At 67.5% G+C, this 43,848-nt stretch carries 41 protein-coding genes (1 of these 41 only partly in view); 25 read left to right on the top strand and 16 right to left on the bottom strand.

Translation table 11 applies throughout. The features are described 5' to 3' along the window. Positions 1-855, top strand: an 855-nt coding sequence (locus tag C265_RS26760) for an aldehyde dehydrogenase family protein (RefSeq protein ID WP_010814891.1), incomplete at its 5' end; no start/stop codon positions are given. Positions 856-942: 87 nt separating this feature from the next. Here C265_RS26760 and C265_RS26755 read toward each other — a convergent pair. Then, the gene (locus tag C265_RS26755; RefSeq protein ID WP_052181682.1) at positions 943-1,920 is read right to left on the bottom strand and encodes a GlxA family transcriptional regulator; all 978 of its coding nucleotides are present in this window, start codon (positions 1,918-1,920) and stop codon (positions 943-945) included. Positions 1,921-2,084: 164 nt separating this feature from the next. Here C265_RS26755 and C265_RS26750 point away from each other — a divergent pair, with 164 nt between their 5' ends. The 3 genes from C265_RS26750 to C265_RS26740 all read left to right on the top strand — a co-directional run bounded on the left by C265_RS26750 (position 2,085) and on the right by C265_RS26740 (position 5,120). Then, entirely contained in the window at positions 2,085-3,335 is a 1,251-nt protein-coding gene (locus C265_RS26750) for an MFS transporter (RefSeq protein WP_010814889.1), read from the top strand. Between the two features lie 7 nt (positions 3,336-3,342). Beyond that, a complete protein-coding gene (locus tag C265_RS26745) occupies positions 3,343-3,546 on the top strand; it encodes a hypothetical protein (protein WP_010814888.1) in 204 nt (67 codons plus the stop codon). Positions 3,547-3,722: 176 nt separating this feature from the next. Further along, a complete protein-coding gene (locus C265_RS26740; protein WP_010814887.1) occupies positions 3,723-5,120 on the top strand; it encodes an amino acid permease in 1,398 nt (465 codons plus the stop codon). Between the two features lie 6 nt (positions 5,121-5,126). Here the strand turns inward: C265_RS26740 and C265_RS26735 are convergent, their stop codons facing one another. Continuing rightward, a complete protein-coding gene (locus tag C265_RS26735) occupies positions 5,127-6,533 on the bottom strand; it encodes a PLP-dependent aminotransferase family protein (protein ID WP_010814886.1) in 1,407 nt (468 codons plus the stop codon). Positions 6,534-6,757: 224 nt separating this feature from the next. On the opposite strand from C265_RS26735, the gene C265_RS26730 reads away from it, so the two are divergent. The 5 genes from C265_RS26730 to C265_RS33020 all read left to right on the top strand — a co-directional run bounded on the left by C265_RS26730 (position 6,758) and on the right by C265_RS33020 (position 12,682). Continuing rightward, the gene (locus C265_RS26730) at positions 6,758-7,096 is read left to right on the top strand and encodes a DUF2917 domain-containing protein (RefSeq protein ID WP_010814885.1); all 339 of its coding nucleotides are present in this window, start codon (positions 6,758-6,760) and stop codon (positions 7,094-7,096) included. A gap of 283 nt (positions 7,097-7,379) precedes the next feature. Beyond that, positions 7,380-10,670 carry a fused isobutyryl-CoA mutase/GTPase IcmF gene (icmF, locus tag C265_RS26725; protein ID WP_010814884.1) on the top strand — a complete coding sequence of 1,097 codons (3,291 nt, stop codon included), beginning with the start codon at positions 7,380-7,382 and terminating at the stop codon, positions 10,668-10,670. Between the two features lie 142 nt (positions 10,671-10,812). Continuing rightward, positions 10,813-11,250: an HIT family protein gene (locus C265_RS26720; protein ID WP_010814883.1), complete on the top strand. Its 438-nt coding sequence runs from the start codon at positions 10,813-10,815 to the stop codon at positions 11,248-11,250. 51 nt (positions 11,251-11,301) lie between these two features. Beyond that, complete coding sequence (locus tag C265_RS26715; protein ID WP_010814882.1) at positions 11,302-12,156, top strand: 3-hydroxybutyryl-CoA dehydrogenase; 855 nt, start codon at positions 11,302-11,304, stop codon at positions 12,154-12,156. A 184-nt stretch (positions 12,157-12,340) separates the two neighbouring features. Further along, entirely contained in the window at positions 12,341-12,682 is a 342-nt protein-coding gene (locus C265_RS33020) for a hypothetical protein (RefSeq protein ID WP_010814881.1), read from the top strand. 49 nt (positions 12,683-12,731) lie between these two features. On the opposite strand, the gene C265_RS26705 is transcribed toward C265_RS33020, so the two are convergent. After that, entirely contained in the window at positions 12,732-13,154 is a 423-nt protein-coding gene (locus C265_RS26705; protein ID WP_010814880.1) for a DUF3293 domain-containing protein, read from the bottom strand. A gap of 1 nt (position 13,155) precedes the next feature. Continuing rightward, positions 13,156-13,824, bottom strand: coding sequence for a Crp/Fnr family transcriptional regulator (locus tag C265_RS26700; protein WP_010814879.1), 669 nt, complete (start codon positions 13,822-13,824; stop codon positions 13,156-13,158). Positions 13,825-14,061: 237 nt separating this feature from the next. Between C265_RS26700 and C265_RS26695 the strand changes: the two genes are divergently transcribed. The 7 genes from C265_RS26695 (at position 14,062) to C265_RS26665 (ending at position 22,686) form a co-directional block, all read left to right on the top strand. After that, positions 14,062-16,020 (top strand): long-chain fatty acid--CoA ligase, encoded by a 1,959-nt coding sequence (locus C265_RS26695; protein ID WP_010814878.1) that lies wholly within the window; start codon positions 14,062-14,064, stop codon positions 16,018-16,020. A gap of 14 nt (positions 16,021-16,034) precedes the next feature. After that, positions 16,035-16,997, top strand: a complete 963-nt coding sequence (locus C265_RS26690) for an ABC transporter ATP-binding protein (protein WP_037025387.1) — start codon at positions 16,035-16,037, stop codon at positions 16,995-16,997. Positions 16,998-17,008: 11 nt separating this feature from the next. Next, on the top strand, positions 17,009-17,923 hold the full coding sequence (locus C265_RS26685) for a branched-chain amino acid ABC transporter permease (RefSeq protein WP_010814876.1): 915 nt from the start codon (positions 17,009-17,011) through the stop codon (positions 17,921-17,923). Between the two features lie 24 nt (positions 17,924-17,947). Continuing rightward, positions 17,948-19,024, top strand: coding sequence for a branched-chain amino acid ABC transporter permease (locus C265_RS26680; RefSeq protein ID WP_010814875.1), 1,077 nt, complete (start codon positions 17,948-17,950; stop codon positions 19,022-19,024). Between the two features lie 90 nt (positions 19,025-19,114). After that, on the top strand, positions 19,115-20,452 hold the full coding sequence (locus C265_RS26675) for an ABC transporter substrate-binding protein (RefSeq protein ID WP_010814874.1): 1,338 nt from the start codon (positions 19,115-19,117) through the stop codon (positions 20,450-20,452). Positions 20,453-20,530: 78 nt separating this feature from the next. After that, complete coding sequence (locus C265_RS26670; protein ID WP_010814873.1) at positions 20,531-21,349, top strand: ABC transporter ATP-binding protein; 819 nt, start codon at positions 20,531-20,533, stop codon at positions 21,347-21,349. An 86-nt stretch (positions 21,350-21,435) separates the two neighbouring features. Continuing rightward, positions 21,436-22,686 (top strand): phenylacetate--CoA ligase family protein, encoded by a 1,251-nt coding sequence (locus C265_RS26665; RefSeq protein WP_010814872.1) that lies wholly within the window; start codon positions 21,436-21,438, stop codon positions 22,684-22,686. Between the two features lie 142 nt (positions 22,687-22,828). Here C265_RS26665 and C265_RS26660 read toward each other — a convergent pair whose 3' ends face one another. From C265_RS26660 to C265_RS26625, 8 genes are all read right to left on the bottom strand, one after another. Next, positions 22,829-23,197, bottom strand: coding sequence for a YbaN family protein (locus C265_RS26660; RefSeq protein ID WP_010814871.1), 369 nt, complete (start codon positions 23,195-23,197; stop codon positions 22,829-22,831). A gap of 119 nt (positions 23,198-23,316) precedes the next feature. Further along, a complete protein-coding gene (locus C265_RS26655; RefSeq protein ID WP_010814870.1) occupies positions 23,317-24,294 on the bottom strand; it encodes a nitronate monooxygenase family protein in 978 nt (325 codons plus the stop codon). Between the two features lie 126 nt (positions 24,295-24,420). Further along, positions 24,421-25,857 carry a two-component system sensor histidine kinase CreC gene (gene creC, locus C265_RS26650; RefSeq protein ID WP_010814869.1) on the bottom strand — a complete coding sequence of 479 codons (1,437 nt, stop codon included), beginning with the start codon at positions 25,855-25,857 and terminating at the stop codon, positions 24,421-24,423. A 9-nt stretch (positions 25,858-25,866) separates the two neighbouring features. Beyond that, positions 25,867-26,565: a two-component system response regulator CreB gene (creB, locus tag C265_RS26645; RefSeq protein ID WP_305728167.1), complete on the bottom strand. Its 699-nt coding sequence runs from the start codon at positions 26,563-26,565 to the stop codon at positions 25,867-25,869. 250 nt (positions 26,566-26,815) lie between these two features. Then, entirely contained in the window at positions 26,816-27,943 is a 1,128-nt protein-coding gene (locus C265_RS26640) for an NAD(P)/FAD-dependent oxidoreductase (protein ID WP_010814867.1), read from the bottom strand. 238 nt (positions 27,944-28,181) lie between these two features. Further along, the gene (locus tag C265_RS26635) at positions 28,182-29,507 is read right to left on the bottom strand and encodes a sigma-54 dependent transcriptional regulator (RefSeq protein ID WP_010814866.1); all 1,326 of its coding nucleotides are present in this window, start codon (positions 29,505-29,507) and stop codon (positions 28,182-28,184) included. 8 nt (positions 29,508-29,515) lie between these two features. Beyond that, positions 29,516-31,513: an ATP-binding protein gene (locus C265_RS26630; RefSeq protein WP_037025359.1), complete on the bottom strand. Its 1,998-nt coding sequence runs from the start codon at positions 31,511-31,513 to the stop codon at positions 29,516-29,518. An 82-nt stretch (positions 31,514-31,595) separates the two neighbouring features. Continuing rightward, positions 31,596-32,894 (bottom strand): dicarboxylate/amino acid:cation symporter, encoded by a 1,299-nt coding sequence (locus C265_RS26625; RefSeq protein WP_010814864.1) that lies wholly within the window; start codon positions 32,892-32,894, stop codon positions 31,596-31,598. Between the two features lie 393 nt (positions 32,895-33,287). Here C265_RS26625 and C265_RS26620 point away from each other — a divergent pair, with 393 nt between their 5' ends. The 5 genes from C265_RS26620 (at position 33,288) to C265_RS26600 (ending at position 37,337) form a co-directional block, all read left to right on the top strand. Continuing rightward, the gene (locus tag C265_RS26620; protein WP_010814863.1) at positions 33,288-33,608 is read left to right on the top strand and encodes a ferredoxin; all 321 of its coding nucleotides are present in this window, start codon (positions 33,288-33,290) and stop codon (positions 33,606-33,608) included. Positions 33,609-33,756: 148 nt separating this feature from the next. Beyond that, on the top strand, positions 33,757-34,398 hold the full coding sequence (locus C265_RS26615) for an alpha/beta hydrolase (protein WP_010814862.1): 642 nt from the start codon (positions 33,757-33,759) through the stop codon (positions 34,396-34,398). Positions 34,399-34,460: 62 nt separating this feature from the next. Further along, positions 34,461-35,660 (top strand): D-alanyl-D-alanine carboxypeptidase family protein, encoded by a 1,200-nt coding sequence (locus C265_RS26610; RefSeq protein ID WP_010814861.1) that lies wholly within the window; start codon positions 34,461-34,463, stop codon positions 35,658-35,660. A gap of 61 nt (positions 35,661-35,721) precedes the next feature. Beyond that, positions 35,722-36,027, top strand: a complete 306-nt coding sequence (locus tag C265_RS26605) for a YbeD family protein (protein ID WP_010814860.1) — start codon at positions 35,722-35,724, stop codon at positions 36,025-36,027. 113 nt (positions 36,028-36,140) lie between these two features. Continuing rightward, on the top strand, positions 36,141-37,337 hold the full coding sequence (locus tag C265_RS26600) for a class I SAM-dependent rRNA methyltransferase (protein WP_010814859.1): 1,197 nt from the start codon (positions 36,141-36,143) through the stop codon (positions 37,335-37,337). Positions 37,338-37,356: 19 nt separating this feature from the next. Here the strand turns inward: C265_RS26600 and C265_RS26595 are convergent, their stop codons facing one another. From C265_RS26595 to C265_RS26585, 3 genes are all read right to left on the bottom strand, one after another. Continuing rightward, complete coding sequence (locus tag C265_RS26595) at positions 37,357-39,456, bottom strand: ATP-dependent helicase (protein ID WP_011614452.1); 2,100 nt, start codon at positions 39,454-39,456, stop codon at positions 37,357-37,359. A 159-nt stretch (positions 39,457-39,615) separates the two neighbouring features. After that, positions 39,616-40,152 carry a TlpA disulfide reductase family protein gene (locus tag C265_RS26590; RefSeq protein WP_010814857.1) on the bottom strand — a complete coding sequence of 179 codons (537 nt, stop codon included), beginning with the start codon at positions 40,150-40,152 and terminating at the stop codon, positions 39,616-39,618. Between the two features lie 111 nt (positions 40,153-40,263). Then, entirely contained in the window at positions 40,264-40,767 is a 504-nt protein-coding gene (locus C265_RS26585) for a thioredoxin family protein (protein WP_010814856.1), read from the bottom strand. Positions 40,768-40,922: 155 nt separating this feature from the next. Here C265_RS26585 and C265_RS26580 point away from each other — a divergent pair, with 155 nt between their 5' ends. The 3 genes from C265_RS26580 to C265_RS31860 all read left to right on the top strand — a co-directional run bounded on the left by C265_RS26580 (position 40,923) and on the right by C265_RS31860 (position 42,522). After that, on the top strand, positions 40,923-41,525 hold the full coding sequence (locus C265_RS26580) for a hypothetical protein (RefSeq protein ID WP_010814855.1): 603 nt from the start codon (positions 40,923-40,925) through the stop codon (positions 41,523-41,525). An 82-nt stretch (positions 41,526-41,607) separates the two neighbouring features. Continuing rightward, entirely contained in the window at positions 41,608-42,255 is a 648-nt protein-coding gene (locus C265_RS26575; protein ID WP_010814854.1) for a LysE family transporter, read from the top strand. A 78-nt stretch (positions 42,256-42,333) separates the two neighbouring features. Beyond that, on the top strand, positions 42,334-42,522 hold the full coding sequence (locus C265_RS31860) for a hypothetical protein (RefSeq protein WP_081050386.1): 189 nt from the start codon (positions 42,334-42,336) through the stop codon (positions 42,520-42,522). Here the strand turns inward: C265_RS31860 and C265_RS26570 are convergent. Next, complete coding sequence (locus C265_RS26570) at positions 42,504-43,226, bottom strand: GntR family transcriptional regulator (RefSeq protein ID WP_010814853.1); 723 nt, start codon at positions 43,224-43,226, stop codon at positions 42,504-42,506. The two genes, C265_RS31860 and C265_RS26570, sit on opposite strands and share 19 nt — an antisense overlap. Before the next feature lie 392 nt (positions 43,227-43,618). Here C265_RS26570 and ptsP point away from each other — a divergent pair, with 392 nt between their 5' ends. Next, a protein-coding gene (gene ptsP, locus C265_RS26565; protein ID WP_010814852.1) for a phosphoenolpyruvate--protein phosphotransferase crosses the window boundary here: on the top strand, positions 43,619-43,848 show its 5' end (the start). 2,323 nt of this gene lie beyond the right edge of the window; only the first 230 of its 2,553 coding nucleotides appear in the window; the start codon lies at positions 43,619-43,621; its stop codon lies off the right edge, out of view.

Genomic DNA, 43,848 nt, shown 5'->3' with positions numbered 1-43,848 from the left:
GCGCATCCGGATGTGCAGGCGCTGTCGTTCGTCGGCTCGACGCCGATCGCCGAGTACATCTACACGGAAGGGACCAGGCACGGCAAGCGCGTGCAGGCATTGGGCGGCGCCAAGAACCACCTGGTGGTGATGCCCGATGCCGATCTCGACCAGGCGGTCGATGCGCTGATCGGTGCCGCGTATGGTTCTGCCGGCGAACGCTGCATGGCGATCTCGGTCGCCGTGGCCGTGGGCGATGTCGCTGACAAGCTCGTGCCGCGCCTCGCCGAACGTGCGAGCTCGCTGAAGATCCGCAACGGCATGGAGTCCGACGCCGAAATGGGTCCGCTGGTAACCGCTGCGCACAAGGCGAAGGTGGAGGGCTATATCGCCAAGGGCGTGGAAGAGGGCGCGACGCTGGTGACCGATGGCCGCGGTCATACCGTACCCGGCCATGAGAACGGCTTCTATGTCGGCGGCACGCTGTTCGACCACGTCAAGCCGGATATGACGATCTACAAGGAAGAGATCTTCGGCCCGGTGCTGTCGGTAGTGCGCGTGCATGACTTTTCCGAAGCGGTGGCGCTGATCAATGCGCATGAATACGGCAACGGCGTGTCGTGCTACACCAGCGACGGCGGCATCGCGCGTGCGTTCGCGCGGCAGATCCAGGTCGGCATGGTCGGCATCAACGTGCCGATCCCGGTGCCGATGGCCTGGCATTCGTTCGGTGGCTGGAAGCGATCGCTGTTCGGTGACCACCATGCTTATGGCGAAGAGGGCGTGCGCTTCTACACGCGCTACAAGAGCGTGATGCAGCGCTGGCCGGATTCGATCGCCAAGGGCGCTGAGTTCACCATGCCGGTGGCGAAGTAGGTTGTTGTGCCTATCGGGCGGGGACCGGGTTGACGGTCCCCGCTCCGTTCAGGCGCCAGCGGCCGCTTGTTTCACGCCTGAGTGCGGCTATTCCGCGCTGCGCGTGCTGGCCTGCCGGTAGGCGCTCGGCGTGCCGGCTTCTCCCTTGTTCCAGCAGGCGCGGAAGGCCTGCACGCTGGCGAAGCCGCTCTTCAACGCGATCGCTTCCACCGGCAGCGTCGATGCGGCCAGCAGCTTGCGCGCGCGTGCCATGCGCAGGGTCAGCTGGTATTGCTTCGGCGTGAGGCCGGTTTCCTCATGGAACAGGCGCGACAGGTGCCTGACGCTGACTGCGAAACGCTGCGCAAAGCGCGGGTCAGCGACGTTGGCTTCCAGGTCGCGCGAGATCGCATCCTGCACTGCATGCACCAGCGGATTGCCGTGCGAGCGTGCGCTGAACTGAGGTTCAAGCTGCGGATCGGCGCCGAAGCGCCGGAACGGCACGACGTTGTCGTGCGCCACCGCAATCGCGGCCTCGTCGCCGCAGGCGTTGGCCACCAGCCGCAGCGCCAGGTCGATGCCGGAGGCCACGCCGGCCGAGGTCCAGACATTGCCGTCGCGGACGAACACGCGGTTGTCGATTACCGAGGCATCCGGATGGCGCGCGCGCAGGCGCTTGATATGTGCATGGTGTGTCGTGCACAGGCGCCCGTCGAGCAGGCCCGCTGCGCCGAGCAGGAAGGCGCCGGTGCAGACTGCGGCCACCTGTACGCCGCCATTCCTGCCCTCACCAAAGCTCTCCCTCAACCATGCCGCGCTATCGTGCCACGCATTCGATGTCGTCAGTGTGTCCAGAAGTTTGCTGCCAACGGCGATGACCACGTCGCCGGCTTCGAGCCGGGCGGGCAGGCGTTCAACCCGGCCAAGCGCCGGACCCTGGAAGGACGTGACGCTGGAATGCGGGCCGACGCAGCGCACAGTGAGTGGCGCAAGGCCAAGTTCCGCCACGCTCGACAGGATCTGCAGCGGCCCGCCGAGGTCGAGCATATGGACATTGGGCAACACCAGGAAATAGGCGGTAGTCATCACCAGTGTGGAGATCGCAAGGCCGATGCCGGCATTCTCGCGCGAATCGCAGGCTTTGTATCGGCGATGGCCGAAAATTTGCTTTTCTGGTCCATGGCGTTGCCCCGGCGGGCGGCCGGCTTTCCTTAGCATGGTCAACGAACCCCTGCCAAAGAGAGATCGCCATGCACCGCACCCGCCTGCCCGCCGTCACCGTGGCCCTGGTCGCCATCGGCTTTGCCGTGATGTTCGTGTCGACCGCGGTCAAGGGCCTCTACCAGGTGTACTTCGTCGACCTCGCCACGCACTTCGGGCAGGGCCGTGCGCAGTTTGCCTGGTCCGGCAGTGTCTTTATGCTCGCCACCGGGCTGATGTCGCCGGTGGTCGGCGCGCTCAGCGATCGCGTCGGCCCGCTGCGCACCGCGGCCGCTGGGGCGCTGGCGGCAGGCATTGCGCTGGGTGGCGCGGCGCTGTGGCCGGGATCGCTGACGTTCTTCGTGCTGATGTTCGGCCTCGCCGGTGCGTTCGGGCTGGCGGCCATGACCTTTGTGCCGATGGGCATCCTGGTGGACCGGCTGTTCGAGGAGCGCAAGAAGGGGCTGGCCTATGCGGTGGTTACCAACGGCACCGCGATCGGCTTTATCGTGCTGTCGCCGCTGTGGATCTGGCTGCAGCCGCAGGCGGGCTGGATCACGGCGTTCGGCGTGGCCGGTGCGGTGTTTGCGTTGCCGGTGGCCGGCGCCTTGTGGCTGACTTCGCGCTGGGAGCCGGCGTCCGCACCGGCGCCACGCACGGCCGGGGCCGATGTGCCGGCATGGACGGTGGTGCGGCGTGACCCGGTGTTCTATGCGCTGGCGGCCGGCTTCTTCGGCTGCGGCGCCACCATGGCCTTTATCGACGTGCACCTGATCGCGTACTGGCAGGGGCAGGGCGTGCCGCGGCTGGCGATGGGCTATGCGATGAGCACGCTCGGCGCGCTGGAGCTGGCCAGCGGCCTGGTCTCCGGCGCGCTGGCGCTGCGCTGGGACAAGCACCGGCTGCTGGCCGCGTTCTACGCGCTGCGCTCGGCATCGATGCTGTTGCTGCTGGTGCCGGGCCTGGGCGTGCTGCCGTTTGCGGTCGGCTTTGGCGCCAGCTATCTGGGAACGGTGATCCTGACCTCGATGTTCTGCTTCGAGCGCTACGGCAGCCGGATCAAGGGCAAGGTGTTTGGCCTGCTGTTCCTCGGGCACCAGCTGGGCGCCTTCCTGACGGTGCAGCTGGGGGCGTGGTCGTTCGATGCCACGCGCAGCTACCAGCACAGCATCACGGCGCTGGTGGCGGTGACGCTGTGCTCCGCCGCGTGCTCGTGGCTTGGCCTGCGCCGCGCGGGGCCGTTGCCGGCACTTGCCAAGGGCCCGGCACATGCCGCGGTTCCCGAGGCTGCCAGCCGCTGAAGTGCCGATGCTGCCGCGGCTCCTTCTTGCCTGCGCGGCTCTCGCCCCGCTGGGGCTGGCGGCCCTGGCGGGGCCGTGGCCGCTGCGCGCGAGGATTGCAGCGCTGGCGGCACTGGCCCTTGCCGGCGCTGCACTGCTGGCGCTCGATCCGCTTGCCGCCGCCCTGGCGCGCGTGGACGGCATCCTGTCGGCGCCCGGCTGCGGCGGCTGACTTTGCCTGCGGTCAGGGCCGGCCAGCCTGGCCTTTTCTATCATTCGATGACGTGCCTGCCGCGCGCGGGCGCGCAATGTGACGCCTTCGCGCCGCGGCGGGCGTAAACTACCGCCCTTTTTCCGGGCCCGCGCGGCTTGCCGCCGCGTGCCCGGCCACAGTTGCATGGAGTCTGAATGAGCTTGTTCCGCACCAAGGACATCGACGCGATGCTGGCCGTCGCGCGCGATGACGGCCTGAAGAAGGTGCTGGGTCCAACCGACCTGGTGATGATGGGCATCGGCGCCATCATCGGCACCGGCATTTTCGTGCTGACCGGCACCGGCGCGCTGACCGCGGGGCCGGCGCTGACGGTGTCGTTCGTGATCGCGGCGCTGGCGTGCGGCTTTGCCGCGCTGTGCTACGCGGAGTTTGCCTCGGCGATCCCGGTGTCGGGATCGATCTATACCTACAGCTATGCCACGCTGGGCGAGATCGTCGCGTGGATGATCGGCTGGGACCTGCTGCTGGAATACGGGCTGGCCACGTCCGCCGTGTCGGTGGGGTGGTCGGGCTACTTCCAGTCGCTGATGGCGGGCTTCGGGCTGAAACTGCCGGCGGCGCTGACCGCGGCGCCAGGCTCGGTGCCGGGGGTGAAGTCCATGCTGAACCTGCCGGCGTGCCTGATCATGCTGGCCATCACCTGGGTGGTGTCGTACGGCGTGCGCGAATCCACGCGCATCAACAACCTGATGGTGGCGGTCAAGATCGGCGTGGTGCTGCTGTTTATCGCGGTGGGCGTGTGGCATGTGCAGCCGGCCAACTGGCAGCCGTTCGCGCCATTCGGCTTTGCCGGCATCTTCAATGCGGCGGCGCTGGTGTTCTTTGCCTTTATCGGCTTCGACGCGGTGACCTCGGCCGCGGAAGAGGTGCGCAACCCGCGCCGCGACCTGCCGATCGGCATCATCGGTTCGCTGGCGGTGTGCACGGTGCTGTATGTGGTGGTGGCCGCCATCATGACCGGCATCGTGCCGTTCGCGAAGTTTGCCGGCGTGGACCACCCGGTCTCACTGGCGCTGCAGTTCGCGGGCCAGAACTGGGTGGCGGGCTTTGTCGACCTGGGCGCGATCCTGGGCATGACCACGGTGATCCTGGTGATGACCTACGGCCAGACCCGCGTGATCTTTGCGATGTCGCGCGACGGCCTGCTGCCCGAGCGGCTGTCATCCGTGCACCCGGTGCATGCCACGCCGTATTTCGCCACCTGGATCGTCGGCATCGTGTTTGCCGCGATTGCCGCCTTCGTGCCGCTGAACGTGCTGGCCGAGCTGATCAATATCGGTACGCTGGCGGCCTTCACGCTGATCTCGGTGGCGGTGCTGGTGCTGCGCAAGACGCGCCCGGAACTGCCGCGCGCATTCCGCTGCCCGGGCGTGCCGGTGGTACCGCTGCTGTCGATCGGCTTCTGCCTGTTCCTGATGGCGCATCTGCAGGCGCTGACCTGGATTGCCTTCCTCGTGTGGCTGTCGGTGGGGCTGGTGATCTACTTCGGCTACGCGCGGCGTAATGCCGTGCTGCATAACCACGGCGGCTGAGCGCCTTCAGCCGCCGCGCCCGGCCGCGGCCTTCATGAAGGCCACCGCGCGCGGCTCGTTGGCATAGGCGGCGTTGATCCGGATCCATGCCGAGGTCTCGCCGCCCGGGCGGAAGTAGTTGCCTGGGGCCAGCGTCACGCCGTATTCCTCGCCCAGCGTCACCAGTTCGCGCGAATCCTCGATGCCGGGCGGGCGCGCCCACAGGAAGTTGCCGCCGGACGGCTGGCAGAACACCTCCCAGCCGTTGCCGGTCAGCTGCCGCACGGCATTGGCGCAGGCCTCGCGCACGCGCAGGCGCAGCCGCTCCACATACTTGCGGTAGCCGCCGCGCTCCAGCAGCGCCGCCGTGACTGCTTCCGCGAAGTGCGAACCGGCCACGCTGGTCAGCACCTTCACATCGACCAGGTCCTTGACCAGCGCCTTGTCCGCCACCAGGTAGCCGACCCGCAGCGAGGCCGACACCGTCTTGGAAAAGCCGCCGATGTAGATCACGTGCTCAAGCTGGTCCAGCGTGGCCAGCCGGTCGGTGAAGTGGGTCTGGAAGTCCGAGAAGATATCGTCCTCGACAAAGCGGAAGCCATGCCGGCGCGCCAGCTCCAGCAGCCGGAATGCCACCGGCGGCGCCAGCGTCGATCCGGTCGGGTTCTGCAGCACGCTGTTGGTGAAGAACAGCTTGGGCTTGTGCTGGCGCAGCAGCGCCTCGGTGGCGTCCGGGTCGGGGCCGTTGGCCGTGTGCGGCACGCCCACCAGCTGCACCCCATGCAGCCGCAGCAGGCCGAACAGGTTGTAGTAGCCGGGATCTTCCACGAACACGGTATCGCCGGGCTTGAGCAGGTGGCGTACCACCAGGTCCAGCGCCTGGCTGGCACCGGTGGTGATCAGCACTTGCGGCAGTTCGGCGGCGATGCCCAGCTGGCGCACGCGCAGCAACACCTGGCGACGCAGTTCCGGATGCCCCATCGGCGTGGCGTAGTGGATCACGCTGTCGATCTCATTGCGCGAGATCGCGCGGATCGCCTGCGTCAGCCCCTCGACGTCGCGCCAGGTCTCCGGCACGAAGCCCCCGGCCAGCTTGAGCGTGCCGCTGGGGTGGTTGAACTGCTCGAGGATGTGGTCGGAAAGATCCTCGGCCAGGCTCGGATCGGACCATCCGCACGCCGAGCGCCCCGCCAGCGGGCTGTCCGCCACATAGAAGCCCGAACCCTGGCGCGAATCCAGCAGCCCCTGCGATACCAGCCGGTCATAGGCTTCGATCACCGGGAAGCGGCTGATGCCGTTCTCCGCCGCCAACTGCCGGATTGACGGCAGGCGTGCGCCGGGCCGTGCTTCGCGGTTGCCGATCCACGCTTTCACGCCGGCAACGATCTGCTCGGTCAGTGGAATTCCGGTGGAAGCATCTAAGATTAGTTTCATGGGCAGGCAGCCGGGGGAAGCCGGTAGGCGCAGATCGCTACAAGCGACAACTGTCAGGGAAAACTACTGAACAGTGCATCGAAAACTGTTCACAACTGTACATGGGATTGTAGTGAGGGATGCGAATAATGGAAGCGTGGCGGAGGAAGGCGCCGGCTACCGTGATCATTCGGCATCCACGGGGGCCGGCGCCGGACGCGACCGCCGGCTATGAGGAGTGGGACATGCGCGAACTACGGACTTTCGAGCTGGACGAGCCTGGGCTGCCAGTGAGCTGGCGCGCCGGTTACGGGCAGACCGTCTGCGCGGTGGCGGGCAAGTTGTGGGTGACGGTGGAAGGCAGTCCCAACGACATCTGGCTGGAGCCGGGCACTGAGCTGGCGTTGCCGGAGGGCTACCGGGTGTGGCTGTCGGGCGATGGCGCGGGCGCGCGCTTTACGCTGGCACAGGTGCCGGCGCCGTGGTCGCTGCGGCGGCTGGTGGCGTGGCTGCGGGCGATGCGGCACCGGGTGGAGGAGCACAGCACGGATGCGTTCGGGGAGTGCCCCAGGATCTGGGCCTGAGCGGACCACTCAAGCTTTGCCGGAACGGCCACCTGAGGGTGGCCTTTTGTTTGCCCGGATGCTTGCGCGGCGCCTGCCGCGGGCGCCTACTCTATAGGGACAGCCCCGTCCCATGCACGCCGGGCTCGGGGTTCCGCCCCATTGCTTTACGTTAACGTCAACGTCATATAATCGATCGGCCCCGACCCGGGGGCGCAGCCCGCGCGTTTGCGGCCAAGCCGGCACAGAGCGGTACTTCAGGCGCACGCCGCGGTGGCAGCCAACACCACAGACGGTGGAGACAATGACCGACCTTTCCGATGTGCATGATGTGCGCCGCGGTGCGCCCCAGCCCAAGCCCACCGCGCAAGGCCGCGGTCCGGTCAACAAGGTGCGCTTTGTCACGGCGGCGTCGCTGTTCGATGGCCATGACGCCTCGATCAACATCATGCGCCGCATCCTGCAGTCGCATGGCTGCGAGGTGGTCCACCTCGGCCACAACCGCTCGGTCGAGGAAGTGGTGACGGCGGCGCTGCAGGAAGACGCGCAGGGCATCGCGATTTCCAGCTACCAGGGCGGCCATGTCGAATATTTCAAGTACATGGTCGACTTGCTGCGCGAGAAGGGCGGCGAGCACGTGCAGGTCTTTGGCGGCGGTGGCGGCGTGATCGTGCCGGACGAGATCCGCGAGCTGCAGGCCTACGGCGTGGCGCGCATCTTCAGCCCCGAGGACGGCCAGCGCATGGGCCTGGCCGGCATGATTGCAGATATGGTGCAGCGCTGCGACATCGACCTGTCGCGCTATGCGCCGGCCTCGCTCGAACCCGTCACCGGCGGCGACCGCCGCGCGCTGGCCCAGTTGATTACCGCGCTGGAGAACGGCAAGGCCGATCCGGCGCTGGTGCAGGCGATGCATGCGCAAGCGGCAGCGGCATCGATCCCGGTGCTCGGCATCACCGGCACCGGCGGCGCCGGCAAGTCTTCACTGACCGACGAACTGATCCGCCGCTTCCGCCTCGACCAGCAGGATGCGCTGTCGATCGCCGTGATCTCGATCGACCCGTCGCGGCGCAAGTCGGGCGGCGCGCTGCTGGGCGACCGCATCCGCATGAACGCGATCAACCACCCGAACATCTTCATGCGCTCGCTGGCCACGCGCGAGGCTGGCTCCGAGATCTCGCAGGCGCTGCCGGACGTGATCGCCGCGTGCAAGGTGGCGGGCTTCGACCTGGTGATCGTCGAGACCTCGGGCATCGGCCAGGGCGACGCGGCCATCGTGCCGCACGTGGACCTGTCGCTCTATGTGATGACGCCCGAGTTCGGCGCGGCCAGCCAGCTCGAGAAGATCGACATGCTGGACTTTGCCGACTTCGTCGCCATCAACAAGTTCGACCGCAAGGGCGCGCAGGACGCGTGGCGCGACGTGGCCAAGCAGGTGCAGCGCAACCGCGAGCAATGGCACGGCAAGGCCGAGGACATGCCGGTCTACGGCACGCAGGCGTCGCGCTTCAATGACGATGGCGTGACCATGCTGTACCAGGGGCTGCGCGCGGCGCTGGCCGAACGCGGCCTGAAACTGCAGCCGGGCGTGCTGCCGGCGCAGGCGGGGCGCATCTCCACCGGCCAGAATGTGATCGTGCCGCCGGCGCGCAGCCGCTACCTGGCGGAACTGGCAGACACGGTGCGCGGCTACCACCGCCGCGTGATGGAGCAGAGCCGCATTGCACGCGAGCGCCAGCAACTGCGTGAATCGAGCCGCATGGTGCAGGCCGCGCAAGGCGATGGCGCGGCGCTGGATGCGCTGGCGGCGGAGCGCGACAGCGCCCTCGGCCAGGTCGAGCGCAAGCTGCTGGCGATGTGGCCGCAGATGCGCGAAGCCTACAGCGGCGACGAGTACGTAGTGAAAATCCGCGACCGGGAGATCCGCACCGGGCTGGTTACGACCACGCTGTCCGGCACCAAGGTGCGCAAGGTGGTGCTGCCGCGCTTCGAGGACGACGGCGAGGTGCTGAAGTGGCTGATGCGCGAGAACGTTCCCGGCAGCTTCCCGTACACCGCCGGCGTGTTCGCCTTCAAGCGCGAGAACGAAGACCCCACCCGCATGTTCGCCGGCGAGGGCGATGCCTTCCGCACCAACCGGCGCTTCAAGCTGGTGTCCGAAGGTATGGATGCCAAGCGGCTGTCGACCGCGTTCGACTCGGTCACGCTGTATGGCGAAGACCCGCATGTGCGTCCGGACATCTACGGCAAGGTCGGCAACTCCGGCGTGTCGATCGCCACGCTCGACGACATGAAGGTGCTGTACGACGGCTTCGACCTGACCAGCCCGAGCACCTCGGTGTCGATGACCATCAACGGCCCGGCCCCGACCATTTTGGCGATGTTCATGAACACCGCCATCGACCAGCAGCTCGACAAGTTCCGCGCCGACAACCAGCGCGAGCCCACCGCCGACGAAGAAGCCAAGATCCGCGCCTGGGTGCTGCAGAACGTGCGCGGCACGGTGCAGGCCGACATTCTCAAGGAAGACCAGGGCCAGAACACCTGCATCTTCTCCACCGAGTTCTCGCTCAAGGTGATGGGCGATATCCAGGAGTACTTTGTCCACCACCAGGTGCGCAACTTCTACTCGGTGTCGATCTCCGGCTACCACATCGCCGAGGCCGGCGCGAACCCGATCTCGCAGCTGGCGTTCACGCTGTCCAACGGCTTCACCTATGTGGAGGCGTACCTGGCGCGCGGCATGCATATCGACGATTTCGCGCCCAACCTGTCGTTCTTCTTCTCCAACGGCATGGACCCGGAGTACAGCGTGCTGGGCCGCGTCGCGCGCCGCATCTGGGCCGTGACCATGCGCGACAAATACGGCGCCAACGAGCGCAGCCAGAAGCTGAAGTACCACATCCAGACTTCGGGCCGCTCGCTGCATGCTCAGGAGATCGACTTCAACGATATCCGCACCACGCTGCAGGCGCTGATCGCGATCTACGACAACTGCAATTCGCTGCATACCAATGCCTACGACGAGGCCATCACCACGCCCACCGGCGAGTCGGTGCGCCGCGCGCTGGCGATCCAGCTGATCATCAACCGCGAGTGGGGCGTGGCCAGGTGCGAGAACCCCAACCAGGGCAGCTTCCTGATCGAGGAGCTGACCGACCTCGTGGAAGAGGCGGTGCTGCAGGAGTTCGAGCGCATTGCCGAGCGCGGCGGCGTGCTCGGTGCGATGGAGACCGGCTACCAGCGCGGCAAGATCCAGGAAGAGTCGCTCTACTATGAGCAGCTCAAGCACGACGGCACGCTGCCCATCATCGGCGTGAACACGTTCCGCAACCCGGACGGCGACCCGACCCCGCAGAAGCTGGAGCTGGCGCGCTCCAGCGAGGCCGAGAAGCAGAGCCAGCTCGACCGCCTGCATGCGTTCCAGCAGGCCCACGCGGCCGAGGCGCCGGCCATGCTGGCGCAGTTGCGCCAGGCGGTGATCGACAACCAGAACGTATTTGCGGTGCTGATGGGCGCGGTGCGGGTTTGCTCGCTGGGGCAGATCACCCATGCGCTGTTCGAAGTGGGCGGGCAGTACCGGCGCAATATGTAGAGCCGGCGGCACCGCGCAGCAAGCAGTGCCCGATTACCGCGCAGGGCGGCCGCAGTGAAGGGTCGCCCTGCGTTACACTCGAAGGCTGTGCCGGCGGCCGCGCCACGGCAAACGTATTCGAGACAACCGCAAGCCAAAGATCATGGACACCCAGTACAACCCGACCAATATCTTCGCGAAGATCCTGCGCGGCGAGCTGCCGTGCATCAAGGTCTACGAGGACGACGATACCATCGCCTTCATGGACATCATGCCGCAGGCCGACGGCCATACGCTGGTGGTGCCCAAGGAAGCCGCGGTCAACCTGTTCGACCTGTCCGAGCAGGGCGCGCAGGCCGCCATTGTCGCCACGCAGCGCGTGGCGCGCGCGGTGCGCGCGGCGTTTGCGCCCGACGGCATCTCCATCGGCCAGTTCAACGGCGCGGCCGCGGGCCAGACCGTGCCGCACGTCCATTTCCATATCGTGCCGCGCTATGCCGACAGCGCGCTGCGCGGCCATGCGCGCGAGATGCAGGACCCGGAACAGCTCAAGGGCCATGCCCAGCGCATCATCGCCGCGCTGCGCGAGCAGGGCGCCTGAGCCGCGCCTGAACCGATCAATCAGCAATCCAACCAAGCAGAGGAAGACAAGATGAGCATCAGGACAGTGGGCATCGTCGGTGCCGGCACCATGGGCAATGGCATCGCCCAGGCCTGCGCAGTGGTAGGTCTCAACGTGGTGATGGTCGACATCAGCGATGCCGCCGTGCAGAAGGGTGTCGCCACCGTGGCAAGCAGCCTGGACCGTCTGATCAAGAAGGAAAAGCTGACCGAGGCCGACAAGGCCAGCGCGCTGGCGCGCATCAAGGGCAGCACCTCGTATGACGATCTCAAGGCCACCGATATCGTGATCGAGGCCGCCACCGAGAACTACGACCTGAAGGTCAAGATCCTCAAGCAGATCGACGGCATCGTCGGCGAGAACGTGATCATCGCGTCCAACACCTCGTCGATCTCGATCACCAAGCTGGCTGCCGTGACCTCGCGCGCCGACCGCTTTATCGGCATGCACTTCTTCAACCCGGTGCCGGTGATGGCGCTGGTGGAACTGATCCGCGGCCTGCAGACCAGCGACACCACCCACGCCGCCGTCGAGGCCCTGTCGAAGCAGCTCGGCAAATACCCGATCACGGTCAAGAACAGCCCGGGCTTCGTCGTCAACCGCATCCTGTGTCCGATGATCAACGAGGCCTTCTGCGTGCTGGGCGAAGGCCTGGCCTCGCCGGAAGAGATCGACGAAGGCATGAAGCTGGGCTGCAACCACCCGATCGGGCCGCTGGCGCTGGCTGACATGATCGGCCTGGACACCATGCTGGCCGTGATGGAAGTGCTGTACACGGAGTTTGCCGATCCGAAGTACCGCCCGGCGATGCTGATGCGCGAGATGGTCGCTGCCGGCTACCTGGGCCGCAAGACTGGCCGCGGCGTGTACGTCTATAGCAAGTAAGCTGCCCGGCACTTGCCGCGTGGTACAGCGGCCGCCTGCGGGCGGCCGCTGCTTTTTCCGGGGCCGGTTCCGGTTGCCGCCAAATCCCGCTTACACGGCGTTATATGCCGAAACACTCCGCCGCATCCGGTAACAGGAATGCGCGGTAGAGTGCACCCATTCCCATTACGACAAAACAAGCTCCATGGCTCACCCGATTCTCTTTGCTGCGTTGCTCGCGGGCGCAATGTCCCTGCTGGCGGCCCGTTCGGCGATGGCCCATGTGGACGTGGGCGTGCAGATCGGCGCGCCGGTCTATGCGGCGCCGGCTCCGGTCTATGTGGCACCCCCGCCGCACGTGGTGTATGCGCCGCGCCATCACGGCTGGCATGGCGACCGTTATTGGGATGGCCGTCGCTGGTATGGCCGCCATGAGTGGCGCGGCCGCCATCACCACTATCATCGGCATCATCACTATCGCCACCACGGCCATGGGCATCGCGGTCATCACGGTCATCACGGCCATCGCGGTCATCACGGCCACTGACCGCCGCACCGGCTGAGGCGCCGGCCGGCACCACCGCCCGGCCCGGCGTTCAGCGCAGCAGCACCAGCCGCGGCACCGCGTCCGCGCCGCTCCAGACCACCGCGTTCTGTTCGTATTTCTCGCCGAGTGCCCGTGCATCCGCCAGCGACAGCCCCGGCACCAGGAAGCTCGGCTCGGCCGGCCAGCCGTTGCGTGGATGCTCTCCGGCGGCTTCGATTGCGCGCAATCCCATCCTTGCCAAGTCTTGCGCCAGCGCTTGCTGGCGCTTTGCGTTGGTGTCGTCGTCGCAGCGCAGGCTGAACGGGTTGGCGGCGGTAATGAAGGCGCTCGCTGCCACGCCCAGCGCGCGGTGCAGCGCCGCCAGCGGGGCGCTGGGTTGGTCTACCCGCAATACCATCGGCAGGTCGCCCAGCACGCGGTAGTGCGTCTCGCGATAGGCCTGCAGCGTGGCGTCGTCGATGGCGCTGGCCATGTTATTCGCCGTACTGCCGCAATCCCTCCAGGTCCAGCACCTCGATCACGCCGTAGTCCACCCGCACCAGGCCCTGCTGTTCCAGCACCTTGAGCGCCTGGTTGGCGCGCTGGCGCGAGATGCCAGCGAGCAGGCCGATCTCTTCCTGCGAGATCTCCAGCGTCTTGCCGATCCCCGGATACAGGTGCTCATTGAACAGCGACGACACCGCGCGCGCCACGCGCGAATCGATGTCGAGCAGCCGCTCATATTCCACCGCGGCGATGAACTGTCCCAGGCGTTCGTTGAACTGGGTCAGCAGGAAGCGCGTGAACGGCAGGCTGGTATCCAGCAACCACAGAAAAGTGTCGCGCGGCAGGAAGGCGATGGTCGAGCGGCGCAGCGCCATCACGTCGTACTTGCGGATTTCCGACTTGAGCACCGCGCCTTCGCCGAACCAGCCGCCGGTGGGCACGCCGGTGAATGTGACCGACTTGCCCGAGGGCGACACCGTGGTGATCTTGACGATGCCTTCGAGCACGCCCATCCAGTGCTCGGCCATATCACCCTTGTGACAGACGTAGTCGCCCTGGGTGTACTCGTGCACGAACATGGCGCGGCGCACGCGCTCGCGCTGCTCGGGACTCAGGTCTGCTGCCCACACGCAGCGGTCGACAAAATCGTTCAGCATGGCCTGAATTTGCTCCGGTAGGGATTAACCCGGAATTGTCACCGGCGTGACAACCCGGGTGGATGGCATGGGCTATCTTACGATCACCACGGAGCCGGGAAGTGCCGCAAAACAAGGCACCACGGGCTTGATGCGCTGCGGCATGACTGCCGCCAGGCAAAACAAGCCAAGTATAACCACCGGACCGACGCTTGACACCGCGCGTGGATCCCCACGCCGGAGGGACAGGAGACAGCGATGCAGGAATCGTCGGCGACGACCTTCCCGCGATGGCTGCTGGCGCACGCCCAGCAGCGGCCGGATCATCCGGCTCACCGCGAGAAGGATCTCGGCATCTGGCAGACATACAGCTGGGCCCAGGCGGCGCAGCAGGTGAGGGCACTGGCTTGCGGGCTGGCCGCACTCGGTTTCAGGCGTGGCATGAATCTGGCGGTGGTGGGCGACAACCGCCCGCGGCTGTACTGGGCCATGACCGCGGCGCAGGCGCTGGGCGGTGTGCCGGTGCCGCTGTACCAGGACGCCATCGCCAACGAGATGGTCTACGTGCTCAACGATGCGGAGATCGAGTTCGCCATCGTCGAGGACCAGGAGCAGGTCGACAAGCTGCTGGAAGTGGAAGCGCAGCTGGCCGAGTCCGGCCGCGCCGTGCGCCACGTCATCTTTGAAGACCCGCGCGGCCTGATGGACTACGACCATCCGTCGCTGATGTCTTATGAACAGCTACAGGAACTGGGCCGCGAGTTCGACCAGGCGCACCCGGGCTTCTATGACGAGGCCATCGCCGCCGGCCAGCCCGACGACACCGCGATCATCCTCTATACCTCCGGCACCACCGGCAAGCCCAAGGGCGTGTGCCATTCGCACTACGGCCTGATCGGCGCGGCGCGCAACGGCTGCGCCTTCGACAAGCTCAGCGCGGACGACGACGTGCTGTCCTACCTGCCGATGGCATGGGTGGGCGACAATCTGTTCTCATACGCGCAGGCGATGGTGGCGGGCTTCACGGTGAACTGCCCGGAATCGCGCGAAACGGTGATGACCGACCTGCGCGAGATCGGCCCCACCTACTACTTTGCGCCGCCGCGCATCTATGAAGGGCTGCTGACGCAGGTGATGATCCGCATGGAGGATGCCGGCTGGATCAAGCGCAAGCTGTTCCACTGGGCCATGGACGTGGCGAAGCGCTGCGGCACCGATATCCTCGACGGCAAGCCGGTATCGCTCGCGGACCGCGCGCGCTACGCCCTTGGCGAAGCGCTGGTCTACGGCCCGTTGCGCAATGTGTTGGGCATGAGCCGCATCCGCGTGGGCTATACCGCGGGCGAGGCGATCGGACCGGACCTGTTCCGCTTCTACCGCTCGATCGGCGTGAACCTGAAGCAGTTCTACGGCCAGACCGAGACCTGCGCCTATGTGTGCCTGCAGCCGGACGGCAAGGTCAAGTTCGATTCAGTCGGCCCGGCGGCGCCCGGCATGGAAATCCGCATCGCCGACAACGGCGAGGTGCTGGTGCGCGGCGTGGGCCTGCTCAAGTCCTACTACAAGCGCGATGACGCCACGCGCGAGGCCATCAACGACGAGGGCTACTTCATGACCGGCGACGCCGGCGTGATCGACGCCGACGGCCACCTGAAGATCATCGACCGCGCCAAGGACGTGGGCAAGCTGGCCGATGGCTCGATGTTCGCGCCAAAGTACATCGAGAACAAGCTCAAGTTCTTCCCGTACATCAAGGAAGCGGTGGCCTTCGGCAATGACCGCGACCAGGTCTGCGCGTTTATCAATATCGACTTCGAGGCCGTGGGCAACTGGGCCGAGCGCCGCCACCTGCCGTACGCCGGCTATGTCGACCTGGCCGCGCAGCCCGAGGTGCTGGAAATGATCGGCGAATGCGTGAACCAGGTGAATGCCGACCTGGCCAACGACCCGATGCTGGCCGGATCGCAGGTGGCACGCTTCCTGGTCCTGCACAAGGAACTGGATCCGGACGACGACGAGCTCACGCGCACGCGCAAGGTGCGCCGCGGCTTTATCGCCGACAAATACGGCGTGCTGGTGGAGGCGCTCTATGCGGGCAAGTCCGAGCAGTTCATCGAGACGCGCGTCAAGTTCGAAGACGGACGCGAGGGCAGCGTGTCGGCCACGCTGAAGCTGGTCAATGCGAAGCGCCTGCCGGTGGCGGCGCGCGCAGCATGAGCGAGGGCAGCAAGATGACGCAAGTAGCCTGGCAAGGCGCGGGGCAGCGCGAATGGGCGGGGACGGCACGCACGGATGCCAGCGGTGCCGGCAGCGGCGGCGCGATCGCACCCACGGGTCCGATGTCTCCTGCGGAACTGACGGATGACAGCGGCGCGCATCCCGGCACGCAGCGCGCGCAGCGCACCGGCGAACAGGCGCGCACCGGCGGCGAGGTGATCCTGGACCTGCAGCATATCTCGCTGTCGTTCGGCGGGGTCAAGGCGCTGACCGATATCTCGTTCGATGTGTGCGAGCACGAGGTGCGCGCCATCATCGGCCCCAACGGCGCCGGCAAGAGTTCGATGCTCAACGTGATCAACGGCGTCTATCACCCGCAGCAGGGACGCATCGTGTTCCGCGGCGAGGAGCGCAAGCAGATGCACCCGACCGCCGCGGCGCGCCAGGGCATTGCGCGTACCTTCCAGAACATCGCGCTGTTCAAGGGCATGACGGTGCTGGACAACATCATGACCGGGCGCAACACGCAGTTCCGCACCGGGCTCTTCGCCCACGCGCTGTGGTGGGGCCCGGCGCGCAACGAAGAGATGCGCCATCGCCAGAAGGTCGAGGAAGTGATCGACTTCCTCGAGATCCAGTCGATCCGCAAGACCCCGGTCGGGCGCCTGCCGTATGGCCTGCAGAAGCGCGTCGAACTGGCGCGCGCACTCGCGGCCGAGCCCTCGATGCTGCTGCTGGACGAGCCCATGGCCGGCATGAACGTGGAAGAGAAGCAGGACATGTGCCGCTTCATCCTGGACGTGAACCGGCAGTTCGGCACCACCATCGTGCTGATCGAGCACGACATGGGCGTGGTGATGGATATCTCCGACCGCGTGGTGGTGCTCGACTACGGCAAGAAGATCGGCGACGGCACGCCGGAAGAGGTCAAGGGCAACCCTGACGTGATCAAGGCGTACCTGGGCACTTCGCACTGAGGCTCTGAACCATGACGTTCTTCTTTGAAATCCTGATCGGCGGCTTGCTCTCTGGCCTGATGTACTCGCTGGTGGCGCTGGGCTTCGTGCTGATCTACAAGGCCTCGGGCGTGTTCAACTTTGCCCAGGGCGCGATGGTGTACTTCGCCGCGCTGGCGGTGGTGGGGCTGATGGACAAGGGCCTGCCGATGTGGGCCGCGGTGATCGGCGCCTTCGTGGTGATGATCCTGGTCGGCATGAGCACCGAGCGCTTCGTGCTGCGCAAGCTGGTCAACCAGCCGCCGATCACGCTGTTCATGGCGACCATCGGGCTGTCGTTCTTCCTCGAGGGCCTGGGGCCGCTGCTGTTCGGCAATGAGGTGCGCCCGATCAACCTGGGCATCGTCGACGAGCCGATCGAGTCGATCATGACCAACTTCAACATCGTGCTGTCCAAGTTCGATATTGCGGCGGCGGCCATTGCCGGCCTGCTGGTCGGATCGCTGGCGCTGTTCTTCCAGTACACCAAGGTCGGACGCGCGCTGCGCGCGGTCGCTGACGACCACCAGGCAGCGCTGTCGCTGGGCATCCCGCTGCAGAACATCTGGGCGATCGTGTGGGGCGTGGCGGGTTTCGTCGCGCTGGTGGCCGGCATGCTGTGGGGCTCGCGCAATGGCGTGCAGTTCGCGCTCACGCTGACCGCGCTCAAGGCGCTGCCGGTGCTGATCCTGGGCGGCTTCACCTCGGTGCCCGGCGCCATCGTCGGCGGGCTGATCATCGGTGCCTCGGAGAAGCTGGCCGAGATCTATATCCCGCCGGTGTTCCAGTCCATGTTCGGGGGCAACTTCGGCGGCATCGAAGGGTGGTTCCCGTATGTGTTTGCCTTGCTGTTTCTGCTGGTGCGGCCCGAAGGGCTGTTCGGCGAGAAACACATCGATCGCGTCTGACCGACTTCGCACAGGAGACTTGCCATGTTTTATCGTGAAGCCGGCCAGTTCAAGACCAGCTACGTCGCCGACAGCCAGATCTTTCCCATCCGCCAGGACCGCATCGGCTTTGCCGTGCTGATGGCGGTGGCCTTCGTGGCGATCCCGTTCGTCGGGTCGGAATACTGGTTCTCGGCCATCCTGATCCCGTTCCTGATTTTCTCGCTGGCGGCACTGGGGCTGAATATCCTGACCGGCTATGCCGGCCAGCTGTCGCTCGGTACCGCGGCCTTCATGGCGGTGGGTGCCTACGCGGCCTACAATTTCCAGCTGCGCGTGGAAGGCATGCCGGTGCTGCTGACATTCGTGATGGCGGGCCTTTCCGCGGCATTGGTGGGGGTGGCCTTCGGCCTGCCGTCGCTGCGCATCAAGGGCTTCTACCTCGCGGTGGCGACGCTGGCGGCGCAGTTCTTCGTGGTGTGGGCGCTGACCAAGTTCCCCTGGTTCTCCAACAACAGCTCGTCGGGCGTGATCACGGCGCAGCGGCTGGACCTGTTCGGCTTCGCCATCGACACCCCGCTGAAGAAGTACCTGTTCGTGCTGGCCATCGTCACGGTGCTGGCGCTGGCGGCCAAGAACCTGGTGCGCTCGGCCACCGGGCGCGCATGGATGTCGGTGCGCGACATGGACGTGGCGGCAGAGGTGATCGGCATCCCACTGATGCGCACCAAGCTGCTGGCGTTCGCGGTCAGCTCGTTCTACTGCGGCGTGGCCGGCGCGCTCTATGCGTTCTGCTACCTGGGCTCGGTCGAGCCGGACGGCTTCTCGCTGGACCTGTCGTTCCGCGTGCTGTTCATGATCATCATCGGCGGCGTGGGCAGCATCCTGGGCTCGTTCCTGGGCGCGGCCTTCATCCTGCTGCTGCCGATCTTCCTGGACAACGTGCTGCCGTCGCTGGCCGCGCTGCTGCACCTGCCATTCACCAATGCCACCGTGTCGCACATCCAGCTGATGGTGTTCGGCGGGCTGATCATCTTCTTCCTGATCGTGGAGCCGCACGGGCTGGCCCGGCTGTGGCAGATCGCCAAGGAGAAGCTGAGGCTGTGGCCGTTCCCTCATTGACGGGAGGGGGCCTGTATTACCGCAGTTCCTGTGTGAAGTTCTGAAGCTTACGCATAACGAAACGCTCCCTTGAGGGCGATGGAGACTGTCATGACCAACCTGATTCGCAATGTGCAACGCGCCGCCCTGGTGGTCAGCGCCGCGGCGGCACTGCTGGCGCCGGCGGCGCCGGCCATGGCGCAGAGCAACGAGCAGTTCGTGGCGCTGCCAAGCTACCGCGTGGGGCCGTATGGCGCCAACGGCCAGTCCTGGTATGGCGGCTTCATCGACTACCTCAACTACGTCAACCTGAAGGAAGGCGGGGTCAACGGCGTCAAGCTGTCGTGGGAAGAGTGCGAGACCGAGTACAACAACGCCAAGGGCGTGGAGTGCTATGAACGCCTGAAGTCCAAGAACGCCACCACCAAGGGCACGGCCTACCACGCCATGTCCACCGGCATCTCGTACGCGCTGGTCGACAAGACCGCTGCCGACAAGGTGCCGCTGGTGATGATGGGCTACGGCCGCACCGACGCGGTGGATGGCTCGGTGTTCCCGTATGCGTTCCCGCTGGTGACTACGTACCAGATGCAGGTCTCGGCCATCGTCAAGTACCTGGCCTCGAAGAACGGCGGCTCGCTGGCCGGCAAGAAGATCGTCTACCTGTATCACGACTCGGCCTATGGCAAGGAGCCGATCGTGGCGCTGCAGGCCGAGGCCAAGCTGGGCAAGTTCAACCTGGTGGAGATCCCGGTGGCGCACCCCGGCAACGAGCAGGGCGCGCAGTGGCTGAAGATTCGCCAGGAGAACCCCGACTACGTGATCTTCTGGGGCTGGGGCGTGATGAACCAGACCGCGCTGAAGGCCGCGCAGAAGGTGGGTTTTGCGCGCGACAAGATAATCGGCTCGTGGTGGGCCGGCTCGGAGGAAGACACGGTGCCGGCGGGTGATGCCTCCAAGGGCTACATGAGCGCCACCTGGAACGTGGCGGGCCGCAACGTGCCGCTGATCGCCGATATCGAGAAGGTGGTCTACGGTGCCGGCAAGGGCAATATGCAGGACAAGAACAAGGTGGGTTCGGTGCTGTACAACCGCGGCGTGTCGGCGGCGGTGGTGACGGTGGAAGCGGTGCGCGTGGCGCAGGCCAAGTTCGGCAAGGGCAAGCCCATGACCGGCGAGCAGATGCGCTGGGCCTTCGAGAACCTGAACCTGACCAACGCGCGCCTGCAGCAACTGGGCGCGACCGGCCTGCTGCCCGAGATCAAGACCAGCTGCGACAACCACGAGGGCTCGGGCAAGGTGAAGATCCAGCAGTGGGACGGCACCAAGTGGGTGGTGGTGTCGGACTGGATCGAGGGCAACAAGGGCCTGATCCACCCGCTGTTCAAGGCCACGGCGGCGCAGTACGCGAAGGAGAAGGGGATTACGCCGGCTTGTTCGAAGTCCTGATAGCAACCTGGCGGGCATGCGGTGCCTGGCGCCGCGTGCTCGCCTGAGCCGAACCGTCTTACCAACACGAGCCGCACCATGAGCCTTCTGTCCGTCAACAATATCGAAGTCATCTACGATCACGTGATCCTGGTGCTCAAGGGCGTCTCGCTCGAAGTGCCGGAAGGCAAGATCGTGGCGCTGCTCGGCGCCAACGGCGCGGGCAAGACCACCACGCTCAAGGCCATCTCCAACCTGCTGCAGGCCGAGCGCGGCGATGTCACCAAGGGCTCGATCGAATATCGCGGCGACCGCGTCGACCAGCTCACGCCCAACGACCTGGTGCGCCGCGGCGTGATCCAGGTGATGGAAGGGCGCCACTGCTTCGCGCACCTGACCATCGAAGAGAACCTGCTCACCGGTGCCTACACGCGCGGCCTGTCGCGCGGCCAGACGCGCGACGAGCTGGAAAAGATCTACGAATACTTCCCGCGGCTGAAGACGCGCCGCAAGTCGCAGGCCGGCTACACCTCCGGCGGCGAGCAGCAGATGTGCGCGATCGGCCGGGCCATGATGGCCAAGCCCGCGATGATCCTGCTGGACGAGCCTTCGATGGGGCTGGCGCCGCAGATCGTCGAGGAGATCTTCGAGATCGTGCGCGGCCTGAATTCGCGCGAGAACGTCAGCTTCCTGCTGGCCGAGCAGAACACCATGGTGGCGCTGCGCTATGCCGACTACGGCTACATCCTGGAAAACGGCCGCGTGGTGATGGACGGCGACGCCGAGTCGCTGCGCACCAACGAGGACGTCAAGGAGTTCTACCTGGGCGTGGCCGCCAACGATGCGGACGACGGTGCCGGGCGCAAGTCGTTCCGCGATGTGAAGAGCTACCGGCGCCGCAAGCGCTGGCTGGCGTAGGCACCCGACCGATTTCATCCGGCATTGCCACCACGCGCCCAGCGGCGCGGCGGCATGCCGCATCCCATTCCCTGACGCATAGCACCATGCCAGAACACTTCGATTCGCTCGAAACCCGCGCGCCGGAAGTCCGCGAGCAGGCGCTCCTTGCCGCCCTGGCACGCCAGGTGGCCCATGCGCGCGACAACGCGCCTTACTTTGCCGAGATGCTGGGCGGCGTCGACCCGCGGCTGCTGAGCTCGCGCGCGGCGCTGGCGGCGCTGCCGGTCACGCGCAAGTCGGACCTGACCGCGCGCCAGCGCGCACTGCCGCCGCTGGGCGGGCTCAACGCCACGCCGCTGGGCAAGCTGCGCCATGTGTTCCAGTCGCCCGGCCCGATCCATGAACCCGACGGCCATGACGCCGACTGGTGGCGCGTGGCCCGCGCCATGCATGCGGCGGGCTTCCGCGCCGGCGAGCTGGTCTACAACACCTTCTCCTACCACTTCACCCCGGCCGGCATGATGATGGAGACCGGCGCGCACCGGCTGGGCTGCTGCGTGTTCCCGGCCGGCGTCGGCCAGACCGATTCGCAGGTGCAGGCGCTGGCCAGCCTGCAGCCCACGGCCTACGCCGGCACGCCGTCGTTCCTGAAGCTGCTGCTGGAGCGCGGCGACGAGCTGGGCACGCCCTGCACCAGCCTGGCCAAGGCGCTGGTCTCGGGCGAGGCGCTGCCGCCGTCGCTGCGTGCCTGGTTCCAGGCGCGCGGCGTGCGCGTGCAGCAGATGTATGGCACCGCGGATGTCGGCCTGATTGCCTATGAGACCGAGGGCGGCGATGGCTGGGTGGTGGACGAGGGCGTGCTGGTAGAGATCGTCGAGCCCGGCGGTTCCCGGCCGATGCCCGAGGGCGAGACCGGCGAGGTGGTGGTGACGGTGCTGGGCAACGGCGACTACCCGCTGATCCGCTTCGGCACCGGCGACCTCTCGGCCATCGTGGCGGAGTCGTCGCAGCGGCCCAGCCCGTGCGGGCGCACCAATATCCGACTCAAGGGCTGGCTGGGCCGTGCCGACCAGGCCACCAAGGTCAAGGGCATGTTCGTGCATCCCGGGCAGGTGGCAGACGTGCTGCGGCGGCATCCGGAGATCCGCGCGGCGCGGCTGGTGGTGACTGGCGACCCAGGCGCGGACGTGATGACGCTGCGCTGCGAGGCTACGCGCGAGGATGGTGACTTGCAGCGTGCGGTGGCGGAATCGCTGCGCGAAGTGATGCGGCTGCGCGGTGAAGTAGCTTTCGTTGCGGCGGGGTCGTTGCCGCAGGATGGGAAGCTGATCGAGGATGCGCGCAGCTACGATTGAGTTGGGTGGCGGCTGGCAGGATCGACTTCGTTGATACGCTGGCAGCCCTCTCCCCCGGCCCTCTCCCGCAGGCGGGAGAGGGGCCGGCCGGGGATAGGGCCGGTGCGTCGACGGAGTGACGCGCTTCAATACGCCCGCATCCTCAAGACTTCCCCCCCTCCACCGGCCGCGTCGGCAGCCGGACCATCCAGACACTCACCCCCACCGCGCAAGCCAGCAACGCCGCCGAGGCAAGCGGCCGCGCCCGCAGCATCCACGCGGTCGTCCCCATCGACGCCCACATCATCGACAACGCCAGGCACTTGGCCCGGAAGGGAATGCTGCGATGGCGCTGCCAGTCGCTGACCAGCGGCCCGAAGCGCGGATGTCCCAGCAGCCATTCATGGAAGCGCCGGGATCCCCGCGCGAAGCATGCCGCGGCCAGCAGCACGAATGGCGTGGTCGGCAGCACCGGCAGGAAGATGCCGATCACCCCCAGCAGCAGGAAGACCGCGCCCAGCACCACCCACATGGCGCGCAGCGCCTGCTGCCGGCGGCTCAACGTGGCGTCGGAATCGGGCGGGGTGGTGGAGCTTGGACCAGGCAATGGTTGAATGAAGGGCCGCAATAGCGGCCCGGTAAAAACCTCGGTTAGCGCGCGATACCCAGGCGCGCCTTGGCGGCATCGTACTCCGCTTTCATGCGCGCGACGATTTCGCCGGCGGTGGGGATGTCGTGGATCTGGCCCACGCCCTGGCCGGCGCCCCAGACGTCCTTCCATGCCTTGGCCTTGGAGGCGCCGCTGGAGAAGTCCATCTTGCTCTTGTCGGCCACCGGCAGGTTGTCCGGATCCAGCCCCACGTTGCTGATGCTTTCGCGGATGTAGTTGCCGTGCACGCCGGTGAACAGGTTGGTGTAGATGATATCGGCGGCGGCCGAGCTGGTGATCGACTGCTTGTACGATTCCGCCGCGTGGGCCTCCTGCGAGGCGATAAAGCGCGTGCCGACGTAGGCAAAGTCCGCGCCCATGGCCTGCGCGGCCAGCACCGCCTCGCCGGTGGCGATCGAGCCCGACAGCGCGATCGGGCCGTCGAAGATCTTGCGCACCTCGCCCACCAGCGCGAACGGCGACAGCATGCCGGCATGGCCGCCGGCGCCGGCGGCCACCAGGATCAGGCCGTCGACGCCGGCCTCGATCGCCTTCTCGGCATGGCGCATGCTGATCACGTCGTGCAGCACGATGCCGCCATAGCTGTGCACCGCGTCGATCATTTCCTTGACCGGTGCGCGCAGCGAGGTGATGAAGATCGGCACCTTGTGGTCCACGCACACCTTTACGTCGTGTTCGAGCCGCGCGTTCGAGGTATGCACGATCTGGTTGACCGCGACCGGGCCCACCTGCGCGCCCGGGTTGGCGGCCTTGAAGGTGGCCAGCTCGCCTTCGATCTGGGTGAGCCACTCGTCGAGCAGCTCCGCCGGGCGCGCATTGAGCGCCGGGAATGAGCCGACGATGCCGGCCTTGCACTGCGCCAGCACCAGCTCCGGGTAGCTGACGATGAACATGGGCGAGGCGATGACGGGCAGGGCCAGGTTCTGCAGGGCCTGGGGCAGTTGCTTGGCGGCGGGCATGGTGTCTCCTGAACTACTGACGGGCACAGTGCAGGTGCCCTAAATGAACGGTCGTTCGATTATAGGGAGTTTCAGCGCGGTCACGTTAGAAGCCCCAGTCTATGCCGGTCCGGTCACCTCGTCGAACTACCCGGCCGGAAGGGTCAGTTCCGCCAGCGCGCCGCCGCCGGGGCGGTTGGCCAGCGTTACATCGCCATCATGCAACGTTGCCACCTCGCGTGCAAAGCACAGGCCCAGGCCGGTGCTCTTGTCCGCACCGTGCGGGCGTGGCAGCGAGTAGAAGCGCTCGAACACGCGCGGCAGCGCGTAGTCGGGGATGCCCGGGCCCTGGTCGGCGACGGCGATGGCCAGCGCGCCGCCGCGGCGCTCCAGCCGCACCATGACTTCGCTGTCCGGCGGGGCGAAATCGATGGCATTCTCCAGCAGGTTGGCGATGGCCTGGCGCAGCAGGAACGGATCGCCGGCGACCAGGTCCGGGCTGGCGTCGGCGGCCAGCCGCAGCGTGACGCCGCGCTGGCGCGCGCGCGGTTCCAGCTCGCTGCCCAGTTGCGCCAGCAGCGGCGCCAGCCGCACCGGCTCGCGCACTTCCAGGCGCTGGCGCTGCTCGACATCGGCCAGTGCCAGCAGCTTGCGGATCATGGTTTCAAGCCGCCCGGATTGTGCACGGATATTGGCGACGAAGCGCTGGCGGTCCGCCGCCGGCATCTCTTCCTGCAGCAGCTCGGCGGCGCCGCCGATCGCGGCCAGCGGGCTCTTCATCTCATGGGTCAGCGTGTGGATGTAGTGCTCGACATACTGCTTGTCTTCCAGCCGCTCGCGCATGCCCTGCACCGCGCGGCCCAGCTCGGCCAGCTCGCTGCCGCCGCGCAGCGGCATCTCCGCGCGTTCGCCGGCCGCCACCGCGCGCGCATACCCGCGCAGCCGGCCAAGTCCATGCGCCAGCCACAGCGTGCAGGCCAGCCCGATCACGCAGGCAGCGCCGATCAGCAGGCCGCCGTAGAGCAGGATCTTGCGCTGGCTGCGCTCGATGAAGGGCGCCATCGCCGCATTGGGCTTGGCCACGGTCAGCACGCCGATGATGCGCTCGCCGTCCGCGTCGCGTATTGGCGCGGCCACGTGCATCACGGTGCTGGCCTCGTCGTCGGGGTCGGTGCGCGTGCTGCGTGCGCCGTACTTGCCGCGCAGCGTCAGGTAAACATCGTTCCAGCGCGAATAGTCGCGGCCCACGTCAGTACCGGTGGAGTCAAAGCGCACGATGCCGTTGGCATCGGTCACGTAGACGCGGTAGCCGATGCTGTCCTTGTGCAGGCCCGACACATCGGCATTCACCGCCACATCGCGCAGCGCCGCCATGTGCCGCGCGAAATCGCCGTCGGCAATGCGTCCGGCCTTCATGTCGTCGGCGGCAAGCGCCGCCAGCACGTGCGCGGTGTCGATCAGCGTGTCTTCCATGGCCTGGCGCACGCCGGGCTTGACCTCCTGCACAAACACGCGCAGCGTCAGCACCGTGGCCAGTCCCACGATCAGGAAGAAGCCGAAGAAGATGCGCAGGCCGATATGCATGGCGTGCGCTCAGGGTTCCAGCGAATAGCCCATGCCGCGATGGGTGCGGATGCGCTCGGCGCCGTCGGCGGAAGCCTCCCGCAGCTTGGCGCGCAGGGTCTTGATATGGGTGTCGACGGTGCGGTCGCTGGTGTCGAGTGCATCTTCCCAGACGCACTCCATCAGCTGCGCGCGCGAGTAGATGCGGCCCGGATGTGTCACCAGCCAGGCCAGCAGCAGGTACTCGTAGCGGGTCAGCTCCAGCCAGCGGCCGCGGTAGGCCAGGCGCGCGCCGTCCTTGTCGTGCGTGAAGCCGGCAACTTTGTCGCTCTTCGCCGCGGTAGCACCGCCGCCGCGCGCCCGGCGCAGGATGGCGCGCACGCGCGCGGCCAGCTCGCGCGGCGAGAAGGGCTTGACCACGTAGTCGTCGGCGCCGATTTCCAGCCCGACGATGCGGTCGATCTCTTCATGGCGCGCGGTCAGGAAGACCACCGGCGCATTGCTGAACGTGCGTAGCGTGCGGCAGACCTCGAAACCGCTCAGATCCGGCAGGCCCACGTCCAGGATTACCAGGTCGGCCGCGCCGGCGCGCATGCGCTCGAGCGCGGCGCCGCCGAGCGTGCAGTGCTCGGCCAGCATGCCGTCGGTGCGCAAGGCATAGAGGATGGTGTCGGCGATGGCCTGCTCGTCTTCCACCACCAGGATCCGCGGTTGTTCCATGCCCGGCATTTTAGTCCACTGAATCACTGAAATCGGTCGGCGCCTGCCATGTCATGCGGGCGCATCGCGTCGTTGCAAATGCTCGCAATAGCCGTGCTATTGCTGCGCCCTGCCCTTGCAGGGCGCACATGCGCTTGCAAGCGCATGCCGCTACGCAGGCGGATTGCCATGCAATCCGAAACCCCTGCTTCGCCCTAGCGCTGCATCCCGCATGACATGTCCTTCGCCTCCCATTTCAGTGATTCAGTGGACCAGCCGGTCAGGCGCTGGTGGCTGCGCGCGGCGGCGGCGCGGGATCCTCGCCTCGGCGCTTGTGGAAATAGATCTGCTCCGCCGCCCAGCGCAGCGGCGGCGAGTACAGCATCAGGTCGAAGGGCCAGTCGCACTGGAAGCGGTCGAACATCCAGCGCAGCGCACGTTTGGCGCGAAAGCGCGGCGCGCCGGCGGTGGCGACCGCTTCCGGGGCCGGGCCGCCGCGCAGCAGGTGCGCGGCCACGGCCTGGCCGACCGACTCGCCATGGGCAAAGGCATAGTGGATGCCCCCGGCGGTGACCGGCGACACGATGCCGGCGGCATCTCCCGTCAGGATCACGCCGTCGCGCGCCAGCGGGAAGGCCGGGCCGCCGCATGGGATCAGCCCCGCGCGCGTCGCCGCAGGCTGCGCCAGTTGCGGCAGGCCGGCGCGCTCGCGCACATGCGCCAGCAGACCGTCCAGGTCTGGCGCGCGGCCGTGCCGAGGCAGGTAGCGCAGCGCCAGGCCGGCCTGCACGCCGGTGGGGTTCTGCGCGATCCAGCCGATATAGCCGGGTGCGAAGCGCCGGGTGATGAAGCAGTGCAGCGCGCCCGGCTCGGGCAGCGCCAGTCCCGGGAACTCATACTCCACGCCATACAGGAAGCTGTGCACGCGCCCCAGCCCGGCACACTGGGCCACGCGCGATTTCGCGCCATCCGCGCCGACCAGATAGCGCGTATTGCCCACGCCGGTCACATGCCAACCGCCGTTGCGCGGCACCGCGCCCACGAACGCCTGGCCCAGGCGCAGCTCGACCCGGTGGCGCACCAGCTCGGCGGCCAGCCAGCGCATCAGGCGCGGCGTATCGGTGGTGTGGAAATAATAGCCGGGCGCACTCAGGTCGATGCTGCGCAGCCTGGGCGAGTACAGCCGCACCTGCTCCACGCGGTGCACGCAATCGGCCGGCGCGCGGCCCAGCCAGGTCTGCTCGATGGCTTCCTTGACCAGGATGCCGGTGGTGTGGAGCTTGTCGCCGGGATCGGTCTTGCGTTCCAGCACCAGCACGCGCAGGCCGGCGCGCGCCGCGGCCAGGGCGCAGGCGGCGCCGGCAAAGCTGGCGCCGGCGATGACGATGTCGTAGTCGAAGGAGGGCATGGCGGGTCCCGGAGATGGCAGGGCTCCAGTCTGGCCAGCGGGGGTGAGGGGAATGTGTGGCGAGTGTGAAGTGGCGGGGCGGGGTGCACAACCCAAAAAAACGCCCCGCATACGCGGGGCCGTCAATTACCACGAAGATTGATACACACGGCGGGCACCTGCCAATGCCGCAGCCGCCATCGAAGAATAGGCCGCCAATGTGACGGCGGCATGGCAGCGCAATGAAGGCAGCATGACATCACAGCCCGTAGCGCTTGATTTTGTCATAGAGCGTGGCCTTGCCGACTTGCAGCAAGTCCGCCGCCTGGCTGACCGCGCCGCCGGTGCGTGCCAGTGCATCCGCAATCACCGCGCGCTCGAAGTGCTCCATCCGCTCTCGCAGCGGCGCGGTTTCATCGGGGCCCGCGGCCTGCGCACCTGCCTGCCCGCCCTCCGGCACGCCCAGCACCATCCGATCCGCCGCATTGCGCAGCTCGCGCACATTGCCCGGCCAGGGACGCTGGGCCAGTGCCTGGCGTTGCGCCTCGGACAGGATCGGCGCCGGCCGCTGGTAGCGCACCGCGGACACCAGCGAGAAATGCTCGAACAGCGGCACGATGTCCTCGCGCCGCTCGCGCAGCGGCGGCAGCGCGATGGTGACCACGTTCAGCCGGTAATACAGGTCCTCGCGGAAGCTGCCCTGTGCCACCAGCGCATCCATGTCGCCCTTGGCCGCGGCGACGATGCGCACATCGATCTTCACCGAGGCATTCGACCCCAGCCGCTCCAGCGAGCCTTCCTGCAGTACCCGCAGCAGCTTGACCTGCAGCGCCAGCGGCATGCTCTCGATCTCGTCGAGGAAGAGCGTGCCGCCCGAGGCATGCTCGAGCTTGCCGATGCGGCGCTTGCCGGCCCCGGTGAAGGCGCCGGCCTCGTGGCCGAACATCTCGCTCTCGAAGATGGCCTCGGGCACCGCGCCGCAGTTCAGCGCGATAAACGGGCCTTCGGCGCGGCCGGACAGCGCGTGCAGGCTGCGCGCCACCAGTTCCTTGCCGGTGCCGGTCTCGCCGTTGATCATCACCGGCACGTCGGTGGGCGCGACATTGGCCACCAGCGCGCGCACCTGCCCGATCGCGGGCGAGCGGCCGATGATGCGCGTGCCCGCCGCGGGGCCGGCCAGTTCGCGGCGCAGCGCCTGGTTTTCCAGTTCCAGCGCGCGGCGTTCCAGCGCGCGGCGCACAGTGTCGGTGAGGCGGTCGGCGCCGAAGGGCTTTTCGATAAAGTCGTAGGCGCCTTCGCGCATGGCTTGCACGGCCATGGTGATGTCGCCGTGGCCGGTCACCAGGATCACCGGCACGCCCGGCGCGGCGTTGCGGCAGTGCTGCAGCAGGTCCAGCCCGCTGGCGCCGGGCAGGCGCACGTCGGTCACCACCACGCCGGCAAAGGCGCCGTGCAGGTGCGGGATCGCGGCCTCGGCGGAGGGCAGCGCCAGCACCGCGAAGCCGGCCAGCTCCAGGCTCTGCGCGGTGGCCTGGCGCACCAGCGGCTCGTCTTCGACAAACAGGACACGCAGACCGTCTTGCATGGCAATACTCATTGAGAGGCGGAAACCGATGGCGCCGGATCGATGGCGGGGGCGCGCGCCAGCACCAGCGTGAACTGCGCGCCGCCGCCGGGCACGTTGGCCACGCTCAGCTGGCCGCCGAACTCGCGCACGATCGACGACGAGATCGCCAGCCCCAGCCCCAGACCCTGCCCGGTTTCCTTGGTGGTGAAGAAGGGTTCGAACAGGCGCGGCAGCGCTTGCGGCGCGATGCCGGTGCCGTTGTCGCGCACGACGATGGTGACGGCGTGGTCTTCTGCCTGCACCTCGAGATCGATCTGTCCCTGCGCCGGTGCGGCCGCCGCAATCGCATCCAGCGCGTTGCCGAGCAGGTTCAGCAGCACTTGCTCCAGCTTCAGCTCATCGGCGCGCACGGCCAGCCCGGGCAGGGCGTCCAGGCCGGTGACGTTGACGGTGACCGCGCCAAGGCGCGGTGCCAGCAGCGCCAGCACATGATCGACCGCGGCGCGCAGCGCGACCGGCCGGTGCACCGGGCGCGCCTTGCCGGCGAACAGCTTGAGCTGCCCGGTGATCTTGCCCATGCGCTCGGTCAGGTCGGCAATGGCGGTCAGGTTGCCTTCGGCCGCGGCCAGCTGGCCGCGCTCCAGCAGCACGCGGGTGTTGTCCGAGAACGTGCGCAGCGCCGCCAGCGGCTGGTTCAGCTCATGCGTGATGCCGGCCGCCATCTGCCCCAGCGCGGCCAGCTTGCTGGCCTGCACCAGTTCGTCCTGGGCCGCGCGCAGCTCGCTTTCAGCACGGGTACGCTCGGCCACTTCATCTTCCAGCTTTTCATTGATCGCCATCAGGTCGGCGGTGCGGGCCTCGACGCGGCGCTCCAGCTGGTCGTAGGCGGCCTCAAGCAGGCGGCGGCTGTACTGCATGTCGCGCGCGCGCTGGCGGCGCTGGCGCCAGTTGACCAGCAGCAGGCAGATGCAGGCATAGGCCAGCGCCGCCGCCACGGTGGCGTTGCGCGCATTGGCCAGCACCGGCTCCAGCGGCGCCATCACCTGCATGGTCCAGCCAGCCGCGCCGACCGTGCGGTCCAGTTCCAGGTAGCGGACGGCGCGTTCGGCGCCGTCCGGGGCAGAGGTGGTCTTGCTGGCGGGCGATTCGTCGCGCACGCGCACCAGCCGCGCGCCGTCGGCCAGCGTGGTGTCCGCCAGCCAGCGCGTGACCGGCGAGGTCAGCGGCTCCAGCGGCAGCGGCGTCACCGCGCGGCCGTGGTACTGGCGTGTCTTTTCCATCTCGGCCTGCAGCGGCGGCGGCAGCGGGCGCAGGGTGCGGTACTGCCAGGCCGATACCGACGACAGGAAGATCACGCCATGGTCGTCGCTGACCATCAGCGGCTCGGCGCCGCTGCCGGCGCGCTGGAACCACTCCAGGTTGAGCTTGACCACGGTCACGCCGATGACCTTGCCGCCGGACTCGACCGGCTGCGCGAGGTAGTAGCCGGGCTCGTCGCTGGTGATGCCGATGGCATAGAAGCGCCCCATCTTGCCGCCCGCGGCGGTCTGGAAGTAGGGGCGGAAGCGGTAGTCTGTGCCGACAAAGCTGCCGGGCTGGCCGTGGTTGCTGGCCGCCAGCGCAATGCCGTTGGCGGCGATCACATAAGTGGCCGAGGCATGCGCGCGGCGGTTGACCTCCGCCAGGTACTGGTTGGCGGCGGCCACGCGTTGCGGGTCGTCGGGGGAGTCCAGCAGCCCGCGCACGAAGGGGTGCAGCGAGACCAGCGCGGGCAGGAATTCGTAGCGGTCGAGGGTGCTTTCCAGCGTGGCGGCGTAGCGGTCGGCGCGCGTGGCCGTGCTTTGCTGGAGGCTGGCCAGGCCGCGCTGGACCGAGACCAGCCAGGTCAGCGCGCACAGCAGCAGGAGACCCGCGGCCAGCGCCAAGGCAAAGCCCCACCATCGCCCGCTGCCGACGGCCGGCGCGTGGGCCGGACGGGTGGCGGCGGGGTCATGCACGGCGAGAAAATCGTCTGAGTGGGTCATCGGCGCGCGCGGGGGCTGTCGCGCCGATGATACCTGCTGGCGGGCGGCCGGGGCAGCCGTCCGCGCAGCGGTGGTGGCGCCCTCAGCGGACGCCCTGGCCCACGTCGGCAAGATCCGCCACATCGCCGCTGCCGCCGTTCAGCACGCTGGCCAGGCGCTTGCGGTCAAGCTCGCGCTCCCATGCCGAGACCACCACCGTGGCCACGCCGTTGCCGATGATGTTGGTCAGCGCGCGGCACTCGCTCATGAAGCGGTCGATGCCGAGGATCAGCACCATGCCCGCCACGGGGATGGTCGGCACCACCGCCAGCGTCGCGGCCAGCGTGATGAAGCCCGAGCCGGTCACGCCGCTGGCGCCCTTGGAGGTGATCATCGCCACCGCCAGGATGGTCAGCTGCTGCATCAGCGTCAGCTCGATGCCGGTGGCCTGCGCGATGAAGATCACCGCCATCGTCATGTAGATGTTGGTGCCGTCCAGGTTGAACGAATAGCCGGTGGGCACCACCAGGCCCACCACCGAGCGCGAGCAGCCGAGCTTTTCCAGCTTCTCCATCATGTGCGGCAGCGCCGCTTCCGACGAGCTGGTGCCCAGCACGATCAGCAGCTCTTCCTTGATGTACGAGATGAAGCGCACGATGCTGAAGCCGGTCATGCGTGCGATCGTGCCCAGCACCACCAGCACGAAGATGATGGCCGTGAAGTAGAAGGTGCCGATCAGCTTGAGCAGCGGCACCAGCGAGCCCAGGCCGTACTTGCCGATGGTGAACGCCATCGCGCCGAAGGCGCCGATCGGGGCCACCTTGGTGATCACGTGGACGATATGGAAGAACACCTTGGAGACCTGCTCGATCAGCTGCACCACGATGCGCGCGCGTTCGCCGAGCACGGCCAGCGCGGCGCCGAAGAACAGCGACACCAGCAGGATCTGCAGGATGTCGCCGTTGGCAAAGGCGCTGAAGACCGTGTCCGGGATGATGTGCATCAGGAACTCGACCGTGCTCTGGCCGTGCGCCTTGGACACGTACTGGGCAATCGCCTTGGTGTCCAGCGTGGCCGGGTCGATGTTGAAGCCCACGCCCGGCTTGAGCAGGTGCGCGGCGCCCAGCCCGATCAGCAATGCGAAGGTCGACACCACCTCGAAGTACAGCAGCGCCTTGCCGCCGACGCGGCCGACCTTCTTCATGTCGCTCATGCCGGCGATGCCGGTCACCACGGTGCAGAAGATGATCGGGCCGATGATCATCTTGATCAGCTTGATAAAGCCATCGCCGAGCGGCTTCATGGCCACGCCGGTGTCGGGCCAGTAGTGGCCGAGCAGGATGCCGACGCAGATGGCGAACAGGACCTGCACGTACAGGATCTTGTAGAAGGGTTTTCTCATGATGTCGTCCTCGGTGTTGACCGTACCCGGGCGCTATCGCTCGGGCCGCGCGCCGTCACGGTTGCGGCGCGTTCAGGGACGGGAATTCGCAACCGCCGTGCCAGTCAAACCGGCATTGCTAACTGGTTGATTCACAAGGAAACACCGGCCCGGCAGGGGCGCGCGGCCTCCGGGATTCCGGAAATCCGGACGGCGCGACTCCGGGGTTTCGGAATGCCGGATGCATCGCAGGTGCGCGAAGCGCCACCCGATGGGGGCCGGCGGCAACTTAGACCGCCGTGCCAGGGCGCCGCCATCGCGGCCATGCCGCCGCGACACCGTATAATTCCGAGCTTCCGTTCAATGCCGTCCGGGCCGTGCCGCCGTCCGGGGCCGCCTTCTCACACCGTACGCATGAGCAGCTACTACCAGCACCACGTCTTCTTCTGCCTGAACCAGCGCGAGGCCGGCGAGAACTGCTGCGCCAACCACAACGCCCAGGCGATGCAGGAATACGCCAAGAAGCGTTGCAAGGAACTGGGCATCGCCGGCGGCGAAGGCCGCGTGCGCATCAACAAGGCAGGCTGCCTGAACCGTTGTGAACTCGGCCCGGTGCTGGTGGTCTACCCCGAGGCCATCTGGTACACCTTTGTCGACGAGCACGACATCGATGAAATCATCGACAGCCACCTGATGAAGGGCAAGCCTGTCGAACGGCTGATGGTGGACCGCTGAACCAACCGAAGCCGGCGCATGCCGGCTTGTTGCTTCCCTGTTTTGCCGCTTTGCCGTATTGCCCCGCCGCCCGCCAGCCGGACGGTTTTTTCATTTTTGCCCGGGCTTCCCGCCGGGCGCTGGCTTCACCGCCATCCTGACCGCCATCATGAACGCGCATACCCAGGTACTTTCCATCGCCGGTCCCGCCGGTGCGATCGATCTCTCGGTAGACCTGCCGCAAGGTGAGCCGCGCGGCCTGGCGCTGGTAGCGCATCCGCATCCGCTGTTCGGCGGCACCAAGGACAACAAGGTCGCGCAGACGCTGGCGCGCAGCTTCGTGCAACTGGGCTATGCCACGGTGCGCCCCAACTTCCGCGGCGTCGGCGGCAGCGCCGGCGAGCATGACAACGGCATCGCCGAGCAGGACGACCTGCTGGCCGTGGTGGCCTGGATGCGCCAGCAGACCGCGTGGTCGGCACAGGCCGCAACGCTGCCGCTGGCCATGGGCGGGTTCTCGTTCGGCAGCTTCGTCACCACCCACGTGGCGCGCCGCCTGGCCGAGGCCGGCACGCCCGCGCAGCGCCTGGTGCTGGTGGGCACCGCCGCCAGCCGCTGGCAGGTAGCCGAGGTGCCGGCCGACACCATCGTGATCCATGGCGAACAGGACGACACCGTGCCGCTGGCCAGCGTGTTCGACTGGGCCCGCCCGCAGGAGCTGCCGGTGATCGTGATCCCCGGCGCCGACCATTTCTTTCACCGCAAGCTGCACCTGATCAAGCAGCTCGTCGTCAATGCGTGGGACCGGTGAGGCCGGCACGCCGCCACCCGGACCATCCCCGCGCCACCTTCTTACTGTCGGAAAACAGAAACATGCTGAATCGAGCCACGACACGCCTTTCGTCCGCTTTTGCTCCCGCCGCCATCGCCGCCGCCATCGTGCTGGCCGCCGCGCCTGCCGCCGTCCTGGCGCAGGGCGTGCCGATGCCGCAAGTCGCAGCCAAGTCGTGGATGCTGTATGACGTGACCAGCGGCCAGGCCCTGGCGTCGCAGAATGCCGATGCGCGCATCGAGCCGGCCTCGCTGACCAAGCTGATGACCGCCTACCTGGCGTTCGAGGCACTCAAGGAAAAGCGCCTGACGCTGGACCAGGCGGTGGTGCCGACCAGCGTGGTGCTCAAGGTCAAAAGCGACGAGTCGCGCATGTTCATCGAGCCCAACAAGCCGGTCACCGTGCAGGACCTGCTGCTGGGCCTGATCGTGCAGTCGGGCAACGACGCCGCGCTGGCGCTGGCCGAAGCCGTGGGCGGCTCGGAAGAGGGCTTCGTCGCGATGATGAACCGCGAGGCCCAGCGCATGGGCATGAAGAACACCCACTTCACCAACACCGACGGCATTCCCGACCCGAACCACTACACCACCGCGGTCGACCTGGCCACGCTGACCACGCGCCTGATCAAGGACTTTCCCGAGTACTACGCCATGTACTCGCAGAAGGAGTTCACCTATAACAAGATCAGGCAGCCCAACCGCAACCGCCTGCTGTACATCGACCCGACCGTGGACGGTGTCAAGACCGGCCACACCAAGTCCGCCGGCTACTGCCTGATCTCGTCGGCCAAGCGGCCGCTGGCCAACGTGCCGGACGGCTCGCGCCGCCTGATCTCGATCGTGATCGGCACCACCACCGAACAGGTGCGCACCCAGGAAAGCCTGAAGATCCTCAACTACGGCTTCCAGTTCTTCGACACGCTGCGCCTGTACGACAAGGGCCAGGTGCTGGCCACGCCGGACATCTACAAGGGCAAGAGCGGCACGGTCAAGATCGGCGTGCAGAACGAGACCTTCGTCACCGTGCCCAAGGGCACCGGCGGACGCCTCAAGCCGGTGCTGGAGCGCCAGGAACTACTGATCGCGCCGATCTCGGCAGGCCAGCAGGTGGGCATGGTCAAGCTGATGGACGGCACCAACAAGGTGGCGGAGTTCCCGGTGGTGGCGCTGGAAGAAGTGCCCGAGGCCGGCTTCTTCGGCCGCCTGTGGGACACCATCCGCCTGTGGTTCAAGCGCAAGTGACCTGAATGCGCGTAAGCCGGCGCGCCATGCGGCGCGCCGGTTTCGTGCCGGAGAATCCGACATGACAACCGACAAGCAAGGCAGCAACAAGCCGGGCGACATCCCGCCGGAGCAGTCGCTGATCGAATACCCCAGCCACTTTCCCATCAAGGTGATGGGCGCGATGCAGGACGGCTTTGCCGAGGCCATCGTCACGCTGGTGCAGGAGTTCGATCCCGACTTCCACGCCGGCAAGATGGAAATGCGCCCCTCCAGCGGCGGCAACTACCTGGGCCTGACCGTGACGGTGTGGGTCACCAGCCGCGAGCAGCTCGACGACTTGTATCGGGCGCTGACTTCGCATCCGATGGTGAAGGTCGTCCTCTAACCCGTCCTTCCCGCATTGTTTTCTCCCCTCTCCCGCGCGCGGGAGAGGGGAGTCGCCTTGATGCGTTCGCGCCAGTTTCAATTGCTGGTGGTCTGCAGTTTCCCCATACCAACATGAACACCATCACCCTGAAACCCGGCAAGGAAAAATCCCTGCTGCGCCGCCACCCGTGGATCTACGCCACCGGCATTGCCACGACCGAAGGGCGCTGCGAGCCGGGCGCGACCGTGATCGTGCGCGCCGCCGACGGCCGCTTCCTGGCCAAGGCCGCCTACAGCCCCGAGTCGCAGATCCGCGCGCGCGCGTGGACCTTCGATGAAAACGAGCCGGTCGACCACGCCCTGTTCAAGCGCCGCGTGGCCGCGGCCGTTGCCTACCGGCGCCAATGGGTGAAGGACAGCGACGCAGTGCGGCTGATCTTCGGCGAATCCGACCGGCTGCCCGGCCTGATCGTCGACTACTACGGCAACGGTGATAAGGGCCAGCTGGTGTGCCAGTTCAATTCGGCCGGCGTGGAACACTGGAAGACCGCGATCGTGCAGGCACTGGTCAAGGAAACCGGCTGCCCCAACGTCTATGAGCGTTCCGACGCCGCCGTGCGCCAGCGCGAAGGCCTGGAGCTGGTGACCGGGGTGCTGGCCGGCGCCGAGCCGGATCCGGCGCTGTCGGTCACCGAGCACGGCGTGCGCTACTACGTCGACGTGCGCAACGGCCACAAGACCGGCTTCTATGTCGACCAGCGCGACAACCGCAAGCTGGTGGGCGACCTGGCCGCCGGGCGCGAGGTGCTGAACTGCTTCTGCTATACCGGCGGCTTCTCGCTGGCGGCGCTGCGCGGCGGCGCCACCTCGGTGACCTCGATCGATTCGTCGGGCGAGGCGCTGAAGATCGCCGCTGGCAATGTCACGCTCAACGGCTTCGAACCCGAGCGTGCCACCTGGCTCGATGCCGACGTGTTCAAGACCCTGCGTGAATTCCGCGCCGAGGGCCGCCAGTTCGACCTGATCGTGCTGGACCCGCCCAAGTTCGCCCCGTCGGCGCAGCATATCGACCGCGCCGCGCGCGCCTACAAGGAAATCAACCTGGTCGGCATGCAGCTGCTGCGCCCGGGCGGGCTGCTGTTTACCTACTCGTGCTCGGGCGCGATCAGCATGGAGCTGTTCCAGAAGATCGTGGCGGGCGCGGTGACCGATGCGCGCGCCGATGCACGCATCCTGCGGCGGCTGTCGGCCGGCACGGATCACCCGATGCTGGCGGCATTCCCGGAAGGCGAGTACCTCAAGGGTTTGCTGCTGGAGAAGGTAGCGTAAGACGGATGTGTGGCGCTGGTCAGCGCCACATATTCCGCATCCGGCTGGCCAGGTCCACCGGCGCCAGCGCGGGTCTGGCCGGCCCTTCGCCCGGCATCGGCGGGGGTGGCCACGAGCGGCTGTAGAAGTTGGGCATCACGCGGTTGGGCAGGAAGCGCGTGCGCGACGCATACACATGCCGGTCGCCGAAGCCCACCTGCTGGTGCACGTAGAAGCGCTGCGGCACCACGATGTCCAGGTGGTCCCTGGCCCGCGTCATTGCCACATAGAGCAGCCGCCGTTCTTCCTCGATCTCTTCGGTGGTGCCGGTCGCCAGGTCGCTCGGCATGCAGCCGTCAACCGCATTGAGCACGTACACCGCCTTCCATTCCTGGCCCTTGGCCGAGTGGATGGTCGACAGGATCAGGTAGTCCTCGTCGCGCGAGGGCACGCCGGATTCGTCGCTGGAGGCGCTGGGCGGGTCCAGCGTCAGTTCGGTCAGGAAGCGCTCGCGCGCGCCGTAGGTGGCGGCGATGCGCTCCAGCTGCTGCAGGTCGGCCTGGCGCGCGGCGGCATCGTCGTGCAGGCGCTCCAGGTGCGGCGCGTACCAGGCCAGCACTTGCTCGAACTCCGACGGCCACGGCGAGGTGGGCGCCATCAGCGCGCGCGCCAGCGCCAGCAGGTCGGCCCAGGCGGGCGCTGCGGCCGGCGGCGGCTCGAATTGCTCCAGCGAGAACAAGGGCTCGGTGGCCAGCGCCAGCGCATCGAGCACGCGCGCCGCGGTCTTGGGGCCGATGCCGGGCAGCAGCTGCAGCGTGCGGAAGCCCGCCATGCGGTCGCGCGGGTTCTCCAGCCAGCGCACCACCGCCAGCGCGTCCTTGACGTGGGTCGATTCCAGGAATTTCAGCCCGCCGAACTTCACGAACGGGATATTGCGCCGGGCCAGCTCGATCTCTACCTGCGCGCTGTGGTCGGCGGCGCGGAACAGCACCGCCTGTGCCATCAGCGTCAGGCCGGCCTCGCGCCGCGCCAGCACCTGCTCGACCACGTAGCGGGCCTGGTCGGCCTCATCGTTGACCACGATCACGCCGGGCTTTTCGGCCGAGGCGCGCTCGGACCACAGGTCCTTGGTATAGCGCTCGGCCGCCAGCCCGATCACGGCGTTGGCGGCCTGCAGGATCGGCTGCGTCGAGCGGTAGTTCTGCGACAGCGTGACCTGCTGCGCGGCCGGCGTGAACTGCGCCGGGAAGTCCAGGATATTGCGCACGGTGGCGCCGCGGAAGGCGTAGATCGACTGCGCGTCGTCTCCCACCACGGTCAGGCCGCGGCCGTCCGGCCGCATGGCCAGCAGGATCGACGCCTGCAGCGCATTGGTGTCCTGGTATTCGTCGACCAGCACGTGGTCGAAGCGCGCGCCCATGTCCTGCGCGATGGTGGGCTCGGCCATGGCCTGCGCCCAGTACAGCAGCAGGTCGTCATAGTCCAGCACATGCTGCTTCTGCTTGGCCTCGACATAGCCGGCGAACAGGGTGCGCAGCGCATCCGCCCACATCGCGTAGCGCGGGAACTGCTGCTTGAGCACGTCTTCCAGCGGCGCCTGGGTGTTGACCACGCGCGAGTAGATCGCCAGGCAGGTTTCCTTCTTCGGGAAGCGGCTGGCGGTCTCCGACAGGCCCAGGTCGTGGCGCACCACGTGCATCAGGTCGGCGGCATCGCCGCGGTCGCTGATGGTGAAGGCGGGCGACAGGCCCAGGGTCTCGGCGTATTCGCGCAGCAGGCGCGCGCCGATGGCGTGGAAGGTGCCGGACCACTGCAGCGCCGCGCGCCCCGCGCCGGTCTGGGTGCCGAGCGCCTGGTCGACGATGCGCTCGACGCGCCGTCCCATCTCCGCCGCGGCGCGGCGCGAGAACGTCAGCAGCAGGATGCGTCGCGGATCGGCGCCGGCCAGCACCAGGTGCGCGACCCGGTGCGCCAGCGTATTGGTCTTGCCCGAGCCGGCGCCGGCGATGATCAGCAGCGGCGCGTCGCTGCCGTGTTCCACCGCGGCGCGCTGCTCCGGGTTGAGCCGGGACAGGTAGGCGGGGACATCATCGGCTCCAGGGGCAGCGAGGTCGGCGGCGGGGGCTAGGTCCAAAGTCACAGGCGGGGCTCGGGGAAGGCTCGGAAAACTCAGAAAAAGGCTGGCGCCAACTGTATATCCATACAGGGATGTCGCGCAACCTGCTGCCCTGGCGATCGTGCGTAAAAACAGAAAAAGGTGCTCGATGAGCACCTTTTCGCTGCGGTTGCCGCGGGAGCGTTACGCGGACTTTGCCAGCGCGCCATCCAGCAGCTTGTGCAGCGCATCCCACTCGGGCTCGCCCACATAGCGCTTCAGGATGCGGCCGTCCTTGTCGACCACGAAGGTGGTCGGCGTCAGCTGCACATTGCCGAAGGCCCTGGCCGCGGTGCCGTCGGAATCCATCGCCACCTTGAACGGCAGGCCGCGCGTCCTGGCGTAGTTCATTACATACATGGGCGGGTCGTAGTTCATCGCCACGGCGACGAATTCCAGCCCCTTGCCCTTGAACTGCTCATAGGTGCGGACCATGTCAGGCATTTCCTTGACGCAGGTGGCGCAGCTGGTGGCCCAGAAGTTGATCATGTAGACCTTGCCCTTGAGGTCGGCGGTGCTGACCTTCTCGCCCGACAGCAGCGTGAAGGTGGCCGCCGGGGCCGTATTGGCCGGCGCCAGCGCGCGGTAGCCGAACCAGCCCAGCAGCGCGAGCACGACCACGGCCGCGACGATGGGCCAGGGCTTGCGGGAGGATTTGGTGGCAGGGGCAGCAGTGGTCATGGAATCCGGGTCAGGCAGGTTCGGTCAGCAATGGGACATTCTAATGCCGCAGGCGTTCGCGCGCTGCGCGGGGCCGGGCTGCGGCAATCCGCCGCAAGCGTCCCGATCGATTCAGCGCCGGACGGCGGCGCGTGCCTGGTCCAGCGCCTGTTCCAGGTAGGCGCCGTAGAAATCCGGCTGCATGCCGCGCAGCGGGCCGGCGGCGGCGCGGCCCTGGCGGTCCAGGAACAGCACCGTGGGCGCCACCCGCACCTGGTGCGCCCGGGCCCACGCGCGCGCGGTGGTCAGGCTGCCGTCGGCATCGCGCAGCGGGGTGTCGGCGGTCATGTCGAGCTCGCGCACGGCAATCTCGCCGGCGGCGGCCTGCGGGCCCAGGTAGTTGCTGCGCACGGCATCGCAATAGCTGCAGCCCGGCATCGACACCAGTACCACCAGCGGCTCGCCGCGGCGAGCGGCCTCGGTGCCGTGGGCGGCCAGGTCGGTGGCCGGGGGCAGGTGGGCGGGGCTGGCGGCGGCTGCGGGCATGCCGGCCGCGGCTGCCAGCAACGCACCCGCGGCCACCCAGCGCAGGCTGGCTATGGCGAAGGCGTGGCGGGCAATGAGGGCGGCAGGCATGGCTGGAACGTGGGGGGCAGGGCGGTAGCGGGAGCGGGAGCGGCGCAGCAAGCACTGGAGCGCCGCTTTCGGGATAATACCGGTTTCCGCCCGCAGGCGATGGCGTCCGCCAGCGCCGCCCGCAGCCTGCGCGCGCCGTCCCCCATGGATTCCCGATGCGTCTTGTGCCGCCCCCGCCGAGCTTTCCTGCCGCTGTCCGCCGCCCGCTGCTGTGCTGTGCCGCCGTGCTGGCATTCGCCCTGTGCGCCTGTTCACCGCGCTATGACTGGCGCACCATCCAGTCCGGCGAGGGCGCCTACGCCGCGCTCTATCCGGGCAAGCCCACCAGCGCCGCGCGCGACGTGACCATTGCCGGGCGCAAGCTGCCGATGACGATGGAAGCTGCGCGCGTCGACGACACGCTGTTCGCCGTGGGCGTGGTGACGCTGCCCGCCGATGACGAAGCGCTGCGGCGCGAGGCGCTGGCGGCGATGCAGGCCGGCCTGCTGGCCAACCTCGGCACGCCGTCGGGCGAGCCGCGCGCGCGGCCCGTCACCGTGATGAGCGCCGACCGTCCGGGCCGCCCGCTTGCCGGCGTGGAAGTGCAGGCCAGCGGGGTGTCGCCGCAGGACCAGTCGCCGCGCCGGCTGACGGCGCGCCTGGTGGCGGTGGGTACGCGCGCGTACCAGGCGGTGGTGCTGGAATCGGGCGATGCCGCGCGCGACGCGCGCCAGGCCGAGCAGGTGGAGCAGTTCCTGGGCGGCTTCCACCCGTTCTGACGCGCCGCGTCGCAGGAAAGATTGTTGGTGCCGTGGCTGCGGGAGCGTGGCCCCGGCATGGTTGTCGTCAAAGGAGAGTGGGATGCGTTGGGAAGTATGGTTGGCTTTTTTCGCCGCGTGCTGGGTGATCGCCGTGTCGCCGGGGTCGGGCGCGGTGCTGTCGATGAGCCATGGGCTCTCGTACGGGCTGCGCAGGACCACCACCACCATCTTTGGCCTGCAGGCCGGGCTGGTGATCGTGCTGCTGGTGGCGGGCGGCGGCCTGGGCGCACTGCTGCTGGCCTCGGAGCAGGCCTTCATGGTGGTCAAGACGATAGGCGCGCTGTACCTGATCTACCTCGGCGTGCAGCAATGGCGCGCGCAGGTGGAGAGCGGGGCGGACCAGGGTGGCAGCACCGCCCCCGTGCGCGTAGCGGTGATGAGCCGGCGCCGGCGCTTTGCCACCGGCCTGCTGACCAATGTGACCAACCCCAAGGGCATCATCTTCATGGTCGCGGTGCTGCCGCAGTTCATCGATCCCAACCGGCCGCTTGCGCTGCAGCTGGCGATCCTGGCGGCCACCATGTGCTGCGTGGACCTGGTGGTGATGCATGGCTATGCGCTGCTGGCGTCGCGCATGCAGGGGCTGTTCCGTAATGCGCGCGCGGTGCGCTGGCAGAACCGCTTCTTTGGCAGCGTGCTGATGGCGGTGGGCGCGGCGCTGTTCTTCGTGCGCCGGCAACACGCCTGAGCGGCGTCTGCATCAATACTGGCGCGCACCGGCCGGGTTTGCTTCAATGAGGAGGAAACCCGGCCACGGAGACCCCGCATGCCCGCCTTGCCGAACCCCCACGCCGGTGCGCGCCTGCAGCCGCGCCATACCGTGCCCCCGGTCGAAGAGCCCGGGCCGCCGGGCATCCCCCCGGACTTGCCGTTGCCGCCAGAGGAAGATCCGACCCCGCCCCCGGTCGAGCCGCCGGTCGCCGGGCGTGCCGGGCACTACTGCTTCAGCTCGTAGAAATCGTTCAGGCAGTAGCCGTCGGTCAGTTCGACCGGCTGGTCGCCATGGGTGTAGCCGGTGCGCAGGATATGCAGCAGCGGCTCGCCGGGCGCGATCTGCAGGCGCGCGGCCAGTGCTTCGCCGGCGACGATCGCGCGCAGCCTTTCGGTGACGCGCAGCACCGGCTTGCCGATCCGCTCCAGGTAGGCGTACAGCGATTCGCCGATGGCGCTGGCGTCGGGCAGCACGGCCAGTGCCAGCGTGGTGACATCCATCCAGAAGACCTGCCCGTCGGCCTTGCGCAGGCGGGTCAGGCTGACAATCTCTTCCCCTTCCTGCAGCGCCAGCGCCGCAGCCTCCTGGGGCGTGGCGCGGCGGCGTTCGAACGCCACCAGTTCGCTGGCCGGCGTCATGCCGCGCCGGCGCGCCAGCTCGCTGAAGTTGTCCAGCCGCGCCGCCTTCTGCTCAGGGCGCGGCGCGACAAAGGTGCCCGCGCCGCGGCTGCGCGTGATCGCGCCTTCCTCTGCCAGCACCTGCAGCGCGCGCCGCGCCGTGACGCGTGAAATCTCCAGTGAATCCACCAGCGTGCGCTCGGACGGCAGCGCGTCGCCAACCCGCCATTGGCCGGCCTGGATCGCCGCGGCCAGCCTGCGCGCCACTTGCAGGTAGATCGGCGTCGCCTCCGCTTCGTCCGGCTTGAGAGCCTGCAGCCGTTGATCCATTGCGAATCCTCGTAGGTACCAGAGTGTGGAGGTGATGATACCACTTTAGGACATTTTACGTCCATGGGGCGGCATCGCGTCATCTGGGCGATAACATCGCCATCGCTTCGCTTTACGTCAATTGGTATTGAAATGGTTCTGCTGATTATGGCGTCGGAAAATGCTGCTGTGATTTGGAAAAATCTTACCTATCTCCGTGGGTTATGGTGATTAAGGCGAATGTGAGGACCATCCAAGGACTGTTTTGCCTTGCCTCAATAAAGATGCCACTTAGATACAATATTGTCGTAGTGGTTTTCACTGGTATTTTTATTGTCGGTTGCCGTCTATCTTTCGCCTGACCCTGGCGCTGTCGCATTTCTGCACCGGCCGCCGCGACTTCTGGAAGCAAAATGGCTGAGACGAGCGAAACCCTGTTGCTGCGGGCTCCGGTGAGCGGAGTGCTGCTTCCCCTCGCGGCCGTGCCGGACCCGGTCTTTGCCGACGGCATGTTCGGCGACGGCCTGGCCATCGACCCCCTGAGCGACACGCTGGTGGCGCCTTGCGACGGCACCATCGTCCACCTGGCCGCCACCGGCCACGCCCTGACGCTGCAGGCTCCGTGCGGGGCGCAGGTGCTGCT

This window comes from Cupriavidus sp. GA3-3, assembly GCF_000389805.1.
Taxonomy (GTDB): domain Bacteria; phylum Pseudomonadota; class Gammaproteobacteria; order Burkholderiales; family Burkholderiaceae; genus Cupriavidus; species Cupriavidus necator_D.
This window is presented reverse-complemented; position numbering and strand designations above follow the sequence as displayed.

Bases quoted from the DNA above. Each gene is read 5' to 3' on its own strand.
- C265_RS26750 (WP_010814889.1), top strand. From the start codon at position 2,085: ATGCACCGCACCCGCCTGCCCGCCGTCACCGTGGCCCTGGTCGCCATC.
- C265_RS26675 (WP_010814874.1), top strand. From the start codon at position 19,115: ATGACCAACCTGATTCGCAATGTGCAACGCGCCGCCCTGGTGGTCAGC.
- creB (WP_305728167.1), bottom strand. From the start codon at position 26,565: ATGCCGGGCATGGAACAACCGCGGATCCTGGTGGTGGAAGACGAGCAG.
- C265_RS26630 (WP_037025359.1), bottom strand. From the start codon at position 31,513: ATGACCCACTCAGACGATTTTCTCGCCGTGCATGACCCCGCCGCCACC.
- C265_RS33020 (WP_010814881.1), top strand. From the start codon at position 12,341: ATGGCTCACCCGATTCTCTTTGCTGCGTTGCTCGCGGGCGCAATGTCC.
- C265_RS26605 (WP_010814860.1), top strand. From the start codon at position 35,722: ATGACAACCGACAAGCAAGGCAGCAACAAGCCGGGCGACATCCCGCCG.
- C265_RS26610 (WP_010814861.1), top strand. From the start codon at position 34,461: ATGCTGAATCGAGCCACGACACGCCTTTCGTCCGCTTTTGCTCCCGCC.
- C265_RS26590 (WP_010814857.1), bottom strand. From the start codon at position 40,152: ATGACCACTGCTGCCCCTGCCACCAAATCCTCCCGCAAGCCCTGGCCC.
- C265_RS26735 (WP_010814886.1), bottom strand. From the start codon at position 6,533: ATGAAACTAATCTTAGATGCTTCCACCGGAATTCCACTGACCGAGCAG.
- C265_RS26620 (WP_010814863.1), top strand. From the start codon at position 33,288: ATGAGCAGCTACTACCAGCACCACGTCTTCTTCTGCCTGAACCAGCGC.
- creC (WP_010814869.1), bottom strand. From the start codon at position 25,857: ATGCATATCGGCCTGCGCATCTTCTTCGGCTTCTTCCTGATCGTGGGA.
- C265_RS26615 (WP_010814862.1), top strand. From the start codon at position 33,757: ATGAACGCGCATACCCAGGTACTTTCCATCGCCGGTCCCGCCGGTGCG.
- C265_RS26695 (WP_010814878.1), top strand. From the start codon at position 14,062: ATGCAGGAATCGTCGGCGACGACCTTCCCGCGATGGCTGCTGGCGCAC.
- C265_RS26755 (WP_052181682.1), bottom strand. From the start codon at position 1,920: ATGACTACCGCCTATTTCCTGGTGTTGCCCAATGTCCATATGCTCGAC.
- C265_RS26700 (WP_010814879.1), bottom strand. From the start codon at position 13,824: ATGCTGAACGATTTTGTCGACCGCTGCGTGTGGGCAGCAGACCTGAGT.
- C265_RS26625 (WP_010814864.1), bottom strand. From the start codon at position 32,894: ATGAGAAAACCCTTCTACAAGATCCTGTACGTGCAGGTCCTGTTCGCC.
- C265_RS26585 (WP_010814856.1), bottom strand. From the start codon at position 40,767: ATGCCTGCCGCCCTCATTGCCCGCCACGCCTTCGCCATAGCCAGCCTG.
- C265_RS26670 (WP_010814873.1), top strand. From the start codon at position 20,531: ATGAGCCTTCTGTCCGTCAACAATATCGAAGTCATCTACGATCACGTG.
- C265_RS26720 (WP_010814883.1), top strand. From the start codon at position 10,813: ATGGACACCCAGTACAACCCGACCAATATCTTCGCGAAGATCCTGCGC.
- C265_RS26580 (WP_010814855.1), top strand. From the start codon at position 40,923: ATGCGTCTTGTGCCGCCCCCGCCGAGCTTTCCTGCCGCTGTCCGCCGC.
- C265_RS26715 (WP_010814882.1), top strand. From the start codon at position 11,302: ATGAGCATCAGGACAGTGGGCATCGTCGGTGCCGGCACCATGGGCAAT.
- C265_RS26685 (WP_010814876.1), top strand. From the start codon at position 17,009: ATGACGTTCTTCTTTGAAATCCTGATCGGCGGCTTGCTCTCTGGCCTG.
- C265_RS26570 (WP_010814853.1), bottom strand. From the start codon at position 43,226: ATGGATCAACGGCTGCAGGCTCTCAAGCCGGACGAAGCGGAGGCGACG.
- C265_RS26730 (WP_010814885.1), top strand. From the start codon at position 6,758: ATGCGCGAACTACGGACTTTCGAGCTGGACGAGCCTGGGCTGCCAGTG.
- C265_RS26575 (WP_010814854.1), top strand. From the start codon at position 41,608: ATGCGTTGGGAAGTATGGTTGGCTTTTTTCGCCGCGTGCTGGGTGATC.
- C265_RS26660 (WP_010814871.1), bottom strand. From the start codon at position 23,197: ATGTGGGTGGTGCTGGGCGCGGTCTTCCTGCTGCTGGGGGTGATCGGC.
- C265_RS26705 (WP_010814880.1), bottom strand. From the start codon at position 13,154: ATGGCCAGCGCCATCGACGACGCCACGCTGCAGGCCTATCGCGAGACG.
- C265_RS26690 (WP_037025387.1), top strand. From the start codon at position 16,035: ATGACGCAAGTAGCCTGGCAAGGCGCGGGGCAGCGCGAATGGGCGGGG.
- C265_RS26740 (WP_010814887.1), top strand. From the start codon at position 3,723: ATGAGCTTGTTCCGCACCAAGGACATCGACGCGATGCTGGCCGTCGCG.
- C265_RS26745 (WP_010814888.1), top strand. From the start codon at position 3,343: ATGCTGCCGCGGCTCCTTCTTGCCTGCGCGGCTCTCGCCCCGCTGGGG.
- icmF (WP_010814884.1), top strand. From the start codon at position 7,380: ATGACCGACCTTTCCGATGTGCATGATGTGCGCCGCGGTGCGCCCCAG.
- C265_RS26665 (WP_010814872.1), top strand. From the start codon at position 21,436: ATGCCAGAACACTTCGATTCGCTCGAAACCCGCGCGCCGGAAGTCCGC.
- C265_RS26655 (WP_010814870.1), bottom strand. From the start codon at position 24,294: ATGCCCGCCGCCAAGCAACTGCCCCAGGCCCTGCAGAACCTGGCCCTG.
- C265_RS31860 (WP_081050386.1), top strand. From the start codon at position 42,334: ATGCCCGCCTTGCCGAACCCCCACGCCGGTGCGCGCCTGCAGCCGCGC.
- C265_RS26635 (WP_010814866.1), bottom strand. From the start codon at position 29,507: ATGCAAGACGGTCTGCGTGTCCTGTTTGTCGAAGACGAGCCGCTGGTG.
- C265_RS26680 (WP_010814875.1), top strand. From the start codon at position 17,948: ATGTTTTATCGTGAAGCCGGCCAGTTCAAGACCAGCTACGTCGCCGAC.
- C265_RS26640 (WP_010814867.1), bottom strand. From the start codon at position 27,943: ATGCCCTCCTTCGACTACGACATCGTCATCGCCGGCGCCAGCTTTGCC.
- C265_RS26600 (WP_010814859.1), top strand. From the start codon at position 36,141: ATGAACACCATCACCCTGAAACCCGGCAAGGAAAAATCCCTGCTGCGC.